Here is a 57,189-nt window from a genome sequence, read left to right on the forward strand (position 1 = left end):
GGTTGATTAGCCATTTGCTCACATCTCGCTTTATCTAAACTCACATCGCGAGACAGATTCTAACAAAACATTAACACCGGAGTGCGAACTTTTGTTCTAAACTTGATCCTTGCGAAATGGCAGCCTGCAATTCGTGATCAGAATCACGTTTTTATCTTGATTGCCCTTTAAAATTCGGGCCGCCGACCCCATGTGGTTTCAAGCCCAAAGGAAGAGTGAGGCGAGTCAGTTGCGCAAAGCTTAGGCAGCAGATTGATTTGTCGCAATGATTGACACGATTCCGCTTGACGCTGCGTAAGGTTTTTGTAATTTTACAGGCAACCTTTTATTCACTAACAAATAGCTGGTGGAATATATGACTATCAAAGTAGGTATCAACGGTTTTGGCCGTATCGGTCGCATTGTTTTCCGTGCTGCTCAAGAACGCTCTGACATCGAGATCGTTGCAATCAACGACCTGTTAGACGCTGACTACATGGCTTACATGCTGAAATATGACTCCACTCACGGCCGTTTCAATGGTACCGTTGAAGTGAAAGACGGTCATCTGATCGTAAACGGTAAAAAAATCCGTGTTACCGCTGAACGTGATCCGGCTAACCTGAAATGGGACGAAGTTGGTGTTGACGTAGTAGCTGAAGCTACTGGCCTGTTCCTGACAGATGAAACCGCTCGTAAGCACATCACTGCTGGCGCGAAAAAAGTGGTTCTGACTGGTCCGTCCAAAGATAACACTCCGATGTTTGTTAAAGGCGCTAACTTTGACAAATACGAAGGTCAGGACATCGTTTCTAACGCTTCCTGCACCACTAACTGCCTGGCTCCGCTGGCTAAAGTTATCAACGACAACTTCGGCATCATCGAAGGTCTGATGACTACTGTTCACGCGACCACCGCTACTCAGAAAACCGTTGATGGCCCGTCTCACAAAGACTGGCGCGGCGGCCGCGGCGCATCCCAGAACATCATCCCGTCCTCTACCGGTGCAGCTAAAGCTGTAGGTAAAGTACTGCCAGAACTGAACGGCAAACTGACTGGTATGGCGTTCCGCGTTCCTACCCCGAACGTATCCGTTGTTGACCTGACTGTTCGTCTGGAAAAAGCTGCTTCTTACGAAGAAATTAAGAAAGCAATCAAAGCTGCTTCCGAAGGCCCGATGAAAGGCGTTCTGGGTTACACCGAAGACGACGTAGTATCTACCGATTTCAACGGTGAAGTTTGCACTTCCGTGTTCGATGCTAAAGCTGGTATCGCACTGAACGACAACTTCGTGAAACTGGTATCCTGGTACGACAACGAAACCGGCTACTCCAACAAAGTTCTGGACCTGATTGCACACATCTCCAAATAAGTTGAGATGAAACAGTAATCTGTAAGAGCGACTCAGGTCGCTCTTTTTTTTGCCTGAAGAAAGGATTGCGTAATGATTAATAAAATTTTTGCACTTCCGGTAATCGAACAAATTACCCCTGTCCTCTCCCGCCGTCAGCTTGATGAGCTTGAGGTTCTTGTTGTCGATCACCCACAGGTTAAAGCTTCTTTCGCACTGCAGGGCGCACATCTTCTTTCCTGGAAACCAAATGGTGAAGAGGAAGTCCTGTGGCTAAGTAATAATACCCCGTTTAAAACCGGCGTAGCGCTGCGTGGCGGCGTACCAATTTGCTGGCCGTGGTTTGGTCCGGCTGCTCAGCAGGGCCTGCCTTCGCATGGTTTTGCCCGCAATCTGCCATGGACGCTGAAAGCTCACAACGAAGACGACAATGGCGTGGTGCTGACGTTTGAACTGCAGAGCAACGCTGAAACGCATCAGCTTTGGCCACACGAGTTTTGCCTGCTGGCCCGCTTCAAAGTGGGAGCCACCTGTGAGATGGAGCTGGAAGCTCATGGTGAGTTTGAAACCACCTCGGCACTGCATACCTATTTCAACGTTGGTGACATTGCGGCAGTGAAAGTCAGTGGTCTTGGCGATCGCCTGATCGATAAAGTCAATGATGCTAAAGAAGATGTGCTGGCTGATGGTATCCAGACCTTCCCGGACCGCACCGATCGCGTTTATCTGAATCCGGAAGCGTGTAGCGTGATTCATGATGATGCGTTGAATCGCAATATCGACGTTGTCCATCACCACCACCTGAATGTCGTGGGCTGGAACCCTGGCCCGGCGCTGTCCGTCAGCATGGGCGACATGCCGGATGATGGCTACAAAACGTTTGTTTGTGTAGAAACGGCTTACGCGACCGCTCCGCAGAAAACCACCGAAGAAAAACCATCTCGCCTCGCGCAGACTATTCGTGTAGCTAAACGCTAACACAGCTCTGCGCACCGTGCCGGATGCGGCTAACGCCTTATCCGGCCTACAAACTACACGCAGCCGTAGGCCTGATAAGCACAGCGCAACAGGCAGTTCCGCGCACCGTGCCGGATGTGGCTAACGCCTTATCCGGCCTACAAACTACATGCAGCCATAGGCCTGATAAGCACAGCGCATCAGGCAGTTCCGCGCACCATGCCGGATGCTGCCAACGCCTTATCCGGTCTACAAACTACACGCAGCCGCAGGTCTGATAAGCACAGCGCATCAGGCAGTTCCGCGCACCGTGCCGGATGTGGCTAACGCCTTATCCGGCCTATAAACTACACGCAGCCGTAGGCCTGATAAGCTGTGGGAACATCGGCATTTGGCAAATCAGGCCATATCCAGCGCGGTTTTACCTTTTGGCGCCGGATACGCCTTATCTAACTGCTTCAACTCATCTACAGAGAGCGTTATCTCCAGCGCGGCGGCATTTTGTTCGACATGCGCTACGCTTGCGGCTTTCGGAATTGCTATTACACCCGACTGGCGAATCACCCATGCCAGCAAAATCTGCGCAGCGCTAACATTGTGCGCGTGCGCGATGTCATTCACCACAGAGTTAGAAAGCAAATCGCCACGCAGTCGTCCCGCCTGGGCCAGCGGACTGTATGCCATGACCGGCATCTGCTGCTGCTGGCACCACGGCAGTAAATCATATTCAATACCGCGCGAGGCTAAATGATAAAGCACCTGATTAGTTGCACACTCTCGTCCACCGGGTACCTGCCATAACGCCTGCATATCATCATAATCGAGATTCGAGACGCCCCAACGGCAGATTTTCCCCTGCGCAATCAGTGTTTCCATGGCATCGACGGTCTCTGCAAATGAAAAATCGCCCATCCAGTGCAGCAAATAGAGATCCAGATAATCAGTTTTCAGTCGACGCAGGCTCGCTTCGCAGGCGGCAATGGCTTTCTGTCCGCCGGCATTCCATGGGTAAACTTTCGAGACTAAAAAAGCGCTATCACGCCGCCCCGTTAATGCTTCACCCACTACCTCCTCCGCTGCACCATCAGCGTACATTTCTGCGGTATCAATCAATCGCAGGCCTAGATCCAGTCCGGCCTGCAGCGCAGACACTTCATCCCGGCGTCGGCTTGGATCCTCGCCCATGTACCATGTTCCCTGCCCAATAGCAGGAAGCGATACCTGGTTTGTAAACGTCACCTGTTTCGCTGTCATCGCACCCTCCTGTGTTAATGCACCACAGTAAAGCAAAACAACGCGCATGTGTCCTGTTAGGGTGCACAAATTGCACCATCATGGATTGGAAACCGATCGTTAAGGCGAGCGAAATAAAAAGCCCGGGAACAGCAGATGTTCCCGGGCCGAAATAATACAAAATCTTAACTACGAAGTGGTTATTTTAACCGACCTAGATATTTTCCCTCTTTCATGGCGTTGATTTTTCCGTTTTTATAGACGATGACGGAAATCAAACCTGCGCTATAAGACTGAGCTTCTGCACTATTCTCATCATTTGCCGCAGGTTTGCCATTAATATAAGCAATGCCATCAGCACCACGTTTAAAGTCCACTCCAAGTTTATTCACATGCACGGGCGTGATTTTACTGGCGTGTACCGGAGCATTCGCGTCACTGACCATGGTTTTATGTTCATGCTGTAACTGCTGGCGGTAAGCCTCGCTAATGGCATACGCAGGTGCAGCAGAGGAAGCCACCAACGCAGCGATAATAATTAATTTTTTCATACGTTACACCTTAATACTTATCGTGTTTGTGGTGATGGCTGGAATTAGTATCATTTGTGCCATACACGTTTTGCGCGTTTTCCATAGCCTGTTTTTCAGCGGCAGCATTGATTGTCGCCTGACGGTTTTGCTCCGCAACATAACAGGCATCACGGCTCACACCCTTACTTTCGCAAGCATTCATGCGTGAAGCCTCGGTAGAACAACCAGCCAGAATCCCGCCCATCACAGCTATCATGATTAACTTTTTCATTATATATACCAGGTTTATTCTCAAAATATCCACATGGCGTATTATATTTAATGCCATGAAGAGTTGCTGTCGCTACTTTAAAGTTTACTTAATATCTGCAATGGAATATTTAATGTCAATTTAAATTTTTTCAGATAAACACCTAAAGATGTAAAATTAAAATCAATCGATTAATTTTTGTTTTTTTCACATGAAAGTTAACTTTCGCCATGAGATAAACATGCTAAAAGAGTTATCAATAATTTTCATTGCGCTTAACAATAAGAAAATTACGCTTACCTCGATCGTAAATTTTAGTATTATCAACGCATTGAATAGCTACAAACCATTACTTTATGACAATGATTTGCTAAACCATCACGACTTTATTTCGTTCAAAAATGAATAGATAACAGGCTAATAAAATAGCAAGTATATTTTTAGTAACAGCGACAGGAATAATACGTTAAAAATTCGTTGTAGCCTGACAGAATGCCAAAACAGCACAAAAAATCAAATTTCATGTTTTAGATCAATATTCATCTCCGTCAAGCACAAAAAAGCCCGCACTGATGCGGGCTAGTGTTTGACGCGCATTAGTATCAGAACTTGTAGGTTACACCCACCGAGAAGATGCCAGACCAGGACTTATCGACCATCGGGCTGTCTTTCACTTCATCACTCAAACGCACATAACGGCCAGTGCCGTATACGTTCCAGTTGCCAAGGAAGTTATAGCTCGCGGTCAACTCCAGGTACGGATCCCATCCATCGTCAGCGTTGTAGCTTTTCAGACCACTGCGGCGAGACTCGTGATTGGACACGCCATAATAATAGTCGTTGTAGTTTTCGCTGCTGTACTGCACACCGATACCCGGCGTCAGAGTCAGCCCACCATTAGTGTAACGGTAGAGCCAGGCCAGATCCCAGATAAAGCCGTTGCTGTTATCCAGAGTATCACCCGCCAGTGCAGTACGCAGGAAACCATACTGGGTGTTATGTACATACGAGAGGCCAGCCATCATGCTGCTTTTACGCTTGTCGAGTTGGCGCAAAGCATGGCTATCGCTATCACCTGGCTTGAAATGCGTCGGATCATAGTACGCCATGATGGAAAGCTTATCTGTCGTGTCATTCCACAAATAGTAACCGCCACCCAAGCCGTGGAACCACACATTATCGCCTTCATAGGTGACAACCGGAACAGGGTAAACATCGCGGTCATACTGTTTGTATGGGCTGTTAATCACGCCGACACCCGCGCCAACAGTCCACTGGCTTTCAGCCTGTGCGGTGCTAACTGCGGTTGCGGCAAGGACGCTAAGTGCCAGAAGTTTGAGTTTGGTCACAATCCATAATTCCTTATTCAAATGTGTAGCGGTCAAAGTGTAACCGCCAATACGCTTCAGCCCAACTATTTTACGTATTCGCCCCAGAATGTAACCCCCTAATTTCTCAGCGAGTGATGACATTTTGCTTGCAGGACGATGAACACCGCATGAATCCCGCTCCAATTCTTTACATAAGATGTGCTTTTTTTGCTGATGAGTTATTGATATGCCATTGAAATTCATTTGCGCACACAGGCAAGTTTTGCAAATGCCATCTACGCTTAATTTTAGAAGGTGTATCACCGAATACGTTGATCTCCTGACCACTAAAATGGCATGAGAGTTGCTTATTTCCTCAGCAGCGACGTCGTTCAGTTTACCTCTTCAGGGGCCTCTACTATTCATATGAACGGCTCTTAACATGTGCTAAAAAACGAAAGGACGGCATACCATGAATATATTCGATCACTATCGCCAGCGTTATGAAGCTGCCAAGGACGAAGAGTTCACGCTGCAGGAGTTTCTTACCACTTGTCGGCAAGATCGCAGTGCTTATGCCAACGCGGCAGAGCGGCTATTAATGGCTATTGGTGAGCCTGTCATGGTCGACACTGCCCACGAACCTCGACTTTCTCGACTCTTTTCGAATCGGGTAATTGCACGCTATCCCGCCTTTGAAGAGTTTTACGGCATGGAAGACGCCATTGAGCAAATTGTTTCTTATTTGAAACATGCGGCTCAGGGTCTGGAAGAGAAGAAGCAGATTCTGTATCTGCTGGGGCCTGTGGGAGGGGGGAAATCATCTCTTGCTGAGCGGCTGAAGTCGCTGATGCAGAGAGTACCAATTTATGTCCTGAGTGCCAATGGCGAACGTAGCCCGGTCAACGATCATCCGTTATGCCTGTTTAATCCGCAGGAGGACGCGCAGATCCTGGAAAAAGAGTATGGGATCCCGCGTCGCTATCTCGGTACGATCATGTCGCCCTGGGCTGCGAAACGTCTGCACGATTTTGGCGGGGACATTACAAAATTCCGCGTCGTCAAAGTCTGGCCGTCTATTCTGGAGCAGATCGCTATCGCCAAAACGGAGCCTGGTGATGAAAACAACCAGGATATTTCTGCGCTGGTCGGGAAAGTGGATATTCGTAAACTCGAACACCACGCCCAGAACGATCCTGATGCCTACGGTTATTCGGGGGCACTGTGCCGCTCAAACCAGGGGATTATGGAATTCGTTGAGATGTTTAAAGCACCGATTAAAGTGCTGCATCCTCTGCTGACCGCCACCCAGGAAGGAAACTACAACGGGACAGAAGGTATCTCTGCCCTGCCGTTTAACGGGATTATTCTTGCCCACTCGAACGAGTCCGAATGGGTAACGTTCCGTAATAACAAAAACAATGAGGCGTTCCTTGACCGTGTTTACATCGTCAAAGTGCCTTATTGCCTGCGGATCTCTGAAGAGATCAAAATTTACGAAAAACTGCTTAACCACAGTGAGCTGACCCATGCGCCTTGCGCACCGGGCACGCTGGAAACGCTCTCTCGCTTTACCATTCTTTCTCGCCTGAAAGAACCTGAGAACTCGAGCATTTATTCGAAGATGCGCGTTTACGATGGCGAAAGCCTGAAAGATACCGATCCGAAAGCGAAATCCTATCAGGAGTATCGGGATTACGCCGGGGTTGATGAGGGAATGAACGGTCTGTCCACGCGTTTCGCGTTTAAGATCCTCTCTCGCGTCTTTAACTTTGACCATGCCGAAGTGGCAGCTAACCCGGTACATCTGTTTTACGTACTGGAGCAGCAAATCGAACGTGAACAGTTCCCGCAGGAGCAAGCTGAGCGTTATCTTGAGTTCCTGAAAGGCTATTTGATCCCGAAATATGCTGAATTCATCGGCAAAGAGATCCAGACGGCTTATCTCGAATCCTATTCCGAATACGGACAGAACATTTTCGACCGTTATGTCACTTATGCGGATTTCTGGATTCAGGATCAGGAGTATCGCGACCCGGATACCGGTCAGCTGTTTGACCGCGAGTCACTGAACTCAGAACTGGAGAAAATTGAGAAGCCGGCGGGTATCAGTAACCCGAAAGATTTCCGTAACGAGATCGTCAACTTTGTTCTGCGTGCCAGAGCGAATAACAGCGGTCGCAATCCAAACTGGACCAGTTACGAAAAACTACGCACGGTTATTGAGAAGAAAATGTTCTCCAATACCGAGGAGTTGCTGCCGGTCATTTCGTTCAATGCTAAAACCTCAACTGACGAGCAGAAAAAACACGACGATTTTGTCGACCGTATGATGGAAAAAGGCTACACGCGTAAACAGGTGCGTTTACTGTGCGAATGGTATTTGCGCGTACGTAAATCGTCTTAACATAAGTGCCCGGTGGCGCATGCCTTACCGGGCTTGCAAAACAATGTTCCGTAGGCCGGATAGCGCCAGCGCCATCCGGCACTTACAGACATGGCGAACAGTTGGCAGTACGGGGGGCTTATGACCTGGTTTATTGACCGGCGTCTTAACGGCAAAAACAAGAGCACGGTAAACCGCCAGCGCTTCTTACGCCGTTATAAATCGCAAATTAAACAGTCGATCTCCGAGGCCATTAACAAGCGTTCGGTGACTGATGTGGATAGCGGCGAATCTGTCTCTATTCCGACTGATGATATTAGCGAACCAATGTTTCATCAGGGACGTGGTGGTCTGCGCCATCGCGTGCATCCGGGTAACGACCATTTTGTGCAGAATGATCGCATTGAACGCCCACAGGGCGGCGGTGGCGGTTCAGGAAGCGGACAAGGCCAGGCCAGTCAGGATGGTGAGGGTCAGGATGAGTTCGTCTTTCAGATCTCTAAAGATGAATATCTCGATCTGTTGTTCGAAGATTTAGCACTTCCTAACCTGAAGCAGAATCAGCAGCGTCAGTTAACGGAGTACAAAACGCACCGGGCAGGTTTTACCTCTAACGGTGTGCCTGCCAACATCAGCGTGGTGCGATCCCTGCAAAACTCACTGGCGCGCCGCACGGCGATGACAGCGGGTAAGCGTCGCGAACTGCATGCTCTCGAAGCGGATCTGGAAACCATCGCGAAAAGCGAACCAGCGCAGTTGCTGGAAGAGGAACGGTTACGCAAAGAGATTGCCGAACTACGGGCAAAAATCGAACGCGTGCCATTTATCGACACCTTTGATTTACGCTACAAGAATTATGAAAAACGCCCCGACCCTTCCAGCCAGGCGGTGATGTTCTGCCTGATGGACGTCTCTGGTTCAATGGATCAGTCGACCAAAGATATGGCTAAACGTTTTTATATCCTGCTGTATTTGTTCTTAAGCCGGACCTATAAGAACGTGGAGGTGGTTTATATTCGCCACCATACCCAGGCGAAAGAAGTGGATGAGCACGAGTTCTTTTACTCTCAGGAAACCGGGGGAACCATTGTCTCCAGTGCGCTGAAGTTAATGGATGAAGTGGTGAAAGATCGCTACAACCCTGCCCAATGGAACATCTATGCTGCACAGGCATCGGACGGTGATAACTGGGCTGATGATTCACCGCTATGTCATGAGATTTTGGCGAAAAAACTGCTGCCAGTGGTACGCTATTACAGCTATATCGAAATCACTCGCCGCGCTCACCAAACCTTGTGGCGTGAATACGAACATCTGCAATCAACTTTTGATAACTTTGCGATGCAACATATTCGCGATCAGGATGATATTTACCCGGTATTCCGCGAACTGTTTCATAAACAAAGTACGACCAGCAATAGTTAATCACCTAAAAAAATCAGCCAGAGGTTATCTTCTCTGGCTGATTTTTTACGGGTGCTGATTTTTCATCTTATCAATATTCATCCGTTTATCCTTTTTATTTTCCCTTTACAGAGCAGCAGGCAATGTAATTGAGTTGATGACGTTGCGAACGGAAGAAGCGAAACATTTTCAGGAAACGACGACGATTTTCGCTCGTGCGTAAGCCGTTAAACACAATTTTTACCGCCCCCGTAAGCCCTTCATCACGAACTAATCCGCGCGGCGACATCAGCGACATGTTGCCATTCTGTTGCAGGACCTGTTCGAACCCGCAGTTAAGAAATAAATCACGCCAGCCTTGTCTGGTCATTGGACTAACGTTTGATTTCACCACATCGACAAGCTGGCCCTGATCGCCCGCGCCCAGTTTCTGGGCGGTGAACATAATGTCGTGGGTGAGCAGACGCCCACCGGGCTTCAACACGCGATAATATTCGGCAATTAACTTCGCCTTCGCTTTATCGGCATACATTGTCAGCATGGCTTCGTTAATCACAACATCGAAACTGTTATCCGCAAAAGGAAGAGTGTTGGCGTTAGCAGCCATCACATGAATATGATTTTCCAGACCATTTGCCGCTACGTTATTCCTTGCATTTGACAGTGCGGTTTTATCCATATCAATGGCGTATACGGTACAGCCATAGCGTTGAACTAACTCTATCGCCGTCGTGGCCATGTTGCACGCCACTTCAAGTACCTGGCTGCCGGGCGTCAGCTGTGACTGGCTAAACAACCATTCGGTTGCTTCAACGCCGCCCGGACGCAGACGGGTTTTGCCCAGGCTGGCTAAAAATGTATGACCCGCTTTTTCAGTCGCGCTCATTGGCCTGTCTCCTTTCTATAAGTTGCATTATAAATACAACATTAAGAGTTAAAGGTGAAGCGCGCGAATGATTTTTATTACAAAATGTCCTTGCCCGTAGCGTTAGAGCGGATGTATGCCCTGTGATAGACTGAAGTATCAGACTTACAGGGCTGTAAATCATTATGAAATTGCATCATAAAGCGCTCAGGATCTTTATCTCCGTCAGCGTAATTGTTTTGACATCTTCTTTTTTGGTTTATGAGCTCATTGCCAGCGATAAAGCAATGAATGCGTACATGCGCTATATCAATGAGAAAGCCGACTCCTCGTTTCTCTATGATAAGTACACAAATCAGAGCATCGCAGCCCATCTGATGCGCACATTTTCGTCCCCTCAGGGGCCTGCTTCTCTCGAACAGCAAAAAGCACTTTGCAACGCTTTCGACAGCGTTAACGGCACTCATGGGCTCAATCTCACTAAGCGTAACTATCTGCCATTACACGGTACGTTGCAGACCACCTCAACAAAATGTAGCGAACAACTTGATGACATCTTTCTGCTGCCCTCTTTTGACCGGGCGGTCAATGTTAATCGCCAGCAGAAAGATTACGGTCAGGGATTAGGGACGCTGGAGTATAAATTTCGATATTACGTCGATCTTAAAAATAACTACGTCTATTTCTATGACCTGATCGACTCGCGGAAATTTGCGATACACAACTGGTCGTTTTTGCAAAAAGGTACGTTGGGAATCGACCAGAATGATATTGACGGTATTTTTACTGGCCGCACGGTGATCTCCAGTATTTATGAAGATAACCTGACCGAGAAAAAGGTGATGAGCTTTTTAACACCGGTTTACTACGCCAATAAGCTAAAAGGCGTGGTGATGGTGGATATTAACAAAGAGAATTTACAGAATATTTTCTATACCAGCGACCGCCCTCTCGTCTGGCGTTATCTTAACGTAACGGTCTCTGACACCAGTTCAGGTAAAGAGATCCTCGTTCATAAAAGTGAAACCGATCTATTCCGCTATGTTCACTATGAGAAGGACATACCTGGCGGTATACGTATCACCCTCTCACTTGATGTTATGTACTTTATTGTCTCGTCCTGGAAGATATTCGCCTTCTATCTACTGGCAACGATATTGCTGCTGAATATGGTCAGAACGCATTTTCGGCTGTATCACAACGTCACGCGGGAAAATATCAGTGACGCGATGACCGGGCTCTACAACCGTAAAATTCTAACGCCGACGCTCGAACAGTGTTTACAACAGTTAGTAAACTCCGGCACCCTCGTGACCTTTATCGCTATTGATTGCGACAAACTAAAAGTTATTAATGATACGTTGGGGCATAAGGAAGGCGATCGCATTATCACCCTCCTGGCCAAAGCTATTCAAACGTCCATTCGCAAAAGTGACTATGCCATCCGCCTCGGTGGCGATGAGTTTTGCATTATCCTCATCGATCACCCCAGTGAATTAACGCCCCGCCTGCTGGAGAGGATTCGCTATAACTTACAAATTATTGCGCAAGATAGATCAATCAGCTTCTCTGTCGGAATTTATAATATGCAGCCAAACGACACCATTGATGATGCCTACAAAGCATCTGATACACAGCTCTACCTGAACAAACAGAAAAAACGCACCGATGCGTAATCATTTTTCTGACAGGATTTTCATTGTTGTACCAGGAGTAAGTCATGACGGAAGTAAACAAAGGTAACGCAACGCACCAGCGTTTAATCTCCCTGTTGTCAGAACACGGTGCGACCTACCGCGTAGTCAGCCATGAAGCCGTAGGCAAATGTGAAGCTGTCTCTGAAATTCGCGGTACCGCACTGGGTCAGGGTGCAAAAGCGCTGGTCTGCAAAGTAAAAGGCAACGGCGTCAATCAGCATGTTCTGGCGATCCTCTCTGCCGATCAGCAGGCGGACCTGAGCCTGTTGGCCAGCCATATTGGCGGGTTGAGAGCGTCACTTGCCAGCCCGGCGGAGGTAGATGAACTAACAGGCTGCGTATTTGGTGCTATCCCACCGTTCAGTTTTCATCCGAATCTCAAGCTGGTCGCCGACCCGCTGTTGTTTGAGCGTTTTAATGAAATTGCGTTCAATGCCGGAATGCTGGAAAAATCCGTGATCATGGATACCGCAGATTACCTGCGCATCGCGAAACCGGAATTAATCCCGTTCCGCAGAGCACAATAACTGCCCAAGTTAGCAGTAAAAAACATCGCTTCGTGCGTTAGCCCAAAAAAAATCATAATCATTAAAAAAAGCCTGTTCCGTCACGCGTTTACGCGTACAGTAAGCAGGCTTATTTTTTCTTTTGGCAAGGAAACTACGATGTTTGATGTCACTCTGCTGATCCTGCTCGGACTGGCAGCTCTGGGCTTTGTCAGCCACAACACCACAGTCGCTGTTTCAATTCTGGTGCTGATTATTGTCCGTGTTACCCCTCTGAATACCTTCTTTCCCTGGATTGAAAAACAGGGCCTGACCGTCGGGATTATAATTCTGACCATTGGCGTCATGGCGCCGATCGCCAGCGGAACGCTACCGCCCTCCACGCTCATCCACTCCTTTGTGAACTGGAAATCACTGGTTGCTATTGCCGTTGGGGTATTTGTCTCCTGGCTTGGCGGACGCGGCGTTACGCTAATGGGCAGCCAGCCTCAGCTTGTTGCTGGTTTACTGGTGGGCACGGTACTGGGCGTGGCGCTGTTTCGCGGTGTGCCAGTGGGGCCGCTTATTGCGGCAGGTCTGGTCTCATTGATTGTTGGGAAGCAGTAGCCAGCCCGTTCAGATAACGGCCTGGTGTCTGTCCCAGGCCTTTTTTGAACATAGTGATAAATGCCGTGGTCGAATCGTACCCGAGCATTTGCGCGACCTGTTGTACATTGCGACCATCAATTAACGCCTGCAGCGCCAGAATCAGCTGGAGCTGGTGACGCCAGCGGCGAAAACTCAACCCCGTTTCTTTGACGACCAGGCGAGCAAGGTTACGTTCACTCATCGCAAATACGCTGGCCCATTGTCCCAACGTCTGCCATTGTGCAGGCTCTCTCGCCATCGTTGCGACCATTCTGCGAATTTTCGGGTGATCGGAAACCGGCAACTGCATTTGCTCCTGGGGTTGCTGCGGCAGTTCATCAAACAACACCTGCGTCAGCCGCTGGGTTGCCGGCTCCAGCCGTTGGGCATCCGTTTTGGATGCCAGCGCCAGAATAAGCTCCCGGCACAACGGAGCAATTTTCAGCGTGCAGCAACGATCGGGCATCACGACGGCCTGCGGCTCAATAAACAAAAAGCATAATTGTGCGCCAACGGTAACGTGGTTGCTGTGTGGAATTTCACCGGGGATCCACACTGCATATTGCGGGGGCACCATCCACATAGCATTTTCAACCTCACAAGTGATCGCGCCATGCAACGCCAGAATCAACTGGCCTTTACGGTGCTGATGCAGCGGACTAAAAAGTTCATCTTCCCGGGCCTGAATACAAAACGCCACGGCCGCATCGTGGTGAAGATCCGGTTCATATCCATCCAGCCTCAGTCCTAACATAAAAATGTCCGATTTAAGCGATAAACTGTCATTTTAGCTTGATTCATCCATTGAGTAAAAACGCTAAGGTATCGCCTCGCCTGACGATATGAGAAAAAAATGACAAATATTCCTTCCTCCCGCGGCAAGAACGCAGCGTTGCTGATCACGGGGATCCTGATGATTGCCACCACATTGCGCGTCACCTTTACCGGAGCTGCCCCGTTGCTGGATGCAATTCGCGCCGACTACGGACTGAGCACTGCCCAGACGGGGCTTCTGACCACCCTGCCACTGCTGGCTTTCGCACTGGTTTCACCTCTGGCTGCCGCCGTTGCGCGCCGTTGGGGTATCGAACGCAGCTTGTGTGTCGCTATGCTACTGATTTGCGCTGGTATTGCGATACGTTCGCTGCCCTCACCAGGGTTCCTGTTTAGCGGCACCGCGATCATTGGTTGCGGAATCGCCTTGGGCAATGTGCTTTTACCCGGACTGATTAAGCGTGATTTTGCTCAGCATGTGGCGAAACTCACTGGCGCATACTCGCTGACCATGGGCGCGGCAGCGGCACTGGGTTCCGCCATTGTGGTACCGCTGGCGTTGAACGGGTTTGGCTGGCGCGGTGCGCTGATGGTACTGATGGCCTTTCCGCTACTGGCGCTGATTATCTGGTTACCCCAATGCCGCCAGACGACCAATGCCAGCTTGAGCAACTCGCGCGCGCTGCATTCCCGCGCGATCTGGCGCTCCAGCCTCGCCTGGCAGGTGACGCTGTTTCTGGGGATCAATTCGCTTATCTACTACGTCATCATCGGCTGGCTGCCCGCTATTTTGATCAGTCACGGCTACAGCGAGTCGCAGGCCGGTTCACTGCATGGTTTACTGCAGCTGGCGACTGCCGCGCCGGGATTATTGATTCCTCTCGTCCTGAACAGATTTAAGGATCAGCGCGCCATCGCCGCTCTGGTTTCATTAATGTGCGCCGTCGGCGCGGCGGGATTCGCCATAATGCCCGACCAGGCATTGCTATGGACCATCCTGTTTGGCTTTGGCTCGGGCGCGACGATGATCCTCGGCTTGACCTTTATTGGCCTGCGCGCAAGCTCAGCGCATCAGGCTGCTGCCCTCTCCGGCATGGCACAGTCTGTCGGATATTTACTGGCGGCCTGCGGACCACCACTGATGGGGAAAATTCACGACCTCAACGATAGCTGGCTGATTCCTCTTGGCGGGGTCGCCGTGTTAGCGATGCTGATGGCGGTATTTGGTTTGTGCGCGGGGCGCAATCGGGAGATCGCGAGCGCATAATGCACAGGGCAGGTTCGTGAACAACCTGCCCGTTTTTTTATCCGCGCGCGGCGCGCAGCATCGCCTGAACTAACGGCACGGGTTTTCCCGCCAGCGCTCCGCGTTCATGTTGAAAGAGCGTGCCAACATAAAATGGATGCGTCACCAGCTCAATGGCACGAATATCACCAACCTCATCCCAACCGGTCACCCGAAGATCGCCGCTTTCAAGCTCGGCGGCAAAATCCTCCGATACGCCATAGTTGCAGTGATATCCCTCGGTGATAACATCCCGCCCGTAGGCTTTGGCAATCAGCGTATTGGCCCGCAGCTCAATATCATCCGTTTTTTCTACCAGCGAGCAGGTCAATGGTGCTATCACCATTCGACCCGTGGTGTCCATCTCGGCGTGGCCGGCATCGCTCCAGCCCAGCACGTTGCGGGCGTACTCCAGAATCGCATGCTGAAAGCCGCCGCAGGTACCCAGGAATGGGATGCTGTTTTCACGCGCGTAGCGTATCGCTATCAGCGCCCCTTCAAGATGGCGATATGGACTGCCTGGAACGACCCAGATGGCATCATAGCCAATCAAGTCCTCACTGCTGTTGATATCAGATGTAGTTAGCCAGTCGTAATCAGCCACTAATTCCAGAACGGCGGCAGCATCATCGATAGCAAGGGGAATAGCCTGGTGCGCCACAATATCGGGGCTGTAATCACCCACCAGCGCAATGCGAAGCGTATCTTTAATTGGGGAAATTTCCATTAAGCTTTCCTTGTGTCCTGACAATAAGGGACAGCATAAGGAGCCTCAGCCTACCGACTTTTTAGTGGTATCACAATCCCTTAAATTGGGAGTCAGGACAGGCAAAATGCTATAATGGTCACGTTTTACGATCTTATTTAACCGTAATAAAGTTGATGATAAATACCTGAGCGGTAGCTGAAAGGAGCGGATGAAGAGATGAAGATTCAGTGTAAACGTGTGTATGACCCGGCAGAAAAAAGTGATGGTTACCGCGTGTTGGTCGACCGGTTGTGGCCACGCGGGATAAAAAAGACTGACCTTGCTTTCAACGAATGGAACAAAACGCTGACGCCATCCTCTGAATTGCGCAAAGCATTCCACGCAGAACTGATCGATTTTTCACACTTTTCCGAGCAATATCGCGCAGAGCTGGCCCAACAGCAGCAGGAAGGAAAGCGCCTCGCAGAGATTGCCCGACAGCAAACCTTAACGCTACTGTATGCAGCGAAAAATACCCAGCAAAACCACGCACTGGTGCTCGCTGAGTGGCTACGTCAATGCTGACCGCGTATTACTTGGCCGTTGCCGGATGATCTCTACGCCAGAGTGACCATTCATCAATTACTTCCCCGTTGGGTAGTTTGCAGTCAGACTTAACACCTTGCGGAGTCTGCACCGCAATCAACGAGCCGCCCTTTTGTTCGCAATACACCGATGCTGGATTCGCCATGCCAACTTTCGGTGGCACAGGCGCTTCCGGTTCCGTGGTACACCCCGCCAGCACCAGCAAGCCGGGCAAAAAAATAGATGCCAGTTTCATATTTACTCCTGTTAAAAACCTTATCCTGGCAGGTTACCCCGACTTTCCATCTATCTCCATGTTTTCCTGTCAGCTATCCATTTTATGTTTACATTCTGAGCTGGATGGCGTGTTTCATCTTTCACCTCGATGTTCTATCATGCGGGCAACGTCAGCCCAATCATTACTCAGGAGCATTTCACCTCATGTCGGACATGATCCTTGCCAGAGTCTCACAATCCTTAGCTACGGAGCAGTCAGTTGAGAGTCTGGTTCGCCAACTTCTGGAGATGCTGGAGATGGTGACTGAGATGGAATCAACCTACCTGACCAAGGTCGATCTGGATGCCCGTCTGCAGCATATTCTGTATGCGCGTAATAGCCGCCAAATGCAGATCCCCGAAGGGCTATCCGTGCCGTGGGATGAAACGCTGTGCAAACGCGCGATTGAGGAAAACTGTCTGTACAGTGACAACGTGCCCGCACGCTGGCCGGAATGTACCGCTGCTCGCGCACTGGACATCACCACCTTTCTAAGTACTCCCGTTCATCTTCCGGACGGAACGTTTTACGGTACACTCTGCGCTACCAGCCGCCGTCAGCAGGCACTGAGCCAACGTGGAGAACAAGTATTACATCTGTTTGCCGGTCTGATCGCCCAGTCGATTCAAAAAGAGTCGCTGGTTGCTCAGTTACGTGAAGCGAACGCCGCGCTGATTGCTCACTCCTACACCGATGCCCTGACAGGGTTACCGAATCGGCGCGCAATTTTTGAAAATGTGGAGACCCTATTTTCGCTTGCCCGCCACCTCAGGCAGAAGATAGTTGTTGCCTATATCGATTTGGATGATTTCAAACTGATTAATGACCGCTTTGGCCACGAGGTTGGTGATCAGTTCCTGATCCAGATTGGGCAGCGCCTGCTCCGTGAATGTAGTGATAATGACATTCTCGGTCGACTGGGCGGTGACGAATTTTTAGTCGTTCGCCTGTCAGCGGAAGATGAACTTGATCAGCTTATGCGTCTGCAGCAGGTGAAAAATCAGCTGCAACAACAGATTTGCGGTGACTACCACCTGGGTGATATTCATCTGTATTATCCTGGTGCCAGTCTGGGTGTGGTGGAAATTGATCCGCTGGAGACTGATGTAAACTGTGCGCTTCATCTTGCAGACAGCGCAATGTATCAGGATAAAAAGCGTCAGGATAAAACCCCTTTTGTCGTACATTAAGCCCTGCTATGCTGGCTCGTCTTTAAATAACTCTGGTAGATAATCGTATGCGACTCGGTATTATTTTCCCTGTCATTATTTTCATTTCCGCTGTCGTTTTCTTATCCTGGTTTTTTATTGGCGGCTACGCTGCGCCGGGAGCATAACGATGAAAAAAACAACGATTATTATGATTGGCGTGGCGATCATCGTGGTTCTGGGCACGGAACTGGGGTGGTGGTAACCAAAATAAAGGCCACTTATCAGTGGCCTCTATTGTCTGTATGTTTACTTAGCTTTTGATTTTTCTGTAGATAAACAACACCACAATCGCACCGATAACCGCTACGACGAAACTGCCGAAGTTGAAACCATCAACTTTACCAAAACCAAAGAAGGTACTGATCCAGCCACCCACTACCGCACCGACAACCCCTAAGATAATGGTCATAAAGAATCCGCCGCCATCTTTACCCGGCATAATCCATTTTGCCAAAATCCCAGCGATAAGACCGAAAACCACCCATGAAATAATGCCCATAATTTTCCTCACTTATGTTTTTTAAATTAACGATTCACTCGTTGTATAAAAGCATAGCATAGCGCTGAAAAATTAAAATTTGTGATCGTCATCACTTCATATTTTCATCTTTTTCCGATGTTTCATAAGGTTATGACTGCTGACCGGTAGGCTAAATTTTTGCCGCTCCTCGTCATTAATGTCGAATCGTCAGTCATTATGCTCAACGCTTTTGCCGTCAGCCCCGTTATTGCTGGGTTTTCACTTCTGGCACACTTTATGCTTTAACAACCCGTCGCTACGACAAATCGTAGTCCGCGGTGCTTATCGCGTGGCTGCGTCTACAATTCGCGCTATTTCAGCATTTAACAGGTCTGTTATTGATGAAAAAAATCACCAGTGTTTGCCCATATTGTGGGGCCGGGTGCAAGCTCAAGCTTGTTGTCGAAAATAACAAAATCATCCGTGCCGAAGCCGCAGAGGGTGTAACGAACCAAAATCAGTTATGCCTGAAAGGCTATTATGGTTGGGACTTTCTTAACGACACTCGCCTCCTGACTCCCCGTCTGACTCGCCCGATGATCCGTTATGAAAAAGGTGGCAAATTCACGCCCGTTAGCTGGGATGAAGCCATTCGTTACACCGCAAAACGCCTGTCTGAAATCAAAAAAACCTATGGTCCTCGCGCCATCATGACCACCGGCTCCTCCCGGGGAACCGGAAATGAAACTAACTACGTGATGCAAAAATTCGCACGTGGTGTACTTCATACCAATAATGTCGATTGTTGTGCCCGCGTCTGTCACGGTCCTTCCGTTGCCGGATTACAAGAAACGTTAGGCAATGGCGCCATGAGCAATTCCATCAGCGACATTGAAAATTCAAAATGTCTGCTGATCTTTGGTTATAACTGCGCCGACTCGCACCCAATCGTAGCCCGCCGGGTAATTAAAGCTCGCCAGAACGGCGCAAAAATCATTGTCTGCGACCCACGTCGTATTGAAACCGCTCGAATTGCTGACCAACATTTGCAGTTGAAAAACGGTTGCAACATGGCTCTGGTTAATGCCTTTGGTCATGTTCTTATCGAAGAGCAACTCTACGATCGCGAGTATGTGCAAAAGCATGCGGAAGGGCTGGAAACATACTGGGAAACCGTTAAAGACTATGCGCCTGAAGCGGTTGAACATTTGACCGGCGTTCCCGCACAGCAGGTTCGTCAGGCAATGCGTACATTTGCCGCAGCACCATCGGCAACCGTAATGTGGGGGATGGGCGTCACTCAGTTTGGTCAGGCTGTTGATGTGGTTCGCGGTTTATCGAGCCTGGCGTTGTTGACCGGGAATCTGGGTCGCCCTAACGTCGGCGTTGGTCCGGTGCGCGGGCAAAATAACGTGCAGGGTGCGTGCGATATGGGGGTACTACCTAACCAGTTCCCGGGATATCAGGACGTGACCGATTCCGCAGTCAGGGAAAAATTCGCCAGCGCATGGGGCATTGACGTTAATCAGATGGATGACAAGGTTGGAACGCGCATCACTGAAGTTCCACACCTGGCTATCGAAGGCAAAATAAAAGCCTACTACATCATGGGAGAGGATCCGCTGCAAACCGAGGCCGACCTGGGCCTGGTCCGCGAAGGGTTTAACGCGCTCGATTTTATCGTCGTGCAAGACATCTTCATGACTAAGACAGCGGAAATGGCCGATGTTCTCCTGCCCGCCACCTCATGGGGCGAACATGGCGGCGTCTTTACCTGCGCCGATCGCGGCTTCCAGCGTTTTGAGAAAGCGATTGAACCCACCGCTTATGTAAAACGTGACTGGGAGATCATCAGCCTTTTGGCCAGCGAAATGGGCTATCCAATGCAGTATCAAAATAACCAGCAAATCTGGGATGAGATGCGCGAGCTGTGCCCACTGTTCTACGGCGTGACCTATGAGAAAATGGGGGAAATGGGGCATGTTCAGTGGCCATGCCCGGATCTCGATAGTCCTGGTACGCCATACCTTTACGCACACAGCCAGTTTGATACCGCCAACGGCAAAGGCAAACTGTTTGCCGCACCGTGGCGAGCGCCCGCAGAAGTTCCGGATGACAATTATCCGCTGGTACTGTGTACCGTGCGTGAGGTTGGGCATTACTCCTGTCGCTCTATGACCGGTAACTGCGCAGCGTTACAAGCGTTGGCTGATGAACCAGGATATGTGCAAATCAATACCCATGATGCCGAAAAACTCGGTATCCGTCATCGTGATCTGGTGTGGGTCAGCTCGCGTCGGGGTAAGGTCATCAGCCGTGCGGATGTATCCGAGCGCATCAATTCCGGAACGGTTTATATGACCTATCAATGGTGGATTGGTGCATGCAACGAGTTGACCCAGGATAACCTCGATCCAATCTCGAAAACGCCGGAAACCAAATATTGTGCCGTAAATATCGAGCACATTAACGATCAGAGATGGGCTGAAAAGTATGCCGCTCAATCGTATAGCGACATGAAATCACGCTTATGTGAGGCCATTGCGTAATTCTCCACCATCGCCACCTGAGTCTGGTTACCCAGACTCAGGTCTTATCTCATTACTTTACCAAGTGAGGTTCACTGAAACGGATGGAGGCAGATTCCTCCTGCATATCCCGCTGCATAAAACCGAGGTTCATCAGAAACAGGCCAGCCATAAACGGCAGTTCGTACAATTCTTCAATCATATCGCCATATTGGGCATTGTGCAGGAAGATGGGAGCCAGCAGACGATGATGCTCTACCGTATCGGAAATCAAAAATGCGCAGGCGGTGATCGCCAGCAGCCAGAGCGGTAGCGGTTCATTACGCACGCGTCGGACAATATCCAGGCGTAAGCGCTTCGACAACAGCACCGGCAGAATAATCATGGAAATCATTACAACAGAGATAGCTCTGAACAGAAGTTTAGGCTGCTCCGGGAAATAGTCGCGGCCCCAACTGGTGCTTCTCCCCAGCAATACCAACCACCACGCGGCTGCCCAAAGCCAAAATTGCTTCTCGCCTTCAGGGCGTGATAAAGGCCGGATATAGCCAAGGGTAAATACCGCACCAAACAGTAGCCATAGCGCCTGCCCATTTTCGATCCATCTGACGACAGTGCCGTTAAGCAGCGGAAGATTCCAGTTCGCGGTGAACGGGATCGCCACAATGACCAGTCCTAGAATAAGTGTGGGGAATGTAATTTGGGTATTCAGTTTCATAAGCGCGATGTTCTGTATTGTTACTTTTTTGCGATCATAACTCCTGTGAATGATCGACAATTAGCATTCAATGCGGATTTCTTAAGGTATTCTTAAGGAATCTTTTTTCGGACATCACTACGTTCAACACAAATAAAATAACCGCACAGCGCCGTCAAAACGCTGTGCGGTTAGTATATTAAAATTCTTTTTATTCAATCAGTAAGAGTATTTAATACCTACCATCCGCAGACTTCATGCTCATTCTCGGTATCGTACGAACGAACGGTATTGACCAAGTCTTTGACCACTTCTGCTGCCACATCCGGCACCAGTAACGTCATCGGCGCTTCTGTTTCATAATCAACAGAAACACCGTTGCTGTTATTGGTCACGGTTACGGTATAGGTTGCTTTGCCCATGATTTACTCCTTGCCGGTGCGCACGACTTTTCGTTGATTTACACTCTCCATCAGAACTTCCGGGGCAACGAAAAAATCGATATTAAAGTAAGTGTCGTCGGTCATCACTTCGATGTTATGCCATTTTTCCGGCGGAAAAACGCCAAACTGACCGGCTTCAATAACCATCACCTCTACTGGCTCCGGACTGTGTTCATCGGCGTATCCGAGATATTTGACCGCCCCCTGCATAACCGAAAGTCGTGGATAAACCCCAGCACGAGTTCCTTTATCAAGGTGGCGTTCGAAAATTCCGGCAGGCGCGGTTTCTTTGTTCCAGAATGGTGTAGAGCGTGTATGGATATGATTCTGTGGAATTTGAAGCATTTTTCTTCCCTTTTCCAGTCGACAACCAGCGAGTCTTATTGAATCGCTGCTGTACACAGGGTACGCCTCAAAATATACATTTAAAATACCATTTATTGGTTATAACCCTACAATTATAAATGAAAAGCAAAGCGTCATATTGAAGGCCCGCCGCAACCAGCGGGCCAATGGCATCACGACTGAAGCGTGGCCAGACGAGCGGCAAAACCAACGAAAATTAGGCCGATTAGGGAATTACCCACTTTGGCCAGTTTTTTCTTCGTGCGAATATACTGCGTCACAAACGCGCCGGAGAAAATAAGGAAGCTCAGATAGAAAAAGCTCACTACTTCAAGCGTAATGGCCAAAATAAAGAATGACAGCCCTGAGTGCGGTGCATTGACATCAATAAACTGCACAAAGAACGAAACATAAAACAAAATAGCTTTGGGATTCGTCAGGCTCAGAATTAATGCTCGCTTAAAAATAGCGCCAAACGGGACTTCCTCAGGTGCGGCGTCGCTTGCTTTCGATTTCAGTGTCGCATACAGGATCTTCGCACCTAGGTACAGCAGATAAAACGCGCCAAGATAGCGAACGATATTGAACAAAACAGGCGTTGTTTTGATCAATGCGGCAACACCGGCATAGGCCAAAAACATCAGCACGGCATCACCGATAAACACACCGCTTGCGGCGAGATAACCCCCCTTCACTCCCCGACCGACGCTGTTCTTCAACACAAATATCGTATTTGGCCCCGGTACCAACACGATAAAAATGGCTCCCACCAGATACGTCCAGTAATTCAGAACTCCATACTCTGCGAACACGTTAACCTCTTCCTGAAAAACACATGCACTTGCTGCGATACAATATGCTAACGAATGCATCGGGTGATGGAAAGAAAAGGTTATGAATTAAAAAACCCGCCACTGGTGACGGGTGTGTACAGATAAGGTTAGCCCGGATTAATGGTGCAGCATCTCATCCACAACCTCTTCTCCCTTCAACTGATAAGGGTAATAGGTAGGCCAGTTTTCCATCTCTTCAAGCAAGGCTGCCTGCGAGGTATTTCCCATAAAGATATGGAAGTGGCTCGATTTACGCGGCGCAATAATATGATCGCTAAATTGCACATATTTTGGCGCTTTGCTGTCAGCAGCTTTACACTCAAACAGATACCGTACACCTTTCTTGCCTGATTTATAATTCAGGATCTTATATCCGGCATAGTCGTATTTACATGATTCAACCTGATTCCCGGTATGAAACTCCATCACGCCATTTTCAATACCGATAGTGTCTACGTTGGTTGCATAGCCTGTACGGTAATACGCTTTGATTTGTTCTGCCGTTTTGCTTTTATCTTTCTCCGCTTTCTTTTTGAACACCGGATCAAGCTCGCCGCTGACCAGATACGGATAGACAGATTGCCACATGCCATCCCAGTCGGTCAGCGCCCTGTTCTGCACCTGGTTGTCATCAAATACCCCTTCAGACGCCTTTTGTTCTGCTTCACTCATTGGCGCACCATGGGAATGATGACCATGCGCCAGAACCGAACTACTGACTAAAAGCATCCCCAGAGCGATTGTCAGTTTCTTAAAACGAATAGCCAAAATTTCACCCTCAAATCAATTGCGAGTGAAATGTTATAATATAACATCACATTTAAATCAACGGCGTTGTGAAACATTTAACCGCTCTGGTGCGCGATTTTCCAACGGCTGTCAAAATGGGCCTGATACTGCGCAACAACGGCAGGTTCGTCACGAATAACTAACACATTTTCAGAGTTAGCAAATTCTGCGGATTTGGCAAAGTTGAACGAACCGGTTTCCAGCGTGTCGCCATCAATAATCATTACCTTGTCATGCTGGATGTGGTAGTGACCATCCAGTTGAACATCAACCCCATTCGCGGCAGCAAAAGCGATGGCCTTCTGGCTCACCTTACCCTGGTTTCGTTTCTTATCGATAACAGCCCGAACCACAACGCCTCTCTTTTCAGCGTTGACCAATGCCTGAACAATATCTGCAGACTGAAATGAATAAGCCATCATATCGATGCTGTGCTGCGCATGGTTGATTGAATCCAGCACTAAAGCCCGAGCCGATCCTTCCGGTGAAAAACCCACCTGAATGGAAGCATGTGCTGCAAAAGCACCCGCCCCGTACATTAGCGCAGCCACAGCGATAGTTTTTACGATCACGTTAGTTATTTGCCTGAAATGCGAAAGAGACCTAAGAGAGTAGCGCTCGCGTGCAGATCTGATCAAGCAGTGCCTGCTGATGACTGATAATGAGCATACCCAATGGCCGACGCTGAGATTCTTCAAGCAGCAGCGCCCAGATATCCCGTTGAATAGAAGGATCAAGCTGGGCAGTAATTTCATCGGCAATAAGAAAACGTGTCCGCGGGTCCAGCGCGCGAAGTAAAGCAATTCGCGCCAGTTCACCACCAGAAAGTTGTCCAGGACGGCGGGTTAACCACTCTGGATTGATGTGAAGACGGGTAAGCATTGCAGCATCCGGTCGCCATGCATCATACACCGCATCACCGGTGCTGCGTCGGGGGTTAAAAGTTAATTCCGGATGCTGTGGCACCAGTTGCACCGGGCAATACTGGTGCATCGGCAAAGGTTGGTCATCAACCAGAATGTCACCGGAAGTTGGTTTCTGCCAGCCCGCCAGCACGCGTCCCAGCGTCGTTTTGCCAGTTCCACTGGGCGCACAAATCCCAATACGTTCTCCAGGGCGTAGAGAAAAGGCCAGATTTTGCCACAGAACCTTTTCCCCCTGACGGATTGTTACATCACGACAGCACAGCATCGCGCTCTCCAAAAAGTTGATTTCTTTCAGGCAGCGCCCGCCATTGTCGTTGCAGGTGTTCGCTAATCTCTCCGCGTAACAGCTGTTCCCGGCTGACGTTATCCGACACCCTTCCCTGATGCAGAGCGACAATACGATCCGCATGGCGGGCCGCCAGCGTGAGGTCATGCGTTACCCATAAAACGCCAGCCCCTTGCTCACATTGCTCACGCAACTGTTCAAGCAGTTGATTAGCGAGAGGTGCATCAAGCCAGGCGGTAATTTCATCCGCCAGAATATAGCGAGCCTGACTCAGAGACGCGTGACAGGCCAGAACACGTTTTGCCATACCGCCTGAAAGCTGACGCGGAAAAGCATCTAATACGCGACTTTCCAGTCGGCTACGCTGGAGCAATCGTTCAATTTTTCCGGCACTCCATTGCTGGTCAGAAAGCTGGCATGCCCTGCGCAGATGCTTTTCAATCGAGAGCAGCGGGTTAAGTGCCTGAATACCTTGCGGGACGTAGCTAAAGGTATTGCCACGACATTTGCGAATGTCATCACTGTCCAGCGTTTTACCTTCCAGGGTAATAACGCCGTTGAAACGCAAATTGTCTGGTAAGAGATCGAGCAGACATTGCAGCAATAGGCTTTTACCTTCTCCACTTCCTCCAACTAGCGCCACCATCTGACCAGGCGCTACGTCGAAAGAGATATCCTGCAACAGCGAAGACCAGTTTTTCGCGCCGTACCAGCGATAACGCGCCACGTCCAGTGAGACCTGCCTTAAACTCAACATGCGTCACCTCGTAACCATAAACGATGCACCGCCCTTGCGAGCTGATCGAATAACATCACCAGACTGAACAGCATCAGTCCAGGAAACAGCACTAACCACCAGTCGCCATGACTGATAAACCTCAGCGCATCCGCCAGCAGCAGGCCCAGCGACGGTTCATGCGGTGCCAGTCCAAAACCGAGGAAGCTTAACGCCGCGCTGTGCAACACTGCATGGGGAAACATCAGCAATGTTCCCGTTAGCCACTGGGGTAACAACGCCGGTAGATAGTGATGCCGCCAGCAGTAAAAATGGCCGTGCCCCAGACGCCAGGTCAACGTCAGATAGTCACTGTGGGCCACGCGCTGCGCTTCAGCACGCAGGATTAGCGCCAGACGCGGCCAGTGCGTTAGTGCAACCGCCATGATTACCCCGTTTTTCCCGCCGCCCAGCGTAAAACAGATCAAAATAAGCAATAGCAGATGCGGCATCGACAGCATGGCATCAGTTATAAGGCGCATAAGCACATCCAGACGCGGATGTATGCGCGAAACCGCCGCCATCATTAACGCAATCAAGCCACTGCACAACGCCGCACCAATACCAATTTGCAGACTGGTTAGTGCCCCCTGAAAACAACGGATCCACAGATCGCGACCAAGATTATCGGTGCCAAACCAATACATCGCATCAGGTGGAAGATGACGGGCAAGCAGATTAACGCTCAACGGATTATCCAGCATTGCGGCACCATACACTGCAATGAATAACAGGCAGCTGAAAGAGAACAAAAGACGAATTAGCGTCGGCGTCGGGTTATAGAGCATCAGGTCGCTCCAGAGCACGGTTCAACATACGGACAAGCCAGGTAGACAGCGAATTGCCAATGAACACCAGTACGGTACTGAACAACACAATCCCCATCAGTAACGGCAGATCGCCGCGTAATCCGGCATCAATGGTGGCCTGCCCCAGTCCTGGATACGCGAAGACTTTTTCGGCCAATAGTGCACCTCCCAGCAGTTCTCCCAGTGAGGCAAACTGCAAACACAGCGCAGGCGTAATTGCATGACGCAGAACCTGATGGCGTAACAGTGACCAGCCTTTATCTCCCTGGGAACGTGCAAAACGGACAAATTCGCTTTTCATTACGCTGGCGATGCTTTCCCGCGTATGAAGCGTAATTTGTCCCAGTCCCAGCAAACTGAGCGCGCAAACGGGAAGCACCAGATGGCGCAGACGCTCGGTCAGCATGGCCATATCGCCGCTGTTACCCGGCTCCCATGCGCAGCAGACCGGAAATACCGGCCAGCGCACGGCAAATAACGCCAGCAGCAACATGCCAATCCAGAAGGTCGGCAACGAGGAGAGCAGATAGCTGAGGCGACAGATTGCTTTGTCCGGCCAGCGATTCAGGTAGCGACCCGCGACAAACCCCATTGCCGTTCCCAATATGCCGGAGAGTAGCCACGCGCCGCCAAGCAGCGCAAACGAGGTGGAAAAGCGTTCCTTGATCACGCTGGCAACCGGCGCATTAAACAACATGGAATAGCCGAGATCGCCCTGCAATACCCGTAAAAACCAGTGACCAAAACGCTCCCATAGCGGCTGGTCCAATCCCCAGCGAGCAGCAATGCGTGCATATTGCTCCGGCGGCACATGCAGGAGATCGTTGCCAATATAAGCGCGAATCGGATCGACTGGAGAAAAGCTGAGCAGCACAAAAGTGCCAGCCGCAACCAGCACTAATAACACTATCAGCCGTAGAAAATGGCCCACAACAGACTTCATCAACGGCAGGTCCAGGTCCATTCGTCCAGATTATTGAGCAGTGACCAGCTACCGTGAATCTCCGGTGCGCCTTTGCCTAAATCAATACACGGATTTGCCAGGTAGGTGTGCTGAATATTCAGCAGCCATGCCCAGGCAGCATCGCCCTGCACGCCAGCCCCTTGCTTGCCATCCCACTCCACCTGTTGCCAGAAAGGCAACGCCTTTTGCCAGTCTGGGGCGTCGATAGCCTGTTTAAGATGCTGTTCAACAACAGGATTGCTGTAATAGCCTGGGTTGTAATATTCCACGCCCGCGGCCTGATTACTGTAATGATGGAAAAGCTCCATCGGATCCAGGCTTCCCCAACCAAATAACGTCGGGTTCGCATGCATGTGACGTTCAACGGTTTCCCAGCTTCCCGATTGCAGCGAGATCTGAATACCCACCGGCTCCAGCATTGCGCGAACAGCTTCGGCTAAATCCCGGCGCGTACTGTCACCGCTGGCGTACCATAAAGTCAGTCGAGCCTCTTTGCCGTCTTTCACTCGCACGCCATCTTTACCTACCTTCCAGCCGGCTTCTTCCAGAATCGTACGTGCTTTTTCACTGTCACCATCTTTGAACGCAACGGATTGCCCCTGCCACGGCAGCCCCTGCACTGCGCTATACGCAGGAATCGCATGACCTTCCATGACCTGATCGGCAAGCTGCTTACGGTCGATGGCATAGTTGATGGCGCGCCTGATGGCAACATCGGCCGTGATATCGTTCCCAATCGGATAGCCATTGGCATCTTTTTTACCTGCAGGAACCATCGGGAACACAATGCCCCGGTTTTCCACGCTATCGCGTACCCAAAGTTTCAAATTTGTCTGCTGAGGAGCGACCGCCATCGACGGCGCGATACGTACGAGTCCCAGTTGGCCACTGCGCGCTGCGGCATAAGCGTTATCTTCATCAAGGAAGACAAACACCAGCTTACTAAAATCATTTTTCTTACCGGCATACCAGGGGTTAGCCTCCACGATCAACTGCTGTCCCGGCTGAAAACTCACCAGTCGATAAGGACCCGCGCCAATCGGATTTTTGGCAAATGTTTTTTCGTCATACCGTTTCGCCGGAACAATACCCAAAGAACCCAGCACATTCACAAAGGTGCTCTGTGGGCTATTTAGCGTAATTTCTACCGTGCGATTATCTTTCAGGCTGGCATGGGTGAAGTTTCCCATGTCGATTTTGCCGCCGCTTTTTGCTGCTTTGTTATAGGTGAACACAACATCTTCAGCGGTTAGCGGGGAACCATCAGAGAATTTAAGGTCAGGTTTTAACGTCAACGTCCAGGTTTTGCCGTCTGCGCTGGTCTCTACTTTTTCCGTCAGCAGGTTTCCCCAGCTCATATCTGCATTTTGTTTTAATAATGGTGCATGCAAAAGCAAATAGCTGCCATGACTCCAGCCCAGCATCGGGTCAAACCCTTCCGTTGGTTCTGGTCCAATTGCCAGTTTTAACGTCTGCCCTTCGCTCGCATTTTGCGCGGCAAGAAGTGGTGAGGTTAATGCGAGAGTCAATGCGCACGTAAGCAGTGCCAGCTTGCCTTTGATCATTATGTTATCCAGATTTACGTTATTTTTATGCTGCATAACGATTTACCCTCGTTAAGCAGTCTCCTGGGGAAGGGATTATGGCGGACAGAAATGACGAAAAAAATGATGCGGCGCAGAAAAGTATGACGATTTTCTAAAATTATCATACTTTTTTCTGATACTCCGTTATGAGTTCGATGTGAACCTCAGAAAATAGATTAATCCCTCGCCATTTATTCACAGGGATATTAATCCCGATCTAATAATTGCCTATACGGACTATTGTCCCTTCCTGCTAATTCCTTATCTAAAACTCATGACAATTTATGTATATTTATTCAAGAAAAACACCAGAAGTGACAAGTTATGTAAATTTGTAATGATAATTATTTGTATTATCATTTCCATCAATTATCTTACTGCCTTTGAATTTTTAACAAAGGAAGTTTGACTATGCGTTTAAAACCTGTTGCCTCTGTCGTTCTGTCCTGTTTAGGATTTTCCAGCCCCCTGGTATTTGCTGAAGATGTCATGGTGGTAACCGCTTCTGGTTATGAAAAGAAAATCACCAATGCCGCCGCCAGCGTCTCTGTTATTTCGCAGCAAGAGTTACAAACCAATAAATATAATGACTTAGGTGAAGCCCTGCGTTCTGTTGAAGGGGTAGATGTTGAAAGCAGCACCGGTAAAACCGGCGGTCTGGAGATCAGCATCCGTGGCATGCCTGCCAGCTATACCTTGATCCTGATTGACGGTATTCGTCAAAACGGCAGCAGCGACGTAACGCCAAACGGTTTCTCTGCCATGAATACCAGCTTTATGCCCCCACTGGCGGCGATCGATCATATTGAGGTGATCCGCGGCCCGATGTCGACGCTTTATGGGTCCGACGCAATCGGTGGCGTGGTGAATATCATCACCAAAAAAAGCACCGATAAATGGAGCACTTCCATCAATACCGGCGTTAACCTGCAAGAGAGTAATAAATGGGGTAACAGTACGGTCGCCAACTTCTGGTCAAGCGGCCCGTTGATTGCGGGCGTATTGGATATGCAGGTTCGGGGGAGCACAACCCAGCGTCAGGGTTCCAGCGTCACCTCCCTCAGCGATACCTCCTCCACCCGCGTACCTTATCCTACCGAATCGGAAAACTATAATATTGGCACGCGCCTCGACTGGAAAACCAATGAGAACAATACACTGTGGTTAGATCTCGACTCCGCAAGACAGCGCTATGACAACGATGACGGGCAGTTGGGTAACCTGACAGGGGGGTATGATAAAACGCTACGCTATGAGCGTAACAAAGTGACCCTCGGCCACGATACAGCCTTAACGTTCGGCACCTGGAAATCCTCCCTCGGCTGGAATGAAACCGAAAACAAAGGCCGGCAATTGGTATCTTCCGCACTCACGCCAGAGAACGCAGGCCGGGCCGGTGACGCGCGTGAACTGAAGAACACCAACGTCATTCTTGACTCAGTGCTGCTGACGCCATTAGGTGATTCACACCTCTTAACCCTTGGCGGAGAATACTGGGATGCACGGATGAAAGATGGTGTGGTGCTGGCCAATACCGGCGAGACGTTCCATCAAAAAACGTGGGCAGCCTATGCGGAAGATGAATGGCATATTCTCGACTCGCTGGCCTTAACCGCAGGAACACGCTATGAGCATAACGATGTCTTTGGCGGTCATCTCAGCCCGCGTGCCTATATGGTCTGGGACGTTTCCGACGCCTGGACGCTCAAAGGCGGCGTGACGACAGGATATAAAGCACCATCACTAAGCCAGTTGCATAACGGGATCAGCGGTGTAACCGCACAGGGAACGGTGAATACGGTCGGTAACCCGGACCTCAAACCTGAGGAAAGTATCAGCTACGAAACCGGGCTGTATTACGAGAACGACGCCGGGCTTAACGCCAACATTACCGGCTTCTATACCGAATACAAAAATAAAATTGTCTCATATTCTATCGATGATAATACCAACAGCTATACCAACAGCGGCAAGGCAAGAACCGATGGCGTTGAATTTGCCAGCACCTTCCCTCTATGGTCGGATGTGCTGACCTTATCTCTCAACTACACCTACACTCAGAGCAAGCAAAAAGATGGTGACAATAAAGGCGCGCCATTAAGTTACACACCAAAACATATGGCTAACGCCCGTCTGAACTGGCAGGCAACGGAAGATATGAACGCCTGGCTCAGCGCACGTTATCGCGGCAAAGCCCCACGCTTTACCGAAAATTACGACAACCTTAGCGCAGTACAAAAGGCCGTCTATGACGATAAAGGCGCTGATTTAAAAGCCTGGACCGTTGTCGACATGGGGATGTCTTATAAGCTGACCAAAGATCTGACGCTTAATACGGCGGTTAATAACGTGCTGGATAAAGACTTTAGTGAGGTCAAATTGTACCAGGTGGGCCGCAATAGCACCTACGCAGGTGATTATTATCAGACTGCACAATCCACTACCGGATACGTAAACCCTGGTCGTAACTACTGGGTATCTTTAAATTATCAGTTCTAATTTTATAAGATCCTGCTGGTCGGGGCACACTAATACCCCGACCAGCAGAATATTATTGAGAGAAGACACAAGATATAATCATCATCTTATTTTAACATATAAGAATATTTAAACAATTAATACAGAAATACCCCTTCCTGCACCATTAGATATAATGCCAAAACAATAATCCCGACGATACCGCCTAAAAACAGGACTGCGGCAATCGCAAGCTGATTGCGATTTGTGTTCTTCGCTTTGCTTCGCACATCCAACTTATTTTTCGCCGCTTTGTGACTTGAATCACGCTCCATCGCGAATGTTATATCTGCCATACCATTATCCAGTTGCTGTATATGAAAACACAAATAACCACCACATCGATAAGGGTATAGATTTTAAATAACAGAATCCGAGATTTGCCTCACGATAAAGATAATCGTCGGATTTTTGCTACCGAAGCAGATTTCATGCTCACTTTTCATCAATTAGGTTATCTTGTATTTATTCGACAAAAACCTTCACTTTAGGCTTTGACAGCAGAATCATGACGAACTCAGTGAAGGTTACTGGTTTATAGAAATAGTACCCTTGCAGGAAAACAATGTTGTTTTTGTTGAGATAATCAAGCTGAGCCTTCGTTTCAACCCCTTCAGCAACGATGCTTAAAGACAGCTTGCGCGCCAAATCGAGAACACAATCCAAAATTCGGGTTGAATCGGGAAGCTCATTTACCCTTCCCACAAAGCTCTGATCGATTTTAATGTAATCAATGTGCAGGTCATGCAAATAAGAAAGCCCAGAATAGCCCGTACCAAAATCATCCAGCGCAATCACAAAGCCATTCTCATGCAGGATATTGAGCCTCTGCACAAGATCTTCATCCACATCTAACGGCTCGCGCTCAGTAACTTCGATTACCAGATTGAGGTCATCGCGGTTAAAGCTATCCCTGTAATGCAGGCACTCCTGCACGAATGTAGGGGATGTGATATGGGATGCGCTGAAGTTAATGCCGACATGGAAGCCGGATGGCAGTTTGCTGGCAATGGCGTTCATGTTTTCCGCGACCTGCCTCATCAGGCTTTGAGTTAGTGGCACTATCAGGCCTGATTTTTCAGCGACGGGAATGAAGGAAGCTGGAGAGATATATCCGGCTTTTGGATGTTTCCATCGGGCCAGCACTTCAACACCGCGTAACGTCCCCTCGCGACCATTTACGATAGGTTGATAAAAAGGCACGATCTCTCCTTTTACTATCGCCCTGCGCAACGTTTCTTCAGGGGTATCGTTCTTGTTCAGATACTTATCAATGGCATAAGCGGCTGCAAAAGACATTAACAGGATAAAAACCAGAATCCCTGAACCCTGTGTAACCAGCTTTTTTGCACTAAACAGTGGCGGTTTATTATAAATAATACTGAACGGATACTTTGCGGAATTAAGTTGACCAGACGCACGTGCGCTTGTTGTAACGGTTTTCACATCGCCCAATAAACCAAGTACGTTGTCACCCACCAGCAATGAGTATGCTACTCCCTTTAACGGAACTTTCAGAGCCCCTCGAATATGCACCCCACTAATAGTGACAATAATACGACTGGTTTGAAAACGAGTTTGATACAGCAGAACAGGTATCTCGTTTTCCGTATTTCTTGCGGGAGTCAGCAACAGATTTGTATCAGCAATTACGGGGATTTGCTTAAGTAAAATCCTATTCCCCGGCAATGACGTACACCAAACCTTCCCCTGCCGGATAATGATCAGCGTTCGCAAATGAGGGCGAAGTGCAGCTTCGGTTCCAAGTTGGTATTGTCCCTCCAGATCACATTTTTTTTCAGCAATATGCCTTGCGGTACGGGTTGCCTGGAAAGCTTCATCAAGTATGTTATCCATATTTTTAACAGCATATCGGGCTCCTCCAAGGGTTTCTGTCGAAGATGAATACCAAAGCTGCATATTAAGAATAAAAACACCGATCAAAAAAAGACACACCGCAGCAGTTACCGGTAAAAGTGCTTTGCGCATTCTCATGTCCTGTAGCGAAAACTGATCAGTCGTTGCGATGAGCATTGACATGTTCTAATTTATCTCTACAGAGCATGGTAGACAGAAACAAAAGTCGCCATGCGTCGAATCACATTTCCAAAACCAAAACATAACAAATTAATTTTTAAATAAAATTATCCTTGAAGAGATCAAGACAATAGTGACATCCCTCTTTCCAATTTTGTTATCATATACATGTACTAATAAGAGGTAAGAAAATGAAAATCTTTATCACAGACAATGACGGTAACCTCATTCCTGTTGACGGGAAAAGCGTCGTGATCGAATTGAATAGTGGCGGAACCATCGAGATCGCCGAGGAGTACAGCCGGGACGATGTTCCTGAAGGCATTAATCTGTGGGGCGGACGAGAACCCTCCCCTTCACTCTCTTTCGAGGAAATCAAAGCCAGAACAGAAGGCCTGGGCGTTTATCCCATAGCAGCAAACGCTCTGCATGTATTTCCGTACAAACTTTCAGCAAAAGAATAATTGCATGCACCAAGTGCGCACGCGTATATGGGCTGCGCGCAATTACTCTCATGGCTCCGCTGTCCGTACCAAAAGGTCAGACCAGATTGAAGTGATAAAACCGATCGTGCACACTACACGCTCTCATGACTAACAATAGGTTATAATCCTGATGGATCAGGTTGACGTTCTTGAAAAGATGTTTGAGCAAGTGAGAAAGGAACATAACTTTCCGTGGTTTTACTCTGAACTGAAACGCCAGAATATTGCTTATTATATTTACTACCTGGCTACTGATAACATTAGAGTTGTTACAGAAAATGATGAAGTAATATTAATAAGAGGGAAAAGAGACTTATTGAAAGTCAGCACAAACAAGAACCCGGAACAAGTAAAAAAAGCAGCCCAGATTCATTATTCCGGGAAATCCACATTTCGCGAATATACTGCAACACTTATCAATGCTGGCGTTTTCCGATGGGTTACGGATGTCAATGATAACAAACGGCATTACTACTCTGTTGACGATACGCTTTTATACATGGAAGATGTTGAGAACAATAATCCATTAATATAATGATAGTTGAACTAGTAGCCCGGTTTCTTCCACTCAGCACCGTAGAAGCAGGCATAAGGGACAATCCCGCATGAAAGATCACCACATCGGGCTACAGTCATAGTTAATACGGAACACTGCGGCGACATGACGCATGATAATGTCACTGTACTGTGCTTAATTGATTGGACACCCAGGTAAAAGAAATCCGCAATTAAGCTGGCTCAGTTAATTCAGGCATTGCGTCCTGATGTACTCCTGCAGACAGTTATCTTCGCCGTGTTCTTACCTACCATGTCGACGTAGTAACCTCTGCACCAGAATTTCCTGTTCCTGTATTTAAACTTCATATCACCAAACTGCTCATACAATATCAGACTGCTTTTACCTTTCAGATACCCCATAAAGCCGGATACGTTCATTTTGGGCTGGATTTCCACAAGCATATGGATATGATCTGCACAGCATTCAGCTTCCAGGATCCGCACGCTTTTCCGTTCACACAGCTTTCTTAAGATGCTGCCTATCGCCCTACGTTACTACCCGTAGAATGCTTGTCTTCGGTATTTGGGCGCAAAAACTATGTGATATTTACAGTTCCATCGGGTGTTCGCTAAGCTCTTTTCGCCCCCCATTGGGACCCCCTTTTGATTTCTTGTTTAACCCTTGCAGTTGCCAGACCGCAAGGTGTTTTAACAAATCAAAAGGGATATTAATAACTGGCCCAAAGCTGAAAGCTTTCCGGAACCCCCAGCCTAACTGGGATTTTCTGTGCACAAAAAAACGGGAACCTCTCGGTTCCCGTTCTCATACAACCCAGTATCTGGATTACATGTTTTCGATGATCGCGTCACCAAACTCACTACATTTCAGCAGCTTAGCGCCGTCCATCAGACGTTCGAAATCATAGGTTACGGTCTTGGCGTTGATTGCGCCTTCCATACCTTTAACAATCAGGTCAGCCGCTTCAACCCAACCCATGTGGCGCAGCATCATTTCAGCAGACAGAATGATGGAACCTGGGTTCACTTTATCCTGACCTGCATACTTCGGTGCAGTACCGTGGGTTGCTTCGAACAGAGCGCATTCGTCACCGATGTTTGCACCCGGCGCGATACCAATACCACCAACCTGTGCGGCCAGCGCATCGGAGATGTAGTCACCGTTCAGGTTCATACAGGCAATCACGTCATACTCAGCCGGACGCAGCAGGATCTGTTGCAGGAACGCATCGGCGATAACGTCCTTAACCACGATCTCTTTCCCGGTTTTCGGGTTCTTGATTTTCACCCATGGACCGCCGTCGATCAGTTCACCACCGAATTCTTCACGCGCTAACTGGTAACCCCAGTCTTTGAACGCGCCTTCGGTGAACTTCATGATGTTGCCTTTGTGTACCAGGGTAACTGAATCACGATCGTTGGCGATGGCGTATTCAATCGCTGCACGCACCAGACGTTTAGTCCCTTCTTCAGAACACGGTTTGATACCAATGCCGCAATGTTCCGGGAAGCGGATTTTCTTCACGCCCATCTCTTCGCGCAGGAATTTAATCACTTTCTCAGCATCGGCAGAGTCAGCTTTCCACTCGATACCCGCGTAGATATCTTCGGAGTTTTCGCGGAAGATGACCATGTCGGTCAGTTCAGGGTGTTTAACCGGGCTTGGTGTGCCCTGATAATAACGCACCGGACGCAGGCAGACATACAGGTCAAGTTCCTGACGCAGAGCTACGTTCAGAGAGCGAATACCGCCGCCAACAGGGGTGGTCAGAGGGCCTTTAATGGCAACACGATATTCACGAATCAGATCTAAGGTTTCAGCAGGCAGCCAGACGTCCTGGCCATAAACCTGAGTGGATTTCTCGCCGGTGTAGATTTCCATCCAGGAGATTTTACGCTCGCCTTTATAGGCTTTCTCGACAGCAGCATCGACAACTTTGATCATCGGTGGGGTTACATCAACGCCGATACCGTCGCCTTCAATGAACGGGATAATCGGATTTTCAGGAACGTTGAGTTTGCCGTTTTGCAGGGTGATCTTCTTACCTTCCGCCGGAACAACTACTTTGCTTTCCATTCACCTCTCCTTCGAGCGCTTCTGGTTCTGCTCGTCTGTCATCACGCTGCATGTGCGTTTGCGTCCTGCTACACGGATGCGTTAGAGCAACTTTTTGTTAATGATTTGTAATGAGCGTGTCAATACTACCCTATTGTTCGCCGCCATGAAAGACACTCGTTCTTAGGCTATAATGCGGCAATTGATATAATCTGAAAATACCATGCAAAAAACTTCTTTTAGAAATCACCGGGTTGAGCGATTCAGCTCACGACAAGTCACTAAGCAGCGTAAAGAAAACCAGCCAAAACGCGTGGTTTTGTTCAATAAACCCTACGATGTTTTGCCACAATTTACTGACGAGGCTGGCAGAAGCACGTTAAAAGATTTTATTCCCGTGCCGGGAATTTATGCGGCGGGCCGACTCGACCGGGACAGCGAAGGGCTTTTGGTGCTAACCAATGACGGCGCGCTGCAGGCGCGGTTAACGCAACCCGGTAAGAGTACCGGGAAAATTTATTACGTCCAGGTTGAAGGCGAGCCGACAGCAGAAGCGCTGGACGCCCTGCGTAACGGAGTAACGCTCAATGATGGCCCCACGCTACCCGCAGGCATTGAAGTAGTAGAGGAACCCGTATGGCTGTGGCCGAGAAATCCGCCGATTCGGGAACGGAAAAACATTCCCACCAGCTGGTTGAAAGTTACCTTATATGAAGGCCGCAACCGTCAGGTACGTCGTATGACAGCGCATGTTGGATTTCCTACGCTGCGCCTCATCCGCTATGCCATGGGGGATTACACGCTGGACAACCTCGCCAATGGCGTGTGGCGGGATGCAACTAACTGAATAAGGAACAGGTATGTTCAAACCACACGTTACGGTCGCCTGCATTGTGCATGCAGAAGACAAATTTTTAGTCGTTGAGGAAACAATCAATGGCAAAGCCCTGTGGAATCAACCTGCCGGGCACCTGGAAGCGGATGAAACTTTAGTGCAAGCCGCCGCTCGCGAGCTGTGGGAAGAAACGGGCATTAAAGGGCAGCCGCAGCATTTCATTCGTATGCATCAATGGATTGCGCCGGACAGAACGCCCTTTTTGCGTTTTCTTTTCTCTATCGAGCTTGCCAATATGTGCGCTACAGAACCCCATGACAGCGATATAGATTGCTGTCGCTGGGTCAGCGCAGAAGAGATTTTCTCTGCGCCAAACCTGCGTTCGCCGTTGGTTGCAGAGAGTATTCGCTGTTATCAGAGCGGACAGCGCTACCCACTGGCCATGATCGGCGAATTTAACTGGCCGTTTACAGAGGGTGTCAAGTAAAGGGCTGCGTGCTAGAATATGCCGCCTTGAAGTTCAATGTCGTGAGTATTCCTATGTCTGAAAGCCCAAAAAAAGTGATCGTCGGCATGTCCGGCGGTGTCGATTCCTCCGTTTCTGCCTGGCTGTTACAACAACAGGGCTATCAGGTAGAAGGCCTGTTCATGAAGAACTGGGAAGAGGACGATGGCGAGGAATACTGCACAGCGGCCGCCGACCTTGCGGATGCGCAGGCTGTCTGTGACAAACTCGGCATTGAACTGCATACCGTCAACTTTGCCGCAGAATACTGGGACAACGTCTTTGAACTGTTCCTTGAAGAGTACAAAGCGGGCCGTACGCCGAACCCGGATATTCTGTGCAATAAAGAAATTAAGTTTAAAGCCTTCCTTGAGTTTGCCGCAGAAGATTTAGGTGCCGATTACATCGCCACCGGTCACTACGTGCGTCGCGCGGATGTCGACGGCAAAAGCCGCCTGCTGCGTGGGCTCGATGGCAATAAAGACCAGAGTTATTTCCTCTATACGCTCGGCCATGAGCAAATCGCGCAAAGCCTGTTCCCGGTCGGTGAACTGGAAAAACCGCAGGTGCGTAAAATTGCCGAAGATCTTGGTCTGATTACAGCCAAGAAAAAAGACTCCACCGGCATCTGCTTCATTGGCGAACGTAAGTTCCGCGAGTTTCTTGGTCGTTACCTGCCGGCTCAGCCAGGCAAAATCATCACCGTTGACGGCGAAGAGATTGGCCAGCATCAGGGGCTGATGTACCACACTCTGGGTCAGCGTAAAGGTCTGGGTATTGGCGGAACGAAAGAAGGGACAGAAGATCCATGGTATGTGGTGGATAAAGACGTTGAGAACAACATTCTGGTTGTCGCTCAGGGTCATGAACATCCACGTCTGATGTCCGTTGGGCTGGTGGCGCAACAGCTGCATTGGGTCGATCGCGAACCGTTCACCGGTACCATGCGCTGCACGGTGAAAACCCGCTATCGTCAGACCGACATTCCGTGCACCGTTAAGGCACTGGATGCTGAGCGTATTGAAGTCATTTTCGACGAGCCAGTCGCGGCGGTCACGCCGGGTCAGTCGGCTGTCTTTTACAATGGCGAAGTGTGCCTCGGCGGCGGCATTATCGAACAACGATTGCCTCTGCCGGTATAATTACTTACACATTTGATACAAGGAAGCAGTGAACGTGGCAAAGAACTATTATGACATCACCCTCGCCCTGGCAGGCATTTGTCAGTCGGCACGCCTGGTGCAGGAACTGGCGCACCAGGGGCATTGTGATGCCGATGCATTACACGTTTCACTGAACAGTGTCATCGACATGAATCCCAGCTCTACGCTGGGCGTGTTTGGCGGCAGCGAAGCCAATCTGCGTCTTGGCCTTGAAACGCTGCTTGGCGTACTGAACGCCAGCAGTCGTCAGGGACTGAACGCGGAACTCACCCGCTATACGCTAAGCCTGATGGTGCTGGAGCGTAAGCTGTCAGCGGCCAAGGGCGCTATGGACACGCTGGGAGACCGTATTAGCGGCTTGCAGCGCCAACTAGACCATTTTGATTTGCAGTCAGAAACGTTGATGAGTGCGATGGCTGGCATTTATGTTGACGTCATCAGCCCACTTGGCCCGCGTATTCAGGTCACGGGTTCCCCGGCCATCCTTCAGAGCCCACAAGTACAGGCTAAAGTACGCGCTTCGCTGCTGGCTGGCATCCGTGCTGCCGTGCTCTGGCATCAGGTTGGTGGAGGCCGTCTGCAACTCATGTTTTCTCGTAATCGCCTGACGACTCAGGCAAAACAAATTCTTGCTCATTTAACCCCGGAGTTGTGATCTATGGAATTATCCTTACTGACCGCCGTTTCCCCTGTCGATGGACGCTACGGCGATAAAGTCAGCGCGCTGCGCGGGATTTTCAGCGAATACGGTTTGCTGAAATTCCGCGTACAGGTTGAAGTACGCTGGCTGCAAAAACTGGCCGCGCACGCAGCGATCAAGGAAGTTCCTGCTTTTGCTGCCGACGCAATCGGTTTCCTTGATGCGATCGTCGCTAACTTCAATGAAGAAGATGCTGCGCGCATCAAAACCATTGAGCGTACGACCAACCATGATGTGAAGGCAGTTGAGTATTTCCTGAAAGAGAAAGTGGCGGATATCCCGGAACTGCACGCTGTTTCCGAATTTATCCACTTTGCGTGTACTTCAGAAGACATCAACAACCTGTCTCACGCGCTGATGTTGAAAACCGCACGCGACGAAGTGGTTCTGCCGTACTGGCGTAAGCTTATCGACGCGGTGAAAGATCTGTCTGTACAGTATCGCGATATTCCTCTGCTCTCCCGTACCCACGGTCAGCCAGCCACCCCTTCTACGCTAGGCAAAGAAATGGCTAACGTGGCTTACCGTATGGAGCGTCAGTATCGTCAGCTCAACCAGGTTGAAATTCTTGGTAAGATCAATGGTGCAGTCGGTAACTATAACGCCCACATCGCCGCTTACCCGGAAGTTGACTGGCATCAGTTCAGCGAAGAGTTTGTCACCTCGCTGGGCATCCAGTGGAACCCGTACACCACGCAGATTGAGCCGCACGACTACATTGCCGAGCTGTTTGACTGCATCGCCCGTTTCAACACCATCCTGATCGACTTTGACCGCGATGTCTGGGGTTACGTGGCGCTGAACCATTTCAAACAGAAAACCATCGCGGGTGAAATCGGCTCTTCCACCATGCCGCACAAAGTTAACCCCATCGATTTCGAAAACTCCGAGGGTAACCTGGGTCTGTCTAACGCGGTTCTGCAGCACCTGGCGAGCAAACTGCCGGTCTCCCGCTGGCAGCGTGACCTGACTGACTCTACCGTTCTGCGTAACCTGGGCGTAGGTATTGGCTATGCGCTGATCGCGTATCAGTCCACGCTGAAAGGCGTGAGCAAACTGGAAGTGAACCGCGATCATCTGCTGGATGAACTGGATCATAACTGGGAAGTTCTGGCAGAGCCGATTCAGACCGTGATGCGTCGCTACGGTATTGAGAAGCCGTACGAGAAACTGAAAGAGCTAACCCGCGGTAAGCGCGTTGACGCCGAAGGTATGAAGCAGTTTATCGACGGTCTGGCGCTGCCGGAAGAAGAGAAAACTCGCCTGAAAGCAATGACGCCTGCCAATTATATTGGTCGCGCCATCACCATGGTTGATGAACTGAAGTAATCTGTTTGATGCCGGAGCGTGCTTGAGCCTGTTCCGGTCTTCCGTTCATATCATAGTAAGCCGGAAAGCATCAGCGCTTCCGGCTTTTTTATTGTCCGCGAGATTATCCCTTCCCCCGGTTTATTAAATGTTTATCCCCACAGCCACATAATCAGCGTTAAACTATTCATACCATTATTTTAGGGAGAAACGATGATGCGCGTACTGGTTGTCGAGGATAATGCTTTATTACGCCACCACCTCAAGGTTCAGTTACAGGATTTAGGGCATCAGGTGGATGATGCAGAAGATGCGAAGGAAGCGGACTATTATCTGAATGAACATCTGCCGGATATCGCGATCGTTGATTTAGGACTCCCCGATGAAGATGGTTTGTCGCTGATCCGCCGCTGGCGCAGTAATGAGGTTTCGCTGCCGATTCTGGTATTAACCGCGCGCGAAGGCTGGCAGGACAAGGTGGAAGTCCTCAGCGCTGGCGCTGACGATTATGTCACCAAACCGTTTCACATCGAAGAAGTGGCTGCGCGCATGCAGGCACTGATGCGCCGCAACAGCGGTCTGGCATCGCAAATTATCTCCCTTCCGCCTTTTCAGGTGGACCTCTCTCGACGCGAGTTATCCGTCAATGATGAAGTTATCAAGCTCACTGCGTTTGAATACACCATTATGGAAACGCTCATCCGTAATAATGGCAAAGTGGTCAGTAAAGATTCGCTCATGCTGCAGCTTTATCCGGATGCCGAGCTGCGCGAAAGTCACACCATTGATGTTCTAATGGGACGTCTGCGTAAGAAAATACAGGCGCAGTATCCGGACGACGTCATCACCACCGTGCGTGGTCAGGGATATCTTTTTGAACTGCGCTAATGAATAAACTATTGCGTCATTTTTTTCCATTATCGCTGCGGTTGCGCTTTTTACTGGCAACCGCAGGCGTGGTGTTGGTGCTTTCGCTGGCCTACGGCATGGTTGCCCTGGTGGGCTACAGCGTCAGCTTTGATAAGACAACGTTCCGCCTGCTGCGGGGTGAAAGTAATCTGTTTTATACCCTGGCAAAGTGGGAAAACGGCAAGATAAACGTCGAGCTGCCTGAACATCTCGATATGCAAAGCCCAACAATGTCGCTGATCTATAACGAAAGCGGTGAATTGTTGTGGGCGCAGCGCAATGTTCCCTGGCTGACGAAAAGTATCCAACCGGACTGGCTTAAAACGAACGGTTTTCATGAAATTGAAGCCAATGTAGACGCCACCAGCACTTTACTGGGCGAAGATCACTCCGCTCAGCAGCAGTTAAAAGAAGTCAGAGAAGATGATGACGACGCCGAAATGACCCACTCCGTGGCGGTGAACGTCTACCCCGCCACAGCCAGAATGCCGCAACTGACCATTGTGGTTGTCGACACCATTCCTATAGAGCTAAAGCGCTCGTATATGGTCTGGAGCTGGTTTATTTATGTCCTGGTCGCCAATTTGTTGCTGGTCATTCCGCTGTTATGGGTGGCCGCCTGGTGGAGCCTGCGGCCTATTGAGTCGCTAGCGCGTGAAGTCCGTGAGCTTGAGGAACATCATCGTGAGATGCTAAACCCCGCCACCACACGCGAATTGACCAGCCTGGTTCGCAATCTCAATCGACTTTTAAAAAGCGAACGTGAGCGCTACGATAAATACCGCACCACGTTAACCGATCTCACCCATAGCCTGAAAACGCCACTGGCGGTACTGCAAAGTACGCTGCGCTCAATGCGTAACGAAAAGATGAACGTCAGCGACGCAGAGCCTATCATGCTGGAACAAATTAGTCGTATTTCCCAACAGATAGGCTATTACCTGCATCGCGCCAGTATGCGTGGCAGCAGTGCCCTACTCAGCCGCGAGCTGCACCCGGTCGCGCCGTTGCTGGATAAGCTCACCTCGGCGCTGAATAAAGTGTATCAACGTAAAGGGGTCAACATTAATCTCGATATCTCACCTGAGATCAGCTTTGTGGGCGAACAGAATGACTTTGTCGAGGTGTTGGGCAACGTCCTGGATAACGCCTGTAAGTATTGTCTGGAGTTTGTCGAGATTTCGGCGCAGCTGTCTGAGGATCAGCTGCATATTCTGGTCGAAGACGATGGTCCTGGTATTCCGCAAAGCAAACGGGAAGTGGTGTTTGACCGTGGACAGCGCGTAGATACACTACGTCCCGGACAAGGCGTCGGTCTGGCGGTGGCGCGAGAAATCACCGAACAGTATGACGGGCAAATTATTGCTGGTGATAGCCTGCTGGGTGGCGCGCGCATGGAAGTTATTTTTGGCCGCCAGCAGCCGAGCCAGAAAGACGAGTAATCGTCGCATGTAATAAATATGTACTGACTTCACGCTTGAGGTTAAGTATCCGTTATAATCGGTTGCAGATACCAGCCTGCGGGATGCTCACTATGGAATACCAACTCACACTTAACTGGCCCGATTTTCTTGAACGCCACTGGCAGAAACGCCCGGTGGTCTTAAAACGCGGGTTTAACAACTTTATCGACCCACTCTCTCCTGACGAACTGGCTGGACTGGCAATGGAAAGCGAAGTCGACAGCCGACTCGTCAGCCATCAGGATGGTAAATGGCAGGTTAGCCATGGTCCCTTCGAAAGCTACGACCATCTTGGCGAGAACAACTGGTCTTTGCTGGTGCAGGCGGTCAACCACTGGCACGAACCTACCGCCGCGCTGATGCGCCCGTTCCGTGAATTACCGGACTGGCGTATCGACGATCTGATGATTTCTTTCTCTGTACCCGGCGGCGGCGTTGGCCCGCACCTGGATCAGTACGATGTATTTATCATTCAGGGAACCGGTCGTCGTCGCTGGCGCGTAGGCGAAAAGCTGCAGTTGAAGCAGCACTGCCCTCACCCGGATCTTCTTCAGGTCGACCCGTTCGAAGCCATCATTGATGAAGAGCTGGAACCCGGCGATATCCTGTACATTCCACCGGGATTCCCGCACGAAGGCTATGCGTTAGAAAACGCGATGAACTATTCGGTTGGCTTCCGCGCGCCAAACACTCGCGAGCTGATCAGCGGGTTCGCCGATTACGTTTTGCAACGCGAACTGGGCAGCACCTATTACAGCGATCCTGACCTGCCACCGCGCGATCATCCGGCAGATGTTCTGCCGCAGGAAATGGACAAGCTGCGCGAAATGATGCTGGGTCTGATTAATCAGCCAGAACATTTTCAGCAGTGGTTTGGCGAGTTTATCTCTCAGTCTCGTCATGAGCTGGATATTGCCCCGCCGGAGCCACCGTATCAGCCAGACGAAATTTATGATGCCCTGAAACAAGGTGATGTGTTAGTGCGTCTGGGCGGATTGCGCGTATTGCGCATTGGCGATGACGTCTACGCTAACGGTGAGAAAATTGACTCGCCACATCGTCCTGCGCTGGAAGCGCTGGCCAGTCATATTGTGCTGACGGCTGAGAACTTTGAGGATGCGCTGGAGGATCCTTCTTTCCTTGCCATGCTTGCCGCGCTGGTCAACAGCGGGTACTGGTTCTTCGAAGGGTAATGCGGACTGTGCCTGATGCGACGCCATGCGTCTTATCAGGCCTACTGGAGTGAAATATTGTAGGCCGGATAAGCAAAGCGCCATCCGGCAACTACACATGCTTTATTTTTGTTTCGCGGCCAATTCAGCAATACGCACAATCACCTGCACCGCTTTTTCCATTCCTTCCAGCGTCACAAACTCATGCTTGCCATGATAGTTGTAGCCGCCGGTGAACAGATTCGGACACGGTAATCCCATAAACGACAGCTGCGCGCCGTCAGTGCCGCCACGGATCGGTTTCAGCACCGGCTCAATATCACAATCGCGCATCGCCTGCTGGGCGATATCCAGCACGTACGGATGCTCAATCACTTTTTCGCGCATATTGTAGTAACTGTCTTCAATCACCAGTTCGATATAGCAGTCTGGGTGTAACCCTTTGCCAACCTTCTTGGCGATATCCATGATCTTGCGTTTACGCGCTTCAAACTGCTTACGGTCAAAATCACGAATAATGTAGTGCATATCCGCCCGATCGACCGTCCCTTTCATGCTCGCCAGATGATAAAAGCCTTCATAGCCTTCCGTCTTTTCAGGGCTTTCATCTGCCGGAACCTCAGCGTGAATACGCGCCGCCAGGGACAGCGCATTCACCATCACCCCTTTTGCGGTGCCGGGATGCACATTGTTGCCAACAATTTTGATATTAACCGACGCGGCGTTGAAGTTTTCAAACTCCAGCTCACCTACGCCACCACCGTCAACGGTATAGGCCCACTGCGCATCGAATGCCGCAACATCAAAATGCTTCGCCCCTTTACCCACCTCTTCGTCCGGCGTAAAGGCCACGCGGATATCACCGTGCGGAATATTTTTTTGGATAAGCACAGCCAGTGCGGTCATGATTTCCGCCACGCCTGCTTTATCATCCGCGCCCAACAACGTTTTACCGTCTGTGGTGATCAGCGTCTGACCCAGAAGTTGATGCAGCACCGGGAACATCACCGGCGATAAAACTTCATCACCAATGCCTAACGCAATATCGCCACCGCGATAGTTTTCAACGATTTGCGGATTGACATTTTTACCGCTGAAATCCGGTGAGGTATCCACATGGGAAATAAAGCCGATCGCAGGAATATTACCAGCAACGTTAGCAGGTAACGTTGCCATCAGCGTGCCTTTTTCGCTCAGTGAAATATTAACCAGCCCCATCTCTTCGAGCTGTTGTTTGAGCAGTTGTAATAATTTCCACTGTCCTTCGGTGCTGGGTACCTGCCGCACGCCCGATTTTGATTGGGTGTCCAGCGACACGTAGTGTAAAAAACGCTCAAGTAGTTTATCCATGCAGTCACCCTCACTTTTTGTGACAACATTATCAATAAGCAACAAAAGACAAATATTGCGTCAGGTCACTTTTATCCCCGCAAGTGAGAATATTTCGCCCTGACATCCCCTCTGACTATAGGGCTAAGTCAGTAATTCGCAACAAGGATTGGCGATTACAATGGTTTGCCGTAGAATAACGGCCCTCATTAAGAGTCATCAAGGTGGTTAACCACAAACCCCGCATCGGTCAGCCATCCGTTGCGTTTACATGGGACAGAGTAAAAAATTGAATAAACAACCGCGTTCGCTTTCTCCACTGGTGCAATTAGCGGGAATTCGCAAAAGTTTCGATGGCAAAGAGGTGATTTCCAGCCTGGATTTGACCATCAATAATGGCGAGTTTCTTACGCTGCTTGGCCCCTCTGGCTGCGGTAAAACAACCGTTCTTCGCCTGATTGCCGGTCTGGAAACGGTTGATTCCGGTCATATTTTGTTGGACAACGAGGACATCACTCACGTTCCAGCGGAAAATCGCTACGTGAATACCGTCTTCCAAAGCTATGCGCTATTCCCCCACATGACTGTGTTTGAGAATGTGGCCTTTGGTTTGCGCATGCAAAAAACGCCCGCAGCCGACATTTCTCCCCGCGTTACCGAAGCCCTGCGCATGGTGCAACTGGAAGAGTTCGCCCAGCGAAAACCGCATCAACTTTCCGGCGGACAGCAGCAGCGCGTAGCGATTGCCCGAGCAGTGGTCAACAAACCCCGCTTACTCTTGTTAGATGAATCCCTCTCTGCGCTGGACTACAAGCTGCGTAAGCAGATGCAGAACGAACTGAAAGCGCTGCAGCGTAAGCTTGGTATCACTTTTGTCTTTGTCACACACGATCAGGAAGAAGCGCTGACTATGTCTGACCGCATCGTGGTGATGCGCGATGGTAAGATTGAGCAGGACGGTACGCCGCGCGAAATCTACGAAGAGCCAAAGAATCTGTTTGTCGCCGGGTTTATCGGCGAGATCAATATGTTTAACGCCACGGTGATTGAACGTCTGGATGAACAACGTGTTCGTGCTAACGTTGAAGGCCGCGAGTGCAATATTTATGTCAACTTCGCGGTAGTTCCCGGACAAAAGCTGCACGTTCTGTTACGCCCTGAAGATTTACGCGTTGATGAAATCAACGATGATAATCATATCGAAGGCCTGATCGGCTACGTGCGCGAACGCAACTACAAAGGCATGACGCTGGAGTCGGTTGTAGAACTGGAAAATGGCAAGATGGTGATGGTCAGCGAATTCTTCAACGAAGATGATCCTGACTTTGACCACTCGCTCGACCAGAAAATGGCAATTAACTGGGTAGAAAGCTGGGAGGTCGTACTGGCTGATGAAGAGCACAAGTAAATTCCAGAGTGTGGTGATCTTCACCATTGTCGGTTGGCTTGTGTTATTTGTCTTTCTGCCCAACCTGATGATCATCGGCACCAGCTTTTTGACCCGTGACGACGCCAATTTCGTCAAAATGGTCTTTACGCTGGAGAACTATACGCGTCTGCTCGATCCGCTCTATTTTGAGGTGCTGGTTCACTCCCTCAATATGGCGCTGATTGCCACGCTCGCCTGTCTGGTACTCGGCTACCCGTTTGCCTGGTTTTTGGTGAAACTGCCGGAAAAAGTACGCCCGCTGCTGCTATTCCTGCTGATTGTTCCGTTCTGGACCAATTCCCTTATTCGCATCTACGGACTCAAAATTTTCCTCAGTACCAAAGGCTATCTCAACGAGTTTCTGTTATGGCTCGGCGTTATCGATACACCCATTCGCATTATGTTTACCCCCAGCGCGGTGATTATCGGGCTGGTATACATCCTGCTGCCGTTTATGGTGATGCCGCTCTATTCCAGCATTGAAAAGCTCGATAAACCGCTGCTGGAAGCCGCACGCGATTTAGGTGCCAATAAGCTTCAGACCTTCACTCGCATCATTATTCCGTTGACGATGCCGGGGATTATCGCCGGATGCCTGCTGGTCATGCTGCCCGCAATGGGGCTGTTTTACGTTTCCGACTTAATGGGCGGTGCGAAAAACCTGCTGATTGGTAACGTAATTAAAGTTCAGTTCCTGAACATCCGCGACTGGCCGTTTGGTGCAGCCACCAGCATTACGCTGACCATCGTGATGGGTCTGATGCTGCTGATCTACTGGCGCGCCTCCCGCTTACTGAACAAGAAGGTGGAACTCGAATGATCGGTCGACTGCTTCGCGGCGGTTTTATGACCGCTATCTACGCGTATCTGTATATTCCAATCATCATTCTGATTGTGAACTCCTTTAACAGTTCGCGCTTTGGCATCAACTGGCAGGGTTTTACTACCAAATGGTACGGCCTGCTGATGAATAACGACAGCCTGTTGCAGGCAGCACAGCACTCGCTGACGATGGCGGTGCTATCCGCCACGTTTGCCACCTTGATCGGCTCACTTACTGCGGTTGCGCTGTACCGTTACCGTTTTCGCGGTAAACCGTTCGTCAGTGGCATGCTGTTCGTGGTGATGATGTCGCCGGATATTGTGATGGCAATATCTCTGCTGGTGCTGTTTATGCTGATCGGCATTCAACTGGGTTTCTGGTCGCTGCTGTTCTCGCATATCACTTTTTGTCTGCCTTTTGTGGTGGTGACGGTTTACTCTCGCCTGAAAGGTTTTGATGTCCGCATGCTTGAGGCGGCTAAAGATTTGGGTGCCAGCGAAGTAACTATTCTGCGCAAGATAATACTACCACTGGCTATGCCTGCGGTGGCTGCGGGTTGGTTGCTGAGTTTTACGCTGTCGATGGATGATGTTGTTGTTTCATCTTTCGTCACCGGACCGGGTTATGAAATTTTGCCATTAAAAATCTACTCAATGGTTAAAGTCGGCGTATCACCAGAGGTGAACGCGCTGGCGACCATTTTGTTGGTTCTGTCGCTGGTTATGGTGATTGCCAGCCAGCTTATTGCACGTGATAAAACCAAGGGCCGCTAAGGCCCTTAATTCAGGGGACGTTAAATGATTAAAAAATGGTCACGCCACCTGCTCGCGGCGGGTGCTCTGGCACTGGGCATGAGCGCCGCTCACGCGAATGACAACAACACGCTCTATTTCTATAACTGGACTGAATACGTACCACCGGGTCTGCTGGAACAGTTCACCAAAGAAACCGGCATTAAGGTTATCTATTCGACCTACGAGTCGAATGAAACCATGTACGCCAAGCTCAAAACCTATAAAGACGGCGCATACGATTTGGTGGTTCCGTCCACCTATTACGTCGATAAAATGCGTAAAGAAGGCATGATCCAGAAGATCGACAAATCGACGTTGACCAACTTCCACAACCTCGATCCGGAAATGCTCAACAAGCCGTTTGACCCGAACAATGACTACTCCATCCCGTATATCTGGGGTGCGACGGCCATTGGCGTCAACAGCGATGCTATCGATCCTAATACCGTCACCAGTTGGGCCGATCTGTGGAAGCCGGAGTACAAAGGCAGTCTGCTGTTAACCGATGATGCGCGAGAAGTGTTCCAGATGGCGCTGCGCAAGCTGGGATATTCCGGCAATACCACCGATCCTAAAGAGATTGAAGCCGCCTATAACGAGTTGAAGAAGCTGATGCCTAACGTTGCGGCATTTAACTCTGACAACCCGGCCAACCCGTATATGGAAGGCGAAGTTAATCTGGGGATGGTGTGGAACGGCTCCGCGTATGTTGCGCGTCAGGCGGGCACACCGCTGGAAGTGGTATGGCCGAAAGAAGGTGGCATTTTCTGGATGGACAGCCTGTCTATTCCGGCTAACGCGAAAAACAAAGAAGGTGCACTGAAGCTGATTAACTTCCTGCTGCGCCCGGACGTGGCGAAAGAAGTCGCAGAAACTATCGGTTACCCGACGCCAAACCTGGCAGCACGCAAGCTGTTAAGTCCTGAGGTCGCGAACGACAAAACGCTCTACCCCGATGCAGAAACCATCAACAAAGGGGAATGGCAGAACGATGTCGGTTCCGCCAGTGCTATCTACGAAGAGTATTATCAGAAGCTAAAAGCAGGACGCTAATTCAGCGTTGTAAGGAATGCCCGATGGCGCGACGCTTATCGGGCCTACATAAATGCAAACCGTAGGCCGGATAAGGCATTTACCGCCATCCGGCAAAAAAAATCACAGCCCTTTCAATAACTTCTCAACAAACTCAGGCACTACCTGGCTTGCCGGACCGTAATACTTCTCTTCAAACTCGCTGCCTACCTGGCTCGGTTCGAGGTTTAGTTCTACCGTATGTGCCCCATGCAGCCGCGCCTCATGCACAAAACCCGCTGCCGGATAAACATGTCCCGATGTGCCAATCGCAATGAACACATCTGCCATTGCCAGTGCCATATAAATTTCATCCATACCCAGCGGCATTTCACCAAACCACACTACGTGTGGTCGCAGCGGTGCCGGAAACTGGCAGCAATGACATTTATCTTCCGGGGTCACATCGCCCGTCCATTCCAGAATCTGCCCGCTTTGCGAACAGCGAACTTTGAGCAACTCGCCGTGCATATGGATAACGTTCTGGCTGCCCGCACGCTCATGCAGATTATCAATGTTCTGCGTCACCAGTAAAAAACGATCGCCCAACTCGGCTTCGAGTTTTGCCAGTGCGATATGCGCCGCGTTGGGCTGGATTTCCGGCTGTTGCAACTGATGGCGACGGGCGTTATAAAACGACTGAACCAGTTCCGGGTTTCGACTAAATCCTTCCGGAGTCGCAACGTCCTCTACCCGATGTTCTTCCCAGAGACCATCCGCCGCGCGGAATGTTCGAATTCCTGACTCAGCGGAGATTCCCGCTCCAGTCAGTACCAGCACTCTTGGTTTTTCCATCAATTCAGGCACCACTCTGTCTCTGAAAAAGATTCGTTGACGCAGGCGATCGCGCAAATGGCGTTTATTTTTACGAAAGCGGCTTAACCGATGACCCCGACGCGACAGCATAACAACCTCTTTGTATTAATCGGTAAGATGTAGGAAAGCAGCCCCGCGCATCCCGCCGGCATCACCGTGCCGTGCCTGCTCAATACGCGGTACCCGGGCAACCGGCAGCAGATGACGCGGCAATCGGTTCGCCAGTTGCGTCGTAATAGCGGTAAAATTCGACAAGCCTCCGCCAATCACCACCAAATCAGGATCGACGATAGTCAGGATATTCCCAAGACACACCGCCAGCAAATCCAGATAGCGTTCAACGTGGGCCAGCGCGTGCTCATCACCCTGCTCCCACAGCGCGATAATTTCGCGGGCATCCAGCGGTTGATGGTAGTAATGCTGATACAACCACGCAAATCCACCGCCGGAAAGATAACTTTCGATGCATCCCAGTTGACCGCATCCGCAGCGGCGCAGCGGGAAATCAAAGCCCATCAGCGTCAGCGCATCGACCGGCAAACGAATATGACCAAACTCACCGGTGATATAGCTGCGTCCGGTGATGGATTTCCCGTTAAGCACCAGGCCGCCGCCGACGCCCGTACCGAGGATCAACCCCATCACCAGCGGATACTGGGTGAACTCGTCATCCCAGGCTTCGGAGAGAGCAAAACAGTTCGCATCGTTATCCAGACGCACATCGCGGTCAAGGCGAGCGCTGAGATCGGCGCGGAGCGGTTTGCCACTGGCGGCAGGAACGTTGGCCGCGTACAGCGTGCCGTCTTCGGTTTCCGGCATGCCTGGAATGCCGATGCCTACCGAACCTTTGATGCCAAACCGCTGATCCGCTTCCGTCACCAGATTGCAGACCGCATCAAGGAAAGCGTCGTAGCTGTCGCGAGGCGTAGGAACGCGAGTTTCCCATTGCAGACGACGTTGCTTATCAAACACGCCCAGCGCAATTTTGGTCCCGCCGATGTCAAATCCGTAATACATCACCGCTCCTTGATACACGTCATCCTTCAAGATGCCTCTGCGTTGGCTACGCCTTGATGCAGCATGAATGCTGTCGTGTATTATTGTTGTTATTGGCCGCTAAGTACTCTCGCAGGATCAATATTGCTGGCGCGACGCGCCGGATACCAACTTGCCAAAAGACTCAGCACGAGTGCTGTCACCAGCACGTAAATCACATCCAGCCAGTGTAATTCCGATGGCAGGAAGTCAATGAAATAGATATCGCCGGACAGGAACTGATGGCCGATAAGCGCCTCAATCCCGTTTATGATCGGCGTCAGTTGCAACGAGACAACCACCCCGATGACGACGCCTATCAGGCTACCGAACAGACCCGCCAGCAGGCCGTACCAGACAAAAATGGCACGGATCAACCCATCTTTCGCCCCGAGTGTTCTTAATACCGCAATATCGCCACTTTTGTCTTTTACCGCCATCACTAACGTGGAAACGATATTAAAACAGGCCACGCCAATCACCAGCACCATAGCCAGATACATAATGGCGCGGATCATTTGAATATCGCGGTACATATAGCCGTAGGTGCCAATCCAGCTCTTGATGTAAACATAGTTATTGGTGACTTCACCCGCGTCTCGCACCAGCTTATTGGCGTTAAACACGTCGTTAACCTTCAGCGCGATCCCGGAAACGCTGGTTCCCATATCGAGATATTGCTGCGCATCTTCCATTGGGATCATGGCAAAGCTGTGATCGAGCTGACCGCTCAGTTGCAGGATCCCCGTCACGTGCAAACGCACGCGTTTAGGCTGCTGTAGCTTATGATCCGCACTGGCGTTAGGGATCATAATCGACACCCAGTCGCCCTGCTTCACCTTCAGCGCATCGGCAATACCCTTACCAATGATGATTTGTTGTTCACCGGCTTTAAAATTATCCCAGGCGTGGTTTTGCACAAAGGATGGCAGCGCGCTTAAACGCTGTTCCTGTTTCGGGTCAACGCCCTTCACCTGCACCGCGCGTAAGTTCGCCCCGCTCTCCACCAGTCCGGTAAAGTTGATATAAGGCGCCGCGGCGACAATACCCGGCACTTTTTGTACCTTGTCGAGCGCTTCCTGCCAGTTATTCCACGGTTGATTTACGGCTTCAATCTCTCCGTGTGGGACTACGGCCAGAATACGGTTGTTCAGCTCACGCTCAAATCCGTTCATGGCACTTAAACCGACGATCAGCACCGCCACACCCAACGCGATGCCAACGGTAGATATCACCGAAATCAAAGAAACCATACCGCCGCGACGCCGACCACGGCTAAAGCGCAGACCAATCAATAACGATAAAGGCGAAGCCATTACTCAGCTCCCATCAGGCTCAGTTCAGCCGTCAGGCGACCATCGCGCATTTCAAGCTGGCGACTCATCCGCTTCGCCAGTTGCAGATCGTGCGTCACCACCAGAAATGCCGTGCCCTGAGAGCGGTTCAGCTCGCCCAGAAGCTCAAAAATGCTGTCCGCGTTACGCGCATCCAGGTTACCTGTTGGCTCATCTGCCAGGACCAGGCGCGGGTTATTCACCAGCGCACGCGCGATGGCCACACGCTGGCGTTCGCCGCCAGACAGTTCAGACGGGCGATGACTGGCACGATGATCCAGCCCTACTGCTTTCAGCATATCCCGTGCGCGCTCGGTGATTTCTGCCGGTTTTTTCTTGCCGATCAGCAGCGGCATCGCTACGTTTTCCAGCGCGGTAAAATCCGGCAGCAAATGGTGGAACTGGTATATAAAGCCCAGCTTCTGATTACGCAGTTCCGCTTTCGCCGCCGACGAGAGCTTGCTCATTGGCTGACCGCTAAAAATGACGTCGCCGGAAGTCGGGGTATCCAACCCACCTAACAGATGCAGCAGCGTACTCTTGCCGGAGCCGGAGCTACCGACAATCGCCATCATCTCACCTTCACCGACGCAAAAACTGACATCGTGCAGTACATCGGTCTGCACAGTGCCTTCCTGATAGCGTTTGCACAGGTTGTCGCATTGCAACAGGATCTTATTCATAACGTAAAGCCTCAGCGGGTTGAGTGGCGGCAGCGCGCCAGGAAGGATAAAGCGTAGACAGCAGCGCGATGGCCATCGCCACCAGCGCAATGACGATAACCTGCAGCGGCTCGATAGCGACCGGCAGCGCAGCGCCATCCAGCAGCACACCAATAATTGGCATCAGATTGTTCAGTTGGCTGGCGAGCAATGCACCCAGTACAGCGCCCAGCAGCGCGCCAATCACCCCGGCACTGGCCCCCTGAACCATAAACACCATCATTATCTGCCGCGGCGTTAGCCCCTGCGTTTGTAAAATCGCCACTTCCCCTTGCTTCTCCATTACCATCAGACCCAGCGAGGTAATAATATTAAAAGCCGCCACCGCCACGATCAGGCTAAGCAGCAGCCCCATCATGTTCTTTTCCATGCGCACGGCCTGGAACAGTTCCCCTTTGCGCTCGCGCCAGTCCTGCCATTTGGTGCCTTGCGGCAGCGTTTGCTGGCTCAGCGTGTCAACTTTTAACGGTTCGTTCAGCCACAGACGCCAGCCAGTGATATTACCCACCGGATAGCGCATCAGACGCGAGGCATCCTGAATGTTGGTCAGCATCTGGTAGCCATCGACTTCGCTGTTGGCGGCGAAAGTGCCAATCACCGTAAACAAACGCTGGCTCGGCAAACGCCCCATCGGCGTAAACTGGCTGGCCGAGGGCACCATCACACGGATTTGATCGCCACGGTTCACGCCCAACTGCCCGGCAAGCTGCTCGCCGAGGATGACATTATACTTACCCGGTTGCAGATCTGTTTGCTTCACATTGACCAGATACGGCGTTAACGGATCTTTTTGTGCCGGATCGATACCGAGCATCACGCCGACCGCCACGCTACGCGCGCTTTGCAGCACCACATCTCCCGTAGTTATGGGTGCAACGCGGTTGACGCCGTTCAACACCACCGCTTTTTCCGGCAGTTGTTGCGGGTTGAGGGAACCCTGTTCAGACGAGAGTACGGCCTGAGGCATCAGGCCAAGAATATTGTTTTGCAGCTCGCGCTCGAAACCGTTCATCACCGACAACACCGTGACCAGCGCCATTACCCCGAGAGTAATGCCTATGGTGGAGAGCCAGGAAACGAAGCGACCGAAGCGATCTGCTGCACGCCCACGCATATAACGCAGGCCGATGAATAGAGCGACAGGTTGGTACATGAAATCCGTCTGGTTGCTGTTAGCAAAGTCACGAGTATATAAGCGAAAGCGGAATGGGTAAATGACTGAACCGTAAGTGTTCGTCAGCACTATTCCTAAAAGTATAAATAAATCAATTCGCTAAAGTTGTCCCTCTTCCCTTCAGCCCGGGTCCCTGATCTTTATCTTAAAAAAACAAAATGCAGACAGTTACGCATTACAGCGCACAGTGGGTTGCGCAGGATGGCAGGCTATAGCCAACAATATGGATACGCCGTCTCGATGAAGAAAAAAGAACTATGGATTAATCAAATCAAAGGGTTATGTATTTGTCTGGTGGTGATTTACCACTCGGTAATCACATTTTACCCGCACCTTACTACTTTTCAGCATCCGCTTTCAGAGCTGCTGAGCAAATGCTGGATTTACCTCAATTTGTACCTGGCGCCATTTCGCATGCCGGTGTTTTTCTTTATTTCGGGATATCTGATCCGTCGCTACATTGATAGCGTCCCGTGGACAACCTGCGTGGAAAAACGGATCTGGAGCATTGCCTGGGTGCTGGTACTTTGGGGTGTGGTGCAATGGCTGGCGTTAGTCGCGCTCAATAACTGGTTGGCCCCACAGCGCGATCTGAGCCATGCCGCCAACGCCGCTTATGCCGATTCGATCACAGGTTTTACCCACGGAATGCTGACCGCCAGCACCAGCTTGTGGTATCTGTATGCGCTGATTGTCTATTTTGTTCTGTGTAAGATTTTCAGCCGCTGGGCGGCGCCGCTGTTGGCGTTATTTGTGGTGCTGAGCGTGGCGATCAATTTTGTCCCGACGCCGTGGTGGGGAATGAACAGCGTGATTCGCAATCTGCCCTGGTACAGCCTCGGTGCATGGTTTGGCGCAACGCTGATGGTATGGATCAAGGAGGTGCCTCTGCGCCGCCATGCGGTCATTGTTCTGGTTAGCGCAATCGCCGCCGTCGTCGCGTGGCTGGCAAATGTCTCACTATTACTTTCTCTGCTTTCCATTGTGCTGATCATGAAGCTGTTTTATCAATTTGAGCTGCGCTTTGGTATGCGTGAGTCCGGCCCGTTAAGCGTGATTGGTGCCAATACCATTGCCATCTACACCACCCATCGTATTCTGGTTGAGCTGTTCAGCTTAACGCTAATCCCTAAAATCAATTATACCGCCTGGCCTGCCTATGCGGAGCTGGCCCTGCTGCTGGTGTATCCGTTCGCCTGCCTGCTGCTGTGCACCTTGTTTGGCCTGTTGGTACGTAAAATTTCACAAAAAACAGTGGCCGATCTGCTCTTTTCCCCGCCTTCTTTATCGGCTGTCTCGCGCTAACCCCTACGCGCTTTTTGCCCCCATCAGGGGGCGAATCAATTTGCTTATGAGAAACGATCACGGATAATAAAGAACATTGCTTATCAGATGTATATCTAAACGAGATCCTAACAACCGAATGCCTGAACAACATCGTTATACGCTCCCGGCGAAAGCTGGCGATCAGCGCCAGTTAGGTGAGCTTACCGGTGCAGCCTGCGCAACGCTGGTCGCCGAAATCGCCGAACATCACGCGGGTCCAGTGGTCCTGATCGCGCCGGACATGCAAAATGCGCTGCGTCTGCATGATGAAATTCGTCAGTTTACCGACCAGATGGTGATGAACCTGGCCG

At 50.2% G+C, this 57,189-nt stretch carries 59 protein-coding genes and 2 pseudogenes (2 of these 61 only partly in view); 30 read left to right on the plus strand and 31 right to left on the minus strand.

The features are described from left to right. Positions 1–14, minus strand: partial view of a peptide-methionine (R)-S-oxide reductase MsrB gene (gene msrB, locus OGY06_RS05100; RefSeq protein ID WP_003832475.1) — the start only. Its footprint begins 400 nt before the window's first position; 14 of the gene's 414 nt are visible here — the first part of the coding sequence; it begins with the start codon at positions 12–14; its stop codon lies off the left edge, out of view. Positions 15–355: 341 nt separating this feature from the next. Between msrB and gapA the strand changes: the two genes are divergently transcribed. Both gapA and OGY06_RS05110 read left to right on the plus strand, forming a co-directional pair. Then, positions 356–1,351: a glyceraldehyde-3-phosphate dehydrogenase gene (gene gapA / locus OGY06_RS05105; RefSeq protein WP_003030697.1), complete on the plus strand. Its 996-nt coding sequence runs from the start codon at positions 356–358 to the stop codon at positions 1,349–1,351. Positions 1,352–1,423: 72 nt separating this feature from the next. Continuing rightward, entirely contained in the window at positions 1,424–2,308 is an 885-nt protein-coding gene (locus OGY06_RS05110; protein WP_286604876.1) for a D-hexose-6-phosphate mutarotase, read from the plus strand. 378 nt (positions 2,309–2,686) lie between these two features. On the opposite strand, the gene OGY06_RS05115 is transcribed toward OGY06_RS05110, so the two are convergent. The 4 genes from OGY06_RS05115 to OGY06_RS05130 form a co-directional block, all read right to left on the minus strand. Next, on the minus strand, positions 2,687–3,541 hold the full coding sequence (locus OGY06_RS05115) for an aldo/keto reductase (protein ID WP_126956079.1): 855 nt from the start codon (positions 3,539–3,541) through the stop codon (positions 2,687–2,689). 179 nt (positions 3,542–3,720) lie between these two features. Next, positions 3,721–4,071: a hypothetical protein gene (locus OGY06_RS05120; protein ID WP_003832469.1), complete on the minus strand. Its 351-nt coding sequence runs from the start codon at positions 4,069–4,071 to the stop codon at positions 3,721–3,723. Positions 4,072–4,081: 10 nt separating this feature from the next. Further along, positions 4,082–4,324: a hypothetical protein gene (locus tag OGY06_RS05125; RefSeq protein WP_032934433.1), complete on the minus strand. Its 243-nt coding sequence runs from the start codon at positions 4,322–4,324 to the stop codon at positions 4,082–4,084. A gap of 581 nt (positions 4,325–4,905) precedes the next feature. After that, positions 4,906–5,652, minus strand: a complete 747-nt coding sequence (locus tag OGY06_RS05130) for a MipA/OmpV family protein (RefSeq protein ID WP_063941476.1) — start codon at positions 5,650–5,652, stop codon at positions 4,906–4,908. Positions 5,653–6,085: 433 nt separating this feature from the next. Here OGY06_RS05130 and yeaG point away from each other — a divergent pair, with 433 nt between their 5' ends. Beyond that, positions 6,086–8,020, plus strand: coding sequence for a protein kinase YeaG (gene yeaG, locus OGY06_RS05135; protein ID WP_003030707.1), 1,935 nt, complete (start codon positions 6,086–6,088; stop codon positions 8,018–8,020). 120 nt (positions 8,021–8,140) lie between these two features. Then, entirely contained in the window at positions 8,141–9,424 is a 1,284-nt protein-coding gene (locus tag OGY06_RS05140; RefSeq protein WP_003832459.1) for a YeaH/YhbH family protein, read from the plus strand. Positions 9,425–9,518: 94 nt separating this feature from the next. Here the strand turns inward: OGY06_RS05140 and OGY06_RS05145 are convergent, their stop codons facing one another. Continuing rightward, positions 9,519–10,289 (minus strand): class I SAM-dependent methyltransferase, encoded by a 771-nt coding sequence (locus tag OGY06_RS05145; protein WP_008784518.1) that lies wholly within the window; start codon positions 10,287–10,289, stop codon positions 9,519–9,521. 164 nt (positions 10,290–10,453) lie between these two features. On the opposite strand from OGY06_RS05145, the gene dgcJ reads away from it, so the two are divergent. The 3 genes from dgcJ (at position 10,454) to OGY06_RS05160 (ending at position 13,077) form a co-directional block, all read left to right on the plus strand. Beyond that, positions 10,454–11,944, plus strand: coding sequence for a diguanylate cyclase DgcJ (dgcJ, locus tag OGY06_RS05150; RefSeq protein WP_286604878.1), 1,491 nt, complete (start codon positions 10,454–10,456; stop codon positions 11,942–11,944). A gap of 44 nt (positions 11,945–11,988) precedes the next feature. Beyond that, on the plus strand, positions 11,989–12,492 hold the full coding sequence (locus tag OGY06_RS05155; RefSeq protein ID WP_126318388.1) for a YbaK/prolyl-tRNA synthetase associated domain-containing protein: 504 nt from the start codon (positions 11,989–11,991) through the stop codon (positions 12,490–12,492). Between the two features lie 138 nt (positions 12,493–12,630). Beyond that, complete coding sequence (locus tag OGY06_RS05160) at positions 12,631–13,077, plus strand: DUF441 domain-containing protein (RefSeq protein WP_003832453.1); 447 nt, start codon at positions 12,631–12,633, stop codon at positions 13,075–13,077. On the opposite strand, the pseudogene OGY06_RS05165 reads toward OGY06_RS05160, so the two are convergent. Next, positions 13,054–13,852, minus strand: a pseudogene (locus tag OGY06_RS05165) (AraC family transcriptional regulator). The gene OGY06_RS05160 and the pseudogene OGY06_RS05165 overlap by 24 nt on opposite strands. A 99-nt stretch (positions 13,853–13,951) precedes the next feature. Between OGY06_RS05165 and OGY06_RS05170 the strand changes: the two are divergent. After that, entirely contained in the window at positions 13,952–15,139 is a 1,188-nt protein-coding gene (locus OGY06_RS05170; RefSeq protein ID WP_286604879.1) for a CynX/NimT family MFS transporter, read from the plus strand. 37 nt (positions 15,140–15,176) lie between these two features. Here the strand turns inward: OGY06_RS05170 and OGY06_RS05175 are convergent, their stop codons facing one another. After that, positions 15,177–15,884: a CTP synthase C-terminal region-related (seleno)protein gene (locus OGY06_RS05175; protein WP_149335795.1), complete on the minus strand. Its 708-nt coding sequence runs from the start codon at positions 15,882–15,884 to the stop codon at positions 15,177–15,179. 198 nt (positions 15,885–16,082) lie between these two features. On the opposite strand from OGY06_RS05175, the gene OGY06_RS05180 reads away from it, so the two are divergent. Then, positions 16,083–16,430 carry a DUF488 domain-containing protein gene (locus OGY06_RS05180; protein ID WP_003832445.1) on the plus strand — a complete coding sequence of 116 codons (348 nt, stop codon included), beginning with the start codon at positions 16,083–16,085 and terminating at the stop codon, positions 16,428–16,430. 7 nt (positions 16,431–16,437) lie between these two features. Here the strand turns inward: OGY06_RS05180 and OGY06_RS05185 are convergent, their stop codons facing one another. Then, positions 16,438–16,686 (minus strand): putative hemolysin, encoded by a 249-nt coding sequence (locus OGY06_RS05185; protein WP_003832443.1) that lies wholly within the window; start codon positions 16,684–16,686, stop codon positions 16,438–16,440. A gap of 185 nt (positions 16,687–16,871) precedes the next feature. On the opposite strand from OGY06_RS05185, the gene OGY06_RS05190 reads away from it, so the two are divergent. From OGY06_RS05190 to yoaJ, 3 genes are read left to right on the plus strand one after another with little or no spacing between them, the layout of a single operon-like run. Beyond that, positions 16,872–17,897 carry a sensor domain-containing diguanylate cyclase gene (locus OGY06_RS05190; RefSeq protein WP_063941472.1) on the plus strand — a complete coding sequence of 342 codons (1,026 nt, stop codon included), beginning with the start codon at positions 16,872–16,874 and terminating at the stop codon, positions 17,895–17,897. A 47-nt stretch (positions 17,898–17,944) separates the two neighbouring features. After that, positions 17,945–18,043 carry a YoaK family small membrane protein gene (locus OGY06_RS05195; protein WP_032941789.1) on the plus strand — a complete coding sequence of 33 codons (99 nt, stop codon included), beginning with the start codon at positions 17,945–17,947 and terminating at the stop codon, positions 18,041–18,043. Positions 18,044–18,045: 2 nt separating this feature from the next. After that, the gene (gene yoaJ / locus OGY06_RS05200) at positions 18,046–18,120 is read left to right on the plus strand and encodes a protein YoaJ (protein ID WP_095533175.1); all 75 of its coding nucleotides are present in this window, start codon (positions 18,046–18,048) and stop codon (positions 18,118–18,120) included. A gap of 48 nt (positions 18,121–18,168) precedes the next feature. Here yoaJ and OGY06_RS05205 read toward each other — a convergent pair whose 3' ends face one another. Beyond that, positions 18,169–18,417: a GlsB/YeaQ/YmgE family stress response membrane protein gene (locus OGY06_RS05205; RefSeq protein ID WP_003832440.1), complete on the minus strand. Its 249-nt coding sequence runs from the start codon at positions 18,415–18,417 to the stop codon at positions 18,169–18,171. A gap of 362 nt (positions 18,418–18,779) precedes the next feature. Between OGY06_RS05205 and fdhF the strand changes: the two genes are divergently transcribed. Further along, on the plus strand, positions 18,780–20,927 hold the full coding sequence (gene fdhF / locus OGY06_RS05210; RefSeq protein WP_286604881.1) for a formate dehydrogenase subunit alpha: 2,148 nt from the start codon (positions 18,780–18,782) through the stop codon (positions 20,925–20,927). 52 nt (positions 20,928–20,979) lie between these two features. On the opposite strand, the gene OGY06_RS05215 is transcribed toward fdhF, so the two are convergent. The 11 genes from OGY06_RS05215 to OGY06_RS05265 all read right to left on the minus strand — a co-directional run bounded on the left by OGY06_RS05215 (position 20,980) and on the right by OGY06_RS05265 (position 29,374). Further along, positions 20,980–21,624 carry a hypothetical protein gene (locus OGY06_RS05215; RefSeq protein ID WP_063941469.1) on the minus strand — a complete coding sequence of 215 codons (645 nt, stop codon included), beginning with the start codon at positions 21,622–21,624 and terminating at the stop codon, positions 20,980–20,982. A 218-nt stretch (positions 21,625–21,842) separates the two neighbouring features. Continuing rightward, complete coding sequence (locus OGY06_RS05220; protein ID WP_003832433.1) at positions 21,843–22,025, minus strand: DUF1869 domain-containing protein; 183 nt, start codon at positions 22,023–22,025, stop codon at positions 21,843–21,845. A 3-nt stretch (positions 22,026–22,028) separates the two neighbouring features. After that, positions 22,029–22,391, minus strand: coding sequence for a DUF1971 domain-containing protein YeaR (gene yeaR / locus OGY06_RS05225; protein WP_126956332.1), 363 nt, complete (start codon positions 22,389–22,391; stop codon positions 22,029–22,031). Positions 22,392–22,564: 173 nt separating this feature from the next. Beyond that, positions 22,565–23,203, minus strand: coding sequence for a leucine efflux protein LeuE (gene leuE, locus OGY06_RS05230; protein WP_003832429.1), 639 nt, complete (start codon positions 23,201–23,203; stop codon positions 22,565–22,567). Positions 23,204–23,341: 138 nt separating this feature from the next. Beyond that, entirely contained in the window at positions 23,342–23,992 is a 651-nt protein-coding gene (gene zinT / locus OGY06_RS05235; RefSeq protein WP_206160208.1) for a metal-binding protein ZinT, read from the minus strand. A 77-nt stretch (positions 23,993–24,069) separates the two neighbouring features. Next, entirely contained in the window at positions 24,070–24,585 is a 516-nt protein-coding gene (locus tag OGY06_RS05240) for a phospholipase D family nuclease (RefSeq protein WP_003832425.1), read from the minus strand. 31 nt (positions 24,586–24,616) lie between these two features. Beyond that, on the minus strand, positions 24,617–25,204 hold the full coding sequence (locus tag OGY06_RS05245; RefSeq protein ID WP_218667486.1) for an ATP-binding cassette domain-containing protein: 588 nt from the start codon (positions 25,202–25,204) through the stop codon (positions 24,617–24,619). Next, complete coding sequence (locus OGY06_RS05250) at positions 25,188–25,982, minus strand: ATP-binding cassette domain-containing protein (RefSeq protein ID WP_126956065.1); 795 nt, start codon at positions 25,980–25,982, stop codon at positions 25,188–25,190. The genes OGY06_RS05245 and OGY06_RS05250 overlap by 17 nt, the downstream gene beginning before the upstream one ends. Continuing rightward, positions 25,976–26,788, minus strand: a complete 813-nt coding sequence (locus tag OGY06_RS05255) for an ABC transporter permease (RefSeq protein ID WP_003832419.1) — start codon at positions 26,786–26,788, stop codon at positions 25,976–25,978. Before OGY06_RS05255 ends, OGY06_RS05250 begins: the two co-directional genes overlap by 7 nt. Continuing rightward, on the minus strand, positions 26,778–27,752 hold the full coding sequence (locus tag OGY06_RS05260) for an ABC transporter permease (protein WP_003832417.1): 975 nt from the start codon (positions 27,750–27,752) through the stop codon (positions 26,778–26,780). Before OGY06_RS05260 ends, OGY06_RS05255 begins: the two co-directional genes overlap by 11 nt. Then, positions 27,752–29,374, minus strand: a complete 1,623-nt coding sequence (locus OGY06_RS05265; protein WP_148362092.1) for an ABC transporter substrate-binding protein — start codon at positions 29,372–29,374, stop codon at positions 27,752–27,754. Before OGY06_RS05265 ends, OGY06_RS05260 begins: the two co-directional genes overlap by 1 nt. A 396-nt stretch (positions 29,375–29,770) precedes the next feature. Between OGY06_RS05265 and OGY06_RS05270 the strand changes: the two genes are divergently transcribed. Beyond that, positions 29,771–31,858 (plus strand): TonB-dependent receptor, encoded by a 2,088-nt coding sequence (locus OGY06_RS05270; RefSeq protein WP_003832414.1) that lies wholly within the window; start codon positions 29,771–29,773, stop codon positions 31,856–31,858. Positions 31,859–31,974: 116 nt separating this feature from the next. Here the strand turns inward: OGY06_RS05270 and OGY06_RS05275 are convergent, their stop codons facing one another. After that, positions 31,975–32,172: a hypothetical protein gene (locus OGY06_RS05275; RefSeq protein WP_003832412.1), complete on the minus strand. Its 198-nt coding sequence runs from the start codon at positions 32,170–32,172 to the stop codon at positions 31,975–31,977. A gap of 169 nt (positions 32,173–32,341) precedes the next feature. Further along, positions 32,342–33,865: a cyclic di-3',5'-guanosine monophosphate phosphodiesterase PdeG gene (gene pdeG, locus OGY06_RS05280; protein ID WP_063941462.1), complete on the minus strand. Its 1,524-nt coding sequence runs from the start codon at positions 33,863–33,865 to the stop codon at positions 32,342–32,344. A 239-nt stretch (positions 33,866–34,104) separates the two neighbouring features. On the opposite strand from pdeG, the gene OGY06_RS05285 reads away from it, so the two are divergent. Together OGY06_RS05285 and OGY06_RS05290 are read left to right on the plus strand one after the other, a co-directional pair. Beyond that, positions 34,105–34,377, plus strand: a complete 273-nt coding sequence (locus OGY06_RS05285) for a hypothetical protein (protein ID WP_063941461.1) — start codon at positions 34,105–34,107, stop codon at positions 34,375–34,377. 151 nt (positions 34,378–34,528) lie between these two features. Next, positions 34,529–34,933: a DUF1398 family protein gene (locus OGY06_RS05290; RefSeq protein ID WP_063941460.1), complete on the plus strand. Its 405-nt coding sequence runs from the start codon at positions 34,529–34,531 to the stop codon at positions 34,931–34,933. 248 nt (positions 34,934–35,181) lie between these two features. Here OGY06_RS05290 and tnpA read toward each other — a convergent pair. Together tnpA and icd are read right to left on the minus strand one after the other, a co-directional pair. Then, positions 35,182–35,547, minus strand: a pseudogene (gene tnpA, locus OGY06_RS05295) (IS200/IS605 family transposase); the annotation flags it as partial. 193 nt (positions 35,548–35,740) lie between these two features. Further along, entirely contained in the window at positions 35,741–36,991 is a 1,251-nt protein-coding gene (icd, locus tag OGY06_RS05300) for an NADP-dependent isocitrate dehydrogenase (protein WP_003030769.1), read from the minus strand. A gap of 202 nt (positions 36,992–37,193) precedes the next feature. Between icd and rluE the strand changes: the two genes are divergently transcribed. The 8 genes from rluE (at position 37,194) to roxA (ending at position 45,046) form a co-directional block, all read left to right on the plus strand. Next, positions 37,194–37,817 (plus strand): 23S rRNA pseudouridine(2457) synthase RluE, encoded by a 624-nt coding sequence (rluE, locus tag OGY06_RS05305; RefSeq protein WP_286604885.1) that lies wholly within the window; start codon positions 37,194–37,196, stop codon positions 37,815–37,817. A 13-nt stretch (positions 37,818–37,830) separates the two neighbouring features. After that, positions 37,831–38,292: an NUDIX hydrolase gene (locus tag OGY06_RS05310; protein ID WP_003832403.1), complete on the plus strand. Its 462-nt coding sequence runs from the start codon at positions 37,831–37,833 to the stop codon at positions 38,290–38,292. 53 nt (positions 38,293–38,345) lie between these two features. Continuing rightward, a complete protein-coding gene (gene mnmA, locus OGY06_RS05315; RefSeq protein ID WP_003832402.1) occupies positions 38,346–39,452 on the plus strand; it encodes a tRNA 2-thiouridine(34) synthase MnmA in 1,107 nt (368 codons plus the stop codon). Positions 39,453–39,486: 34 nt separating this feature from the next. Beyond that, positions 39,487–40,128 (plus strand): high frequency lysogenization protein HflD, encoded by a 642-nt coding sequence (gene hflD, locus OGY06_RS05320; protein WP_003832401.1) that lies wholly within the window; start codon positions 39,487–39,489, stop codon positions 40,126–40,128. A 3-nt stretch (positions 40,129–40,131) separates the two neighbouring features. Further along, a complete protein-coding gene (gene purB / locus OGY06_RS05325) occupies positions 40,132–41,502 on the plus strand; it encodes an adenylosuccinate lyase (protein ID WP_286604887.1) in 1,371 nt (456 codons plus the stop codon). A gap of 195 nt (positions 41,503–41,697) precedes the next feature. Then, positions 41,698–42,369, plus strand: a complete 672-nt coding sequence (gene phoP, locus OGY06_RS05330) for a two-component system response regulator PhoP (protein ID WP_003846709.1) — start codon at positions 41,698–41,700, stop codon at positions 42,367–42,369. Further along, positions 42,369–43,832: a two-component system sensor histidine kinase PhoQ gene (phoQ, locus tag OGY06_RS05335; protein WP_267454571.1), complete on the plus strand. Its 1,464-nt coding sequence runs from the start codon at positions 42,369–42,371 to the stop codon at positions 43,830–43,832. The genes phoP and phoQ overlap by 1 nt, the downstream gene beginning before the upstream one ends. A gap of 92 nt (positions 43,833–43,924) precedes the next feature. Beyond that, positions 43,925–45,046, plus strand: coding sequence for a [50S ribosomal protein L16]-arginine 3-hydroxylase (gene roxA / locus OGY06_RS05340; RefSeq protein WP_003030786.1), 1,122 nt, complete (start codon positions 43,925–43,927; stop codon positions 45,044–45,046). 102 nt (positions 45,047–45,148) lie between these two features. On the opposite strand, the gene pepT is transcribed toward roxA, so the two are convergent. Next, positions 45,149–46,375: a peptidase T gene (gene pepT / locus OGY06_RS05345; RefSeq protein ID WP_003832289.1), complete on the minus strand. Its 1,227-nt coding sequence runs from the start codon at positions 46,373–46,375 to the stop codon at positions 45,149–45,151. Positions 46,376–46,625: 250 nt separating this feature from the next. On the opposite strand from pepT, the gene potA reads away from it, so the two are divergent. From potA to potD, 4 genes are read left to right on the plus strand one after another with little or no spacing between them, the layout of a single operon-like run. Next, positions 46,626–47,762 carry a spermidine/putrescine ABC transporter ATP-binding protein PotA gene (gene potA / locus OGY06_RS05350; RefSeq protein ID WP_003832287.1) on the plus strand — a complete coding sequence of 379 codons (1,137 nt, stop codon included), beginning with the start codon at positions 46,626–46,628 and terminating at the stop codon, positions 47,760–47,762. After that, positions 47,746–48,603 (plus strand): spermidine/putrescine ABC transporter permease PotB, encoded by an 858-nt coding sequence (potB, locus tag OGY06_RS05355; protein ID WP_003832285.1) that lies wholly within the window; start codon positions 47,746–47,748, stop codon positions 48,601–48,603. The genes potA and potB overlap by 17 nt, the downstream gene beginning before the upstream one ends. Next, complete coding sequence (gene potC, locus OGY06_RS05360; RefSeq protein WP_003030794.1) at positions 48,600–49,379, plus strand: spermidine/putrescine ABC transporter permease PotC; 780 nt, start codon at positions 48,600–48,602, stop codon at positions 49,377–49,379. The genes potB and potC overlap by 4 nt, the downstream gene beginning before the upstream one ends. 27 nt (positions 49,380–49,406) lie before the next feature. After that, positions 49,407–50,453, plus strand: coding sequence for a spermidine/putrescine ABC transporter substrate-binding protein PotD (potD, locus tag OGY06_RS05365; protein ID WP_286605210.1), 1,047 nt, complete (start codon positions 49,407–49,409; stop codon positions 50,451–50,453). A 102-nt stretch (positions 50,454–50,555) separates the two neighbouring features. On the opposite strand, the gene cobB is transcribed toward potD, so the two are convergent. The 5 genes from cobB to lolC form a co-directional block, all read right to left on the minus strand. Beyond that, complete coding sequence (gene cobB, locus OGY06_RS05370; protein WP_003832281.1) at positions 50,556–51,377, minus strand: Sir2 family NAD+-dependent deacetylase; 822 nt, start codon at positions 51,375–51,377, stop codon at positions 50,556–50,558. Between the two features lie 15 nt (positions 51,378–51,392). Further along, positions 51,393–52,304 carry an N-acetylglucosamine kinase gene (gene nagK, locus OGY06_RS05375; protein ID WP_003832280.1) on the minus strand — a complete coding sequence of 304 codons (912 nt, stop codon included), beginning with the start codon at positions 52,302–52,304 and terminating at the stop codon, positions 51,393–51,395. Between the two features lie 89 nt (positions 52,305–52,393). Continuing rightward, on the minus strand, positions 52,394–53,638 hold the full coding sequence (lolE, locus tag OGY06_RS05380) for a lipoprotein-releasing ABC transporter permease subunit LolE (RefSeq protein WP_003030804.1): 1,245 nt from the start codon (positions 53,636–53,638) through the stop codon (positions 52,394–52,396). Continuing rightward, the gene (lolD, locus tag OGY06_RS05385) at positions 53,638–54,339 is read right to left on the minus strand and encodes a lipoprotein-releasing ABC transporter ATP-binding protein LolD (RefSeq protein ID WP_003832278.1); all 702 of its coding nucleotides are present in this window, start codon (positions 54,337–54,339) and stop codon (positions 53,638–53,640) included. The genes lolE and lolD overlap by 1 nt, the downstream gene beginning before the upstream one ends. Further along, positions 54,332–55,531: a lipoprotein-releasing ABC transporter permease subunit LolC gene (gene lolC / locus OGY06_RS05390; protein ID WP_032934420.1), complete on the minus strand. Its 1,200-nt coding sequence runs from the start codon at positions 55,529–55,531 to the stop codon at positions 54,332–54,334. The genes lolD and lolC overlap by 8 nt, the downstream gene beginning before the upstream one ends. Positions 55,532–55,792: 261 nt before the next feature. On the opposite strand from lolC, the gene OGY06_RS05395 reads away from it, so the two are divergent. Next, the gene (locus OGY06_RS05395; RefSeq protein ID WP_003832275.1) at positions 55,793–56,857 is read left to right on the plus strand and encodes an acyltransferase family protein; all 1,065 of its coding nucleotides are present in this window, start codon (positions 55,793–55,795) and stop codon (positions 56,855–56,857) included. 118 nt (positions 56,858–56,975) lie between these two features. After that, positions 56,976–57,189 carry the beginning of a transcription-repair coupling factor gene (mfd, locus tag OGY06_RS05400; protein ID WP_218667493.1) on the plus strand. The gene runs 3,233 nt beyond the window's last position, so 214 of the gene's 3,447 nt are visible here — the first part of the coding sequence; it begins with the start codon at positions 56,976–56,978; its stop codon lies off the right edge, out of view.

Origin of the sequence: Citrobacter sp. Cpo147, assembly GCF_030332405.1 — a bacterium.
Classification (GTDB): domain Bacteria; phylum Pseudomonadota; class Gammaproteobacteria; order Enterobacterales; family Enterobacteriaceae; genus Citrobacter; species Citrobacter portucalensis.

Coding starts and splice junctions, on each gene's coding strand:
- OGY06_RS05290 (WP_063941460.1), top strand. CDS start 34,529: ATGGATCAGGTTGACGTTCTTGAAAAGATGTTTGAGCAAGTGAGAAAG.
- OGY06_RS05110 (WP_286604876.1), top strand. CDS start 1,424: ATGATTAATAAAATTTTTGCACTTCCGGTAATCGAACAAATTACCCCT.
- phoQ (WP_267454571.1), top strand. CDS start 42,369: ATGAATAAACTATTGCGTCATTTTTTTCCATTATCGCTGCGGTTGCGC.
- roxA (WP_003030786.1), top strand. CDS start 43,925: ATGGAATACCAACTCACACTTAACTGGCCCGATTTTCTTGAACGCCAC.
- pepT (WP_003832289.1), bottom strand. CDS start 46,375: ATGGATAAACTACTTGAGCGTTTTTTACACTACGTGTCGCTGGACACC.
- potC (WP_003030794.1), top strand. CDS start 48,600: ATGATCGGTCGACTGCTTCGCGGCGGTTTTATGACCGCTATCTACGCG.
- OGY06_RS05245 (WP_218667486.1), bottom strand. CDS start 25,204: ATGCTGTGCTGTCGTGATGTAACAATCCGTCAGGGGGAAAAGGTTCTG.
- OGY06_RS05205 (WP_003832440.1), bottom strand. CDS start 18,417: ATGGGCATTATTTCATGGGTGGTTTTCGGTCTTATCGCTGGGATTTTG.
- OGY06_RS05220 (WP_003832433.1), bottom strand. CDS start 22,025: ATGGGCAAAGCAACCTATACCGTAACCGTGACCAATAACAGCAACGGT.
- purB (WP_286604887.1), top strand. CDS start 40,132: ATGGAATTATCCTTACTGACCGCCGTTTCCCCTGTCGATGGACGCTAC.
- nagK (WP_003832280.1), bottom strand. CDS start 52,304: ATGTATTACGGATTTGACATCGGCGGGACCAAAATTGCGCTGGGCGTG.
- OGY06_RS05310 (WP_003832403.1), top strand. CDS start 37,831: ATGTTCAAACCACACGTTACGGTCGCCTGCATTGTGCATGCAGAAGAC.
- fdhF (WP_286604881.1), top strand. CDS start 18,780: ATGAAAAAAATCACCAGTGTTTGCCCATATTGTGGGGCCGGGTGCAAG.
- OGY06_RS05185 (WP_003832443.1), bottom strand. CDS start 16,686: ATGAAACTGGCATCTATTTTTTTGCCCGGCTTGCTGGTGCTGGCGGGG.
- OGY06_RS05140 (WP_003832459.1), top strand. CDS start 8,141: ATGACCTGGTTTATTGACCGGCGTCTTAACGGCAAAAACAAGAGCACG.
- OGY06_RS05285 (WP_063941461.1), top strand. CDS start 34,105: ATGAAAATCTTTATCACAGACAATGACGGTAACCTCATTCCTGTTGAC.
- OGY06_RS05120 (WP_003832469.1), bottom strand. CDS start 4,071: ATGAAAAAATTAATTATTATCGCTGCGTTGGTGGCTTCCTCTGCTGCA.
- OGY06_RS05190 (WP_063941472.1), top strand. CDS start 16,872: ATGTCGGACATGATCCTTGCCAGAGTCTCACAATCCTTAGCTACGGAG.
- OGY06_RS05265 (WP_148362092.1), bottom strand. CDS start 29,374: ATGCAGCATAAAAATAACGTAAATCTGGATAACATAATGATCAAAGGC.
- OGY06_RS05215 (WP_063941469.1), bottom strand. CDS start 21,624: ATGAAACTGAATACCCAAATTACATTCCCCACACTTATTCTAGGACTG.
- phoP (WP_003846709.1), top strand. CDS start 41,698: ATGCGCGTACTGGTTGTCGAGGATAATGCTTTATTACGCCACCACCTC.
- OGY06_RS05195 (WP_032941789.1), top strand. CDS start 17,945: ATGCGACTCGGTATTATTTTCCCTGTCATTATTTTCATTTCCGCTGTC.
- rluE (WP_286604885.1), top strand. CDS start 37,194: ATGCAAAAAACTTCTTTTAGAAATCACCGGGTTGAGCGATTCAGCTCA.
- OGY06_RS05115 (WP_126956079.1), bottom strand. CDS start 3,541: ATGACAGCGAAACAGGTGACGTTTACAAACCAGGTATCGCTTCCTGCT.
- OGY06_RS05260 (WP_003832417.1), bottom strand. CDS start 27,752: ATGAAGTCTGTTGTGGGCCATTTTCTACGGCTGATAGTGTTATTAGTG.
- cobB (WP_003832281.1), bottom strand. CDS start 51,377: ATGCTGTCGCGTCGGGGTCATCGGTTAAGCCGCTTTCGTAAAAATAAA.
- OGY06_RS05160 (WP_003832453.1), top strand. CDS start 12,631: ATGTTTGATGTCACTCTGCTGATCCTGCTCGGACTGGCAGCTCTGGGC.
- OGY06_RS05145 (WP_008784518.1), bottom strand. CDS start 10,289: ATGAGCGCGACTGAAAAAGCGGGTCATACATTTTTAGCCAGCCTGGGC.
- icd (WP_003030769.1), bottom strand. CDS start 36,991: ATGGAAAGCAAAGTAGTTGTTCCGGCGGAAGGTAAGAAGATCACCCTG.
- OGY06_RS05270 (WP_003832414.1), top strand. CDS start 29,771: ATGCGTTTAAAACCTGTTGCCTCTGTCGTTCTGTCCTGTTTAGGATTT.
- OGY06_RS05155 (WP_126318388.1), top strand. CDS start 11,989: ATGACGGAAGTAAACAAAGGTAACGCAACGCACCAGCGTTTAATCTCC.
- OGY06_RS05170 (WP_286604879.1), top strand. CDS start 13,952: ATGACAAATATTCCTTCCTCCCGCGGCAAGAACGCAGCGTTGCTGATC.
- lolD (WP_003832278.1), bottom strand. CDS start 54,339: ATGAATAAGATCCTGTTGCAATGCGACAACCTGTGCAAACGCTATCAG.
- OGY06_RS05175 (WP_149335795.1), bottom strand. CDS start 15,884: ATGGAAATTTCCCCAATTAAAGATACGCTTCGCATTGCGCTGGTGGGT.
- yeaG (WP_003030707.1), top strand. CDS start 6,086: ATGAATATATTCGATCACTATCGCCAGCGTTATGAAGCTGCCAAGGAC.
- potB (WP_003832285.1), top strand. CDS start 47,746: ATGAAGAGCACAAGTAAATTCCAGAGTGTGGTGATCTTCACCATTGTC.
- mnmA (WP_003832402.1), top strand. CDS start 38,346: ATGTCTGAAAGCCCAAAAAAAGTGATCGTCGGCATGTCCGGCGGTGTC.
- OGY06_RS05275 (WP_003832412.1), bottom strand. CDS start 32,172: ATGGCAGATATAACATTCGCGATGGAGCGTGATTCAAGTCACAAAGCG.
- yeaR (WP_126956332.1), bottom strand. CDS start 22,391: ATGCTTCAAATTCCACAGAATCATATCCATACACGCTCTACACCATTC.
- potA (WP_003832287.1), top strand. CDS start 46,626: ATGGGACAGAGTAAAAAATTGAATAAACAACCGCGTTCGCTTTCTCCA.
- OGY06_RS05250 (WP_126956065.1), bottom strand. CDS start 25,982: ATGTTGAGTTTAAGGCAGGTCTCACTGGACGTGGCGCGTTATCGCTGG.
- OGY06_RS05180 (WP_003832445.1), top strand. CDS start 16,083: ATGAAGATTCAGTGTAAACGTGTGTATGACCCGGCAGAAAAAAGTGAT.
- pdeG (WP_063941462.1), bottom strand. CDS start 33,865: ATGCGCAAAGCACTTTTACCGGTAACTGCTGCGGTGTGTCTTTTTTTG.
- OGY06_RS05125 (WP_032934433.1), bottom strand. CDS start 4,324: ATGAAAAAGTTAATCATGATAGCTGTGATGGGCGGGATTCTGGCTGGT.
- OGY06_RS05255 (WP_003832419.1), bottom strand. CDS start 26,788: ATGCTCTATAACCCGACGCCGACGCTAATTCGTCTTTTGTTCTCTTTC.
- dgcJ (WP_286604878.1), top strand. CDS start 10,454: ATGAAATTGCATCATAAAGCGCTCAGGATCTTTATCTCCGTCAGCGTA.
- OGY06_RS05395 (WP_003832275.1), top strand. CDS start 55,793: ATGAAGAAAAAAGAACTATGGATTAATCAAATCAAAGGGTTATGTATT.
- gapA (WP_003030697.1), top strand. CDS start 356: ATGACTATCAAAGTAGGTATCAACGGTTTTGGCCGTATCGGTCGCATT.
- lolE (WP_003030804.1), bottom strand. CDS start 53,638: ATGGCTTCGCCTTTATCGTTATTGATTGGTCTGCGCTTTAGCCGTGGT.
- lolC (WP_032934420.1), bottom strand. CDS start 55,531: ATGTACCAACCTGTCGCTCTATTCATCGGCCTGCGTTATATGCGTGGG.